This is a genomic window from Streptomyces sp. NPDC037054 (genome assembly GCF_055606745.1).
The window spans coordinates 281,452-338,863 of the sequence record NZ_JBVJSJ010000001.1 but is presented as its reverse complement, the minus strand read 5'-3'; the positions used below and the strand labels follow the sequence as shown (position 1 = coordinate 338,863).

General features: G+C 72.8%; 49 protein-coding genes (2 of these 49 running past the window's edge). 31 read left to right on the top strand and 18 right to left on the bottom strand.

The features are described 5' to 3' along the window. The 4 genes from ACZ7D7_RS01520 to ACZ7D7_RS01505 form a co-directional block, all read left to right on the top strand. Positions 1–72, top strand: partial view of a suppressor of fused domain protein gene (locus ACZ7D7_RS01520; protein WP_470821454.1) — the end only. Its footprint begins 513 nt before the window's first position; the window shows 72 of its 585 coding nt (coding positions 514–585); its start codon lies off the left edge, out of view; it ends in the stop codon at positions 70–72. A 267-nt stretch (positions 73–339) separates the two neighbouring features. Continuing rightward, a complete protein-coding gene (locus ACZ7D7_RS01515; protein ID WP_470821453.1) occupies positions 340–981 on the top strand; it encodes a DUF6758 family protein in 642 nt (213 codons plus the stop codon). A 130-nt stretch (positions 982–1,111) separates the two neighbouring features. Continuing rightward, positions 1,112–1,969, top strand: coding sequence for a PHP domain-containing protein (locus ACZ7D7_RS01510; protein WP_470821452.1), 858 nt, complete (start codon positions 1,112–1,114; stop codon positions 1,967–1,969). Positions 1,970–2,021: 52 nt separating this feature from the next. Continuing rightward, positions 2,022–2,627, top strand: a complete 606-nt coding sequence (locus tag ACZ7D7_RS01505; RefSeq protein ID WP_470821451.1) for a MarC family protein — start codon at positions 2,022–2,024, stop codon at positions 2,625–2,627. A gap of 104 nt (positions 2,628–2,731) precedes the next feature. Here the strand turns inward: ACZ7D7_RS01505 and ACZ7D7_RS01500 are convergent, their stop codons facing one another. Further along, entirely contained in the window at positions 2,732–2,884 is a 153-nt protein-coding gene (locus tag ACZ7D7_RS01500) for a hypothetical protein (RefSeq protein WP_094057445.1), read from the bottom strand. A gap of 233 nt (positions 2,885–3,117) precedes the next feature. Between ACZ7D7_RS01500 and ACZ7D7_RS01495 the strand changes: the two genes are divergently transcribed. Continuing rightward, positions 3,118–4,011 (top strand): NYN domain-containing protein, encoded by an 894-nt coding sequence (locus ACZ7D7_RS01495; RefSeq protein WP_470821449.1) that lies wholly within the window; start codon positions 3,118–3,120, stop codon positions 4,009–4,011. Between the two features lie 31 nt (positions 4,012–4,042). Here the strand turns inward: ACZ7D7_RS01495 and ACZ7D7_RS01490 are convergent, their stop codons facing one another. Continuing rightward, a complete protein-coding gene (locus tag ACZ7D7_RS01490; protein ID WP_470821448.1) occupies positions 4,043–4,912 on the bottom strand; it encodes an alpha/beta fold hydrolase in 870 nt (289 codons plus the stop codon). Positions 4,913–5,074: 162 nt separating this feature from the next. After that, entirely contained in the window at positions 5,075–7,504 is a 2,430-nt protein-coding gene (locus tag ACZ7D7_RS01485; RefSeq protein WP_470821447.1) for a DEAD/DEAH box helicase, read from the bottom strand. Between the two features lie 489 nt (positions 7,505–7,993). On the opposite strand from ACZ7D7_RS01485, the gene ACZ7D7_RS01480 reads away from it, so the two are divergent. Beyond that, positions 7,994–8,731, top strand: a complete 738-nt coding sequence (locus ACZ7D7_RS01480) for a ferritin-like fold-containing protein (RefSeq protein ID WP_470821446.1) — start codon at positions 7,994–7,996, stop codon at positions 8,729–8,731. Positions 8,732–8,838: 107 nt separating this feature from the next. On the opposite strand, the gene ACZ7D7_RS01475 is transcribed toward ACZ7D7_RS01480, so the two are convergent. The 4 genes from ACZ7D7_RS01475 to ACZ7D7_RS01460 all read right to left on the bottom strand — a co-directional run bounded on the left by ACZ7D7_RS01475 (position 8,839) and on the right by ACZ7D7_RS01460 (position 10,723). Continuing rightward, positions 8,839–9,108 carry a hypothetical protein gene (locus tag ACZ7D7_RS01475; RefSeq protein ID WP_470821445.1) on the bottom strand — a complete coding sequence of 90 codons (270 nt, stop codon included), beginning with the start codon at positions 9,106–9,108 and terminating at the stop codon, positions 8,839–8,841. Between the two features lie 196 nt (positions 9,109–9,304). Continuing rightward, positions 9,305–9,532, bottom strand: a complete 228-nt coding sequence (locus ACZ7D7_RS01470) for a DUF3107 domain-containing protein (RefSeq protein WP_358661092.1) — start codon at positions 9,530–9,532, stop codon at positions 9,305–9,307. A gap of 148 nt (positions 9,533–9,680) precedes the next feature. After that, a complete protein-coding gene (locus tag ACZ7D7_RS01465) occupies positions 9,681–10,325 on the bottom strand; it encodes a TetR/AcrR family transcriptional regulator (protein WP_470821444.1) in 645 nt (214 codons plus the stop codon). A 173-nt stretch (positions 10,326–10,498) separates the two neighbouring features. Continuing rightward, positions 10,499–10,723 carry a hypothetical protein gene (locus ACZ7D7_RS01460; protein WP_470821443.1) on the bottom strand — a complete coding sequence of 75 codons (225 nt, stop codon included), beginning with the start codon at positions 10,721–10,723 and terminating at the stop codon, positions 10,499–10,501. A 241-nt stretch (positions 10,724–10,964) separates the two neighbouring features. Between ACZ7D7_RS01460 and ACZ7D7_RS01455 the strand changes: the two genes are divergently transcribed. From ACZ7D7_RS01455 to moeZ, 7 genes are all read left to right on the top strand, one after another. After that, positions 10,965–12,155 (top strand): alpha/beta fold hydrolase, encoded by a 1,191-nt coding sequence (locus tag ACZ7D7_RS01455; protein WP_470821442.1) that lies wholly within the window; start codon positions 10,965–10,967, stop codon positions 12,153–12,155. Between the two features lie 293 nt (positions 12,156–12,448). Next, positions 12,449–13,969 (top strand): DUF3152 domain-containing protein, encoded by a 1,521-nt coding sequence (locus ACZ7D7_RS01450; protein WP_470821441.1) that lies wholly within the window; start codon positions 12,449–12,451, stop codon positions 13,967–13,969. A 216-nt stretch (positions 13,970–14,185) separates the two neighbouring features. Next, the gene (locus tag ACZ7D7_RS01445; protein ID WP_470821440.1) at positions 14,186–15,928 is read left to right on the top strand and encodes a DUF3492 domain-containing protein; all 1,743 of its coding nucleotides are present in this window, start codon (positions 14,186–14,188) and stop codon (positions 15,926–15,928) included. After that, positions 15,925–17,283 carry a hypothetical protein gene (locus tag ACZ7D7_RS01440; RefSeq protein ID WP_470821439.1) on the top strand — a complete coding sequence of 453 codons (1,359 nt, stop codon included), beginning with the start codon at positions 15,925–15,927 and terminating at the stop codon, positions 17,281–17,283. Before ACZ7D7_RS01445 ends, ACZ7D7_RS01440 begins: the two co-directional genes overlap by 4 nt. Positions 17,284–17,530: 247 nt before the next feature. Beyond that, on the top strand, positions 17,531–18,493 hold the full coding sequence (locus ACZ7D7_RS01435) for an NAD-dependent epimerase/dehydratase family protein (RefSeq protein WP_470821438.1): 963 nt from the start codon (positions 17,531–17,533) through the stop codon (positions 18,491–18,493). Then, on the top strand, positions 18,481–19,293 hold the full coding sequence (locus ACZ7D7_RS01430; protein ID WP_470821437.1) for a spherulation-specific family 4 protein: 813 nt from the start codon (positions 18,481–18,483) through the stop codon (positions 19,291–19,293). Before ACZ7D7_RS01435 ends, ACZ7D7_RS01430 begins: the two co-directional genes overlap by 13 nt. Before the next feature lie 63 nt (positions 19,294–19,356). After that, on the top strand, positions 19,357–20,535 hold the full coding sequence (gene moeZ / locus ACZ7D7_RS01425; protein WP_470821435.1) for an adenylyltransferase/sulfurtransferase MoeZ: 1,179 nt from the start codon (positions 19,357–19,359) through the stop codon (positions 20,533–20,535). Between the two features lie 108 nt (positions 20,536–20,643). Here the strand turns inward: moeZ and ACZ7D7_RS01420 are convergent, their stop codons facing one another. From ACZ7D7_RS01420 to ACZ7D7_RS01400, 5 genes are all read right to left on the bottom strand, one after another. Next, on the bottom strand, positions 20,644–21,540 hold the full coding sequence (locus ACZ7D7_RS01420; RefSeq protein WP_470821433.1) for an RNA polymerase sigma-70 factor: 897 nt from the start codon (positions 21,538–21,540) through the stop codon (positions 20,644–20,646). A gap of 45 nt (positions 21,541–21,585) precedes the next feature. Further along, positions 21,586–22,782 (bottom strand): NAD(P)/FAD-dependent oxidoreductase, encoded by a 1,197-nt coding sequence (locus ACZ7D7_RS01415; RefSeq protein WP_470821432.1) that lies wholly within the window; start codon positions 22,780–22,782, stop codon positions 21,586–21,588. Positions 22,783–22,890: 108 nt separating this feature from the next. Further along, positions 22,891–24,372 carry an alpha/beta hydrolase gene (locus tag ACZ7D7_RS01410; RefSeq protein WP_470821431.1) on the bottom strand — a complete coding sequence of 494 codons (1,482 nt, stop codon included), beginning with the start codon at positions 24,370–24,372 and terminating at the stop codon, positions 22,891–22,893. Positions 24,373–24,517: 145 nt separating this feature from the next. Further along, positions 24,518–26,065, bottom strand: a complete 1,548-nt coding sequence (locus tag ACZ7D7_RS01405) for an alpha/beta hydrolase (protein WP_470821430.1) — start codon at positions 26,063–26,065, stop codon at positions 24,518–24,520. Between the two features lie 122 nt (positions 26,066–26,187). Continuing rightward, positions 26,188–28,911 (bottom strand): lysylphosphatidylglycerol synthase domain-containing protein, encoded by a 2,724-nt coding sequence (locus ACZ7D7_RS01400; protein WP_470821429.1) that lies wholly within the window; start codon positions 28,909–28,911, stop codon positions 26,188–26,190. Between the two features lie 186 nt (positions 28,912–29,097). Between ACZ7D7_RS01400 and ACZ7D7_RS01395 the strand changes: the two genes are divergently transcribed. The 5 genes from ACZ7D7_RS01395 to nudC all read left to right on the top strand — a co-directional run bounded on the left by ACZ7D7_RS01395 (position 29,098) and on the right by nudC (position 39,347). Continuing rightward, on the top strand, positions 29,098–29,484 hold the full coding sequence (locus ACZ7D7_RS01395; protein WP_470821428.1) for an MGMT family protein: 387 nt from the start codon (positions 29,098–29,100) through the stop codon (positions 29,482–29,484). A gap of 255 nt (positions 29,485–29,739) precedes the next feature. After that, entirely contained in the window at positions 29,740–33,171 is a 3,432-nt protein-coding gene (locus ACZ7D7_RS01390) for an ATP-dependent helicase (protein WP_470821427.1), read from the top strand. Positions 33,172–33,283: 112 nt separating this feature from the next. Beyond that, positions 33,284–36,835, top strand: a complete 3,552-nt coding sequence (locus tag ACZ7D7_RS01385; protein ID WP_470821425.1) for a UvrD-helicase domain-containing protein — start codon at positions 33,284–33,286, stop codon at positions 36,833–36,835. 10 nt (positions 36,836–36,845) lie between these two features. After that, on the top strand, positions 36,846–38,249 hold the full coding sequence (locus ACZ7D7_RS01380; protein ID WP_470821423.1) for a dipeptidase: 1,404 nt from the start codon (positions 36,846–36,848) through the stop codon (positions 38,247–38,249). Positions 38,250–38,405: 156 nt separating this feature from the next. Next, entirely contained in the window at positions 38,406–39,347 is a 942-nt protein-coding gene (nudC, locus tag ACZ7D7_RS01375; RefSeq protein ID WP_470821421.1) for an NAD(+) diphosphatase, read from the top strand. Between the two features lie 117 nt (positions 39,348–39,464). On the opposite strand, the gene ACZ7D7_RS01370 is transcribed toward nudC, so the two are convergent. Beyond that, on the bottom strand, positions 39,465–39,707 hold the full coding sequence (locus ACZ7D7_RS01370; protein WP_470821419.1) for a mycoredoxin: 243 nt from the start codon (positions 39,705–39,707) through the stop codon (positions 39,465–39,467). Positions 39,708–39,902: 195 nt separating this feature from the next. Here ACZ7D7_RS01370 and ACZ7D7_RS01365 point away from each other — a divergent pair, with 195 nt between their 5' ends. From ACZ7D7_RS01365 to ACZ7D7_RS01350, 4 genes are all read left to right on the top strand, one after another. After that, positions 39,903–42,131 (top strand): ATP-dependent DNA helicase UvrD2, encoded by a 2,229-nt coding sequence (locus tag ACZ7D7_RS01365; RefSeq protein ID WP_470821418.1) that lies wholly within the window; start codon positions 39,903–39,905, stop codon positions 42,129–42,131. A gap of 142 nt (positions 42,132–42,273) precedes the next feature. Next, a complete protein-coding gene (locus tag ACZ7D7_RS01360) occupies positions 42,274–42,600 on the top strand; it encodes a hypothetical protein (protein WP_470821416.1) in 327 nt (108 codons plus the stop codon). A 175-nt stretch (positions 42,601–42,775) separates the two neighbouring features. Then, a complete protein-coding gene (locus tag ACZ7D7_RS01355) occupies positions 42,776–43,144 on the top strand; it encodes a WhiB family transcriptional regulator (RefSeq protein ID WP_019754617.1) in 369 nt (122 codons plus the stop codon). Then, positions 43,141–43,464 (top strand): hypothetical protein, encoded by a 324-nt coding sequence (locus tag ACZ7D7_RS01350; protein WP_470821414.1) that lies wholly within the window; start codon positions 43,141–43,143, stop codon positions 43,462–43,464. The genes ACZ7D7_RS01355 and ACZ7D7_RS01350 overlap by 4 nt, the downstream gene beginning before the upstream one ends. 172 nt (positions 43,465–43,636) lie before the next feature. Here the strand turns inward: ACZ7D7_RS01350 and ACZ7D7_RS01345 are convergent, their stop codons facing one another. Together ACZ7D7_RS01345 and ACZ7D7_RS01340 are read right to left on the bottom strand one after the other, a co-directional pair. Further along, positions 43,637–45,001, bottom strand: a complete 1,365-nt coding sequence (locus tag ACZ7D7_RS01345; protein WP_470821413.1) for an ABC1 kinase family protein — start codon at positions 44,999–45,001, stop codon at positions 43,637–43,639. Continuing rightward, a complete protein-coding gene (locus ACZ7D7_RS01340) occupies positions 44,994–46,208 on the bottom strand; it encodes a TOMM precursor leader peptide-binding protein (protein ID WP_470821412.1) in 1,215 nt (404 codons plus the stop codon). Before ACZ7D7_RS01340 ends, ACZ7D7_RS01345 begins: the two co-directional genes overlap by 8 nt. 267 nt (positions 46,209–46,475) lie before the next feature. Between ACZ7D7_RS01340 and ACZ7D7_RS01335 the strand changes: the two genes are divergently transcribed. The 4 genes from ACZ7D7_RS01335 to ACZ7D7_RS01320 all read left to right on the top strand — a co-directional run bounded on the left by ACZ7D7_RS01335 (position 46,476) and on the right by ACZ7D7_RS01320 (position 50,440). Continuing rightward, positions 46,476–47,072: a M48 metallopeptidase family protein gene (locus ACZ7D7_RS01335; RefSeq protein ID WP_470821411.1), complete on the top strand. Its 597-nt coding sequence runs from the start codon at positions 46,476–46,478 to the stop codon at positions 47,070–47,072. A 137-nt stretch (positions 47,073–47,209) separates the two neighbouring features. Then, positions 47,210–48,973: a TerD family protein gene (locus tag ACZ7D7_RS01330; protein WP_470821410.1), complete on the top strand. Its 1,764-nt coding sequence runs from the start codon at positions 47,210–47,212 to the stop codon at positions 48,971–48,973. A 14-nt stretch (positions 48,974–48,987) separates the two neighbouring features. Next, positions 48,988–49,668: an AIM24 family protein gene (locus ACZ7D7_RS01325; RefSeq protein ID WP_470821409.1), complete on the top strand. Its 681-nt coding sequence runs from the start codon at positions 48,988–48,990 to the stop codon at positions 49,666–49,668. Between the two features lie 16 nt (positions 49,669–49,684). Beyond that, positions 49,685–50,440: an AIM24 family protein gene (locus ACZ7D7_RS01320; RefSeq protein ID WP_470821408.1), complete on the top strand. Its 756-nt coding sequence runs from the start codon at positions 49,685–49,687 to the stop codon at positions 50,438–50,440. A gap of 62 nt (positions 50,441–50,502) precedes the next feature. Here the strand turns inward: ACZ7D7_RS01320 and ACZ7D7_RS01315 are convergent, their stop codons facing one another. Further along, a complete protein-coding gene (locus ACZ7D7_RS01315) occupies positions 50,503–51,024 on the bottom strand; it encodes an NUDIX hydrolase (RefSeq protein WP_470821407.1) in 522 nt (173 codons plus the stop codon). After that, on the bottom strand, positions 51,021–52,496 hold the full coding sequence (locus ACZ7D7_RS01310; RefSeq protein ID WP_470821406.1) for a zinc-dependent metalloprotease: 1,476 nt from the start codon (positions 52,494–52,496) through the stop codon (positions 51,021–51,023). Before ACZ7D7_RS01310 ends, ACZ7D7_RS01315 begins: the two co-directional genes overlap by 4 nt. 192 nt (positions 52,497–52,688) lie before the next feature. On the opposite strand from ACZ7D7_RS01310, the gene ACZ7D7_RS01305 reads away from it, so the two are divergent. From ACZ7D7_RS01305 to ACZ7D7_RS01290, 4 genes are all read left to right on the top strand, one after another. Then, positions 52,689–53,801, top strand: coding sequence for an SDR family oxidoreductase (locus ACZ7D7_RS01305; protein ID WP_470821404.1), 1,113 nt, complete (start codon positions 52,689–52,691; stop codon positions 53,799–53,801). A gap of 135 nt (positions 53,802–53,936) precedes the next feature. After that, positions 53,937–54,398, top strand: coding sequence for a molybdenum cofactor biosynthesis protein MoaE (locus ACZ7D7_RS01300; protein ID WP_470821403.1), 462 nt, complete (start codon positions 53,937–53,939; stop codon positions 54,396–54,398). Positions 54,399–54,583: 185 nt separating this feature from the next. Continuing rightward, on the top strand, positions 54,584–54,715 hold the full coding sequence (locus ACZ7D7_RS01295) for a hypothetical protein (protein ID WP_470822475.1): 132 nt from the start codon (positions 54,584–54,586) through the stop codon (positions 54,713–54,715). A 68-nt stretch (positions 54,716–54,783) separates the two neighbouring features. Then, positions 54,784–55,881: a YlbL family protein gene (locus tag ACZ7D7_RS01290; protein WP_470821402.1), complete on the top strand. Its 1,098-nt coding sequence runs from the start codon at positions 54,784–54,786 to the stop codon at positions 55,879–55,881. 131 nt (positions 55,882–56,012) lie between these two features. Here ACZ7D7_RS01290 and ACZ7D7_RS01285 read toward each other — a convergent pair whose 3' ends face one another. Further along, positions 56,013–56,555 carry a PPA1309 family protein gene (locus ACZ7D7_RS01285; protein WP_470821400.1) on the bottom strand — a complete coding sequence of 181 codons (543 nt, stop codon included), beginning with the start codon at positions 56,553–56,555 and terminating at the stop codon, positions 56,013–56,015. A gap of 163 nt (positions 56,556–56,718) precedes the next feature. Here ACZ7D7_RS01285 and ACZ7D7_RS01280 point away from each other — a divergent pair, with 163 nt between their 5' ends. Further along, a protein-coding gene (locus ACZ7D7_RS01280) for a UPF0182 family membrane protein (protein WP_470822414.1) crosses the window boundary here: on the top strand, positions 56,719–57,412 show its 5' portion. Its footprint extends 2,273 nt past the window's final position; 694 of the gene's 2,967 nt are visible here — the first part of the coding sequence; it begins with the start codon at positions 56,719–56,721; its stop codon lies beyond the right edge, outside the window.

The following is a 57,412-nucleotide window of genomic DNA, read 5'->3' as shown; positions in this document are numbered from 1 at the left end:
CTCCAGGAGCGCTGGCTCGCGCACAAGACGGACCTGCGCGATCCGGCCCGCAGGTCCGTCCCGCTCGACTGACGAGGCGTGAGGAAGCTCACCCAACGCCCCTGCGACGCCTGCCAGTTCGCGAACGGCCTCGGGCCGCTCGCGTGCCGTTCCCCGGCGTGGGTTTCCCCCGGCCGCGCGTGAGCGCTCCACGGCCAGAGAAGTTAGCCGCGTCAATTAATGCAGCGTGCACCTGGATGGCGTCGTGGGCCAGGTCGCGGCAGGCTCGTCCGGCACTCCAGCCCCCGGACGGGTGATCGTCCTTGACGTGGCGGGTGAGGGGTAGGACCGTGGGGCTCTATGAGGGGCGAACCCAGTTGCCCGAAGTGCGGTGGCCGGGTCAGGGCTCCCGGTCTCTTCGCCGATTCGTGGCAGTGCGATGTCCATGGCGCCGTGCACCCGCTGCAGCCGGTGATACCGCCCAGTGTCGACGCCCTCAACGTCGTCGTGCGCCGCGCGCGGGTCCCGGTGTGGATGCCGTGGCCGCTGCCGGTGGGCTGGCTGTTCACGGGCGTGGCCTGCGCCGGTGACGACCGCAGCGGCGGCCGGGCCACGGCGGTGGCGTGCACCGGCCCCGGTCCGCTCGGCGGCATGGGCGAGATGGTGCTGGTGGCCGAGGAACTCGGCGTCGGCCTCGGCGCGCGGTACGCCGGCATCGACGGCCCCGACCCGGGCCCCGGCATGAACGTCGAGAAGCCGGCCGAGGCCAAGGTGCTGGCCGCCGGACGTCCCACCCCGCTGTGGCACGTCTCCGGAACGCCGGCCGACCGTGCCGTCTTCGCCGGCGAGGCGCTCGGCATGTGGCTCTGGGCGGTCGTCTGGCCCGAGCAGTCGGGCCTGCTGATGTACGACGAGCTGGTCCTCGCCGACCTGCGCGAGGCCGGGGCCGAGGTGGAACTCGTGCCGTGCGGGGCGCTGTCGCCCCGGTTGCTGGAGCCCTGAGCGTCCGCCGAGCGGGCTCACGGGCGGATGTAGGGGGCGCTGGGCGTCTGCGGGTGTGACAGGGGTGCCCGGAAGTCCGGTTATCCTTTGAGCGTCCCCGTCCGTTCCGTCACCACCTGGAGTAAGCGTCGTGCGCATCGATCTGCACACCCACTCCACCGCTTCCGACGGCACGGACAGCCCCGCGGACCTGGTCCGCACGGCCGCCGCCGTGGGCTTGGACGTCGTCGCGCTGACCGACCACGACACCACCCGCGGGCACGCCGAGGCCGTCGCCGCGCTGCCCGAGGGGCTGACCCTCGTCACGGGCGCCGAGCTCTCCTGCCGCCTCGACGGCATCAGCATGCACATGCTGGCCTACCTCTTCGACCCCGAGGAGCCCGCCCTGCTCGCCGAGCGTGAGCTCGTCAGGGACGACCGGGTGCCGCGCGCCAAGGGCATGATCGCCAAGCTCAACGCGCTGGGCGTGCCCGTCACCTGGGAGCAAGTGTCCCGGATCGCCGGGGACGGCTCCGTCGGGCGGCCGCACGTCGCGTCCGCGCTCGTCGAGCTGGGTGTCGTACCGACCGTGGGCGACGCGTTCACGCCCGAGTGGCTGGCCGACGGCGGGCGCGCCTTCATGGAGAAGCACGAGACCGACCCCTTCGAGGCGATCCGGCTGATCAAGGGCGCGGGCGGAGTCGCCGTGTTCGCGCACCCGGCCGCCGCCAAGCGGGGCCGCACGGTGCCGGAGTCCGCGATCGCCGACATGGCCGCCGCCGGGCTCGACGGCATCGAGGTCGACCACATGGACCACGACGCGGACGCCCGCGCACGGCTGCGCGGCCTCGCCGCGGAGCTGGGCCTGCTGGTCACCGGGTCCAGCGACTACCACGGCAGCCGCAAGACCTGCGTCCTCGGCGAGTACACGACCGACCCCGAGGTGTACGGGGAGATCACGCGACGCGCGACCGGCGCGTTCCCGGTCCCGGGGACCGGCGGAGCCTGAGGCACCGCCCCGCGTCCTCGTTCCCGCTCACTTCCGGCAAGGCCCTTCCCTCATGTTCGACGTCGCTGTCTTCGGCTCACTCTTCTTGACCCTGTTTGTCATCATGGATCCCCCCGGGATCACCCCGATCTTCCTCGCGCTGACCGGCGGCCGGCCCGCCAGGACGCAGAAGCGGATGGCGTTCCAGGCCGTCTGCGTGGCGGCCGGCGTGATCACCGTCTTCGGTCTGCTCGGCCACCAGATCCTCGACTACCTGCACGTGTCCGTCCCGGCCCTGATGATCGCCGGCGGACTGCTGCTCCTGCTGATCGCGCTCGACCTGCTCACCGGCAAGACGGACGAGCCGAAGCAGACCAAGGACGTCAACGTCGCGCTCGTACCCCTCGGCATGCCGCTGCTGGCCGGGCCCGGCGCGATCGTGTCCGTCATCCTCGCCGTGCAGAAGGCCGACAGCGTCGCCACGCAGGTGTCGGTGTGGTCGGCGATCGTCGCCATCCACGTCGTGCTGTGGCTGGTGATGCGCTACTCGCTCGTGATCATCCGCGTCATCAAGGACGGCGGCGTGGTCCTGGTGACCCGGCTGGCGGGCATGATGCTGTCCGCGATCGCCGTGCAGCAGATCATCAACGGCGTCACCCAGGTGATCCGGACGTCCTGACCGGGCGCGCCGGGACGTCCTGACCGGGCGCGCCGGGCACGAGGAAGCCCCGGTGCGGCGTGTCCGTACCGGGGCTCCCGAACGCGTGCGTAAGGCGTCCGCCGTTATGAGGCCGTGGTCTCGGCCGGGCGGATCCACAGGCGCTGCCCGATGGCGGCGGCCTGCTGAACGATGCGGTTGACGGAGGCGGCGTCCACGACCGTTGTGTCCACGGGGGTTCCGTCGACGTCGTCGAGACGCATGATTTCGAAGCGCAAGGGCTTCTCCCTTCGTCTGGTCATCCTCCTGAAGGAGAACTACTGGTGGGGCCCACGGTGCAGGAGTGCCCGTGTTCCGTCGTAGTCAACGCGGTGCGTGTAACAAACATTCCCTACGCTAAAGAAATTTTTCGAACGACTAATTACTCACCGGTAAGTGGATCGGGCGTGACCGGGGGAGACTGACCGGGACCGGTTGTGTTCGCAGCGTGACCGCCGGGACAATAGGGGCGATGAACGAAGACCACGCGGCCCTCACCGCCCGCATCGACCGCACGAACGAGCTGCTCCAGCGCATGCTCGCCGAGGTGGCCAAGACGCCCTCGACCCATGCGATCTTCGTCGACGCGGGGTACCTGTACGCGGCCGCAGGCCGGCTGGTCGCCGGCACGGAGGACCGGCGGGCCTTCGACCTCGACGCCGAGGGCCTGATCGAGGCGCTCATCGACCGCGCCCGCACGATCTTCGCGGACAGCAGGCTGCTGCGGGTCTACTGGTACGACGGCGCGCGACGCCGCATCCACACGGCGGAACAGCAGTCCATCGCCGAGCTGCCCGACGTCAAGGTCCGCCTCGGCAACCTCAACGCCAACAACCAGCAGAAGGGCGTCGACTCCCTCATCCGGTCCGACCTGGAGTCACTCGCCCGGCACCGTGCCATCAGCGACGCGGCGCTGCTCGGCGGCGACGAGGACCTGGTCTCGGCGGTGGAGGCGGCGCAGGGCTACGGCGCCCGCGTCCACCTGTGGGGCATCGAGGCCCCGGAGGGCCGCAACCAGGCGGAGCCCCTGCTGTGGGAGGTCGACAGCCAGCGCACCTTCGACCTCGACTTCTTCAAGCCGTACGTCTCCCGTCGCACGGCCCAGGCCTACGAGGCGACCGCGGCCCGGCCCACCCGCGAGGACGTCCGCTTCGTGGGCGCCCAGATCGCCGCGAAGTGGCTCGTGGCCCGGGGCAGGGAAGCCCTCGTCGAACTGCTGCCGGGCCACCCCTACCTGCCCGGCTCCGTCGACCAGGACCTACTGGTCGAGGCCGAGGGCCTGCTCCAGTACTCGCTGCGCGGCCAGGCGGACCTGCGGCGGGCCCTGCGGGACGGGTTCTGGGACCACTTGCAGGCGCAGTACTAGGCCTGTTGCGGGCCCTGATGCGGCCCGTGTCCTACTCGCCGGCGCTGTCCCAGAAGTCGGCGAGGGCGCGGGCCGTCGGCAGGGGCCGGTCCGTGTTGGGGGAGTGCTCGGCCCCCGCGACGACCGTGCGGTGGGCGCCCAGCCGCCGGGCCATGTCGTCCAGGTCGGGCACCGGCCAGGTGTCGTCGAACGCGCCGGACAGCACGTGGAACGGCAGCGGTACGGCGGCGAGTTCGGCCACGCGGTCCGGCTCGACGCACAACTGGCGTCCGGTCGCGAGGAGTTGGGCGGGCTTGGTGCCCAGCCAGCGGCGACGGAGCTGAGCCTGGTCGCCGGGGCCGCGGGCCGGACCGCCGACCTCCTCGGGCGGTCCCATCGCCTGGATCGCGATCCACACCTCGTCCATCGCCATCATGCCGAGCGCCTCCCGCAGCAGCTTCACGCGCTCCCGCTGGCTGTCGGAGATCCGCCCCGGGCCCGAGGACATCAGGGTGAGCGAGCGGAACGGGGCGTGGTCCAGCAGGACGGCGGCGCGGGCGATCTGCCCGCCGAGAGAGTGCCCGACGAGGTGCACCGGGGTGCCGAGCTCGGCGGCCTGCGCGAGGACGTCCCGCGCGAGTTCCTCCTGCGCGTACGCGGACTCGTCCTCGGCCGGGCCGTCCGACTCGAACTGCCCGCGCCCGTCCACGGCGACGGTCCGGTACCCGCGCGCCGCCAGCGGCTCGTGCAGCAGCGTGAAGTCCTCCTTGCTGCCGGTGAACCCGGGCAGCAGCAGCGCGACACCGTGCGCCTCGACGCCCTCGGCGACGGGCGAGTCGACGACGGCGAACTCACCGCGCGCCGTACGCAGCGTGTAGGCGCGGGCGCCGGGCGGCCGCTGGAAGGAGGCGTTCTTGCTCACGGGGGGAGGGTATCGGGTGCCCTGCACGGGCCGCTCCGCCCACCCGGCCTGCGTGGCCTGCGTGGCCTGTGACCTGCGTGGCCCGCGTGGAACGGGTGGAGCGTGTGGAACGCAGACGGCCCGGTCCCCACGGGGTGGGGACCGGGCCGTTTCAGCGGGCTGTCAGCTCTCCGCGGCTTCCGCGGACGCCGTGGCCTTGCGCGTGCGGCGCGTCTTCGGCTTCGCCTCAGTCGCGTCGCCGTCGGCCGCCTCGGCGGGGGCCGCCGCGGCCTTGCGGGTGCGGCGGCGCGGTGCCGACGCCTCCGGCTCCTGCGCGGCCTGCGCCGGGATGCCGACGGCCTGACCGGCCTCGGCCGGCTCGGCGGCCTTGCGGGTGCGGCGGGTCTTCGGCTTCGTCTCCGCGCCCTCGGCCGTGTCGACCGTGGTCTCGGCGGTGGCCGCCTTGCGGGTGCGGCGCGGCTTCGACTCCGTGGCTTCGGCGGCCTGCCCAGTCTCGGCCGTGGCGGCCGTCTTCCGGGTGCGGCGCGGCTTGGCCTCGGTCGCCTCGGCGGTGTCGACCGCTTCGACGGCTGCCGTCGTCGCCTTGCGGGTCCGGCGGCGCGGGGCCGCGGCCTCGGTGACCTCGGCCGCGTCCGTCGCCTCCGCGGTGACGGCCGGCTCGGCCGCCTTGCGGGTGCGGCGGGTCTTCGGCTTGGTCTCCGCGCCCTCGGCGGTGTCGACCGCGGACTCGGCGGGCGTCTCGGCGGTCGCCGCCTTCTTGCGGGTGCGGCGCGGCTTCGTCTCCGCCGGCTCCTGCGCCTGGGCCGCCTCGGTGGCGCCCTCGGCCGTGTCGAGCGCCGTCTCGGCGGCCTTGCGGGTGCGGCGGCGCGGCTTGGTGGCCGGGGCCTCGGCGACCGGCGCGACCTCTGCGGTCGGCGCGGACTCCGCCACCGGCGCGGCCTCGGCGGCCGGGGTGGCCGTCACGTCCGCCTCGACGGGCGGCACCGCGTCGGACACCGCCGCGGACCTGCGCGTACGGCGACGACGCGGCTTCTCCGGTGCCTCGGCGACGTCGGTGGCCGTGCCCTCGGCCGTGGCCACCGCGGTCTCTGCCGCGGCCGCCGGTTCCGTGCCGGCCGTCGGCTCGGCGGCCGGCGCCTGCTCCGCCGGAACGCCACCGCGCATCCGGCGGCGACGGCGCGGCGTACGCGTGGCCGTGGCGTCGTCGGAGGCGGCGACGGCGTCCGTCACCGGGGACTCGGCCGGAGCCGCGGCACCGGTCGACGCGGCCTCGTCCAGCGGGGCCCCGCCGCGCATCCGGCGACGGCGGCGCGGCGTGCGCTCCGCGCGCTCCCGCTCGTCGGGCCGGGACTCGGACCGGCCGCCGCCCCGGGCACCGCGCCCGCGCGGCCCACGGCCACCCGGCTCGCCCAGGTCCTCGACCTCCTCCGCCGCGAGCCCGGCGCGCGTACGCTCCGAGCGCGGCAGCACGCCCTTCGTGCCCTCGGGGATGCCGAGGTCGGAGAAGAGGTGCGGGGACGTCGAATACGTCTCCGGCGGGTCGGCGAAGTCCAGCTCCAGCGCCTTGTTGATCAGCTGCCAGCGCGGGATGTCGTCCCAGTCGACCAGCGTGATCGCCGTACCCTTCGCGCCCGCGCGGCCCGTACGGCCGACCCGGTGCAGGTACGTTTTCTCGTCCTCGGGGGACTGGTAGTTGATGACGTGCGTGACGCCCTCGACGTCGATGCCGCGGGCCGCGACGTCGGTGCAGACGAGCACGTCGACCTTGCCGTTGCGGAAGGCGCGCAGCGCCTGCTCGCGGGCGCCCTGGCCGAGGTCGCCGTGGACCGCGCCGGAGGCGAAACCGCGGCGCTGCAACTGCTCGGCGATGTCGGCCGCCGTGCGCTTGGTGCGGCAGAAGACCATGGCCAGTCCCCGGCCGTCGGCCTGCAGTATGCGCGCGACCAGCTCGGGCTTGTCCATGTTGTGCGCGCGGTACACGTACTGCTTGATGTTCGCGACCGTGGCGCCCTCGTCGTCCGGTGCGGTGGCGCGGATGTGCGTGGGCTGCGACATGTAGCGGCGGGCGAGACCGATGACCGCGCCCGGCATGGTGGCCGAGAACAGCATGGTCTGGCGCCGGGCCGGCAGCATGTTGATGATCTTCTCGACGTCGGGCAGGAAGCCCAGGTCGAGCATCTCGTCGGCCTCGTCGAGGACAAGGGACTTGACGTGCTTCAGGTTCAGCTTCTTCTGCCCGGCGAGGTCGAGCAGCCGGCCCGGGGTGCCGACGACCACGTCGACGCCCTTCTTCAGGGCCTCGACCTGGGGCTCGTAGGCCCGGCCGCCGTAGATGGCGAGGACGCGGACGTTGCGCACCTTGCCCGCGGTCAGCAGGTCGTTGGTGACCTGGGTGCACAGCTCGCGCGTGGGGACGACGACGAGCGCCTGCGGGGCCTCGGTGAGGTCCTCGGGCTTGGCGCGGCCGGCCTCGACGTCGGCGGGGACGGTGACGCGCTCGAGGAGCGGAAGGCCGAAGCCCAGCGTCTTGCCGGTGCCGGTCTTGGCCTGGCCGATGACGTCCGTGCCGGAGAGGGCGACGGGGAGGGTCATCTCCTGGATGGGGAACGGGGTGACGATGCCGACGGCTTCAAGGGCCTCGGCGGTCTCGGGGAGGATCCCGAGCTCTCGGAACGTCGTAGTCAGGGTGCTGCCTCTTCTGTGTGCGCGGTGCGAGGCGAGCGCGGGGTCGTGTCGGACCGTGCCAGGGACGTCGGCCGCCGTACGGTCGGGCCGTGGACACGGGACCACTGCTGACGCTCTAGCGCTCGTACCGCTGAGGGTGTCCCTCCGGTCGTCGTACGCACTGAGGCGTACGGCCACGGAAGGCTGTCGGGTCGGAGCCGATCGGGCCACCGACCGGGCATCCTCATGTGTGCGCGCCGTCGAGATGCCTCTGATGTGCCACTGAGTACTCGGCAGGCGCATTACCACCATACCCCGGATTCGCGCACACGCGATGGCCGATTTGGTCACGTAGTCGTCGTCACACTGGTTGACCAGGGCCTTCCGGGTGGCGGAGAGCGGGCTATTGTGCGCTTCATGACGACCCCTGACAACGCCTCCGAAGCGTCCGCCGAACCCACCGGAGTCGCCGCCAAGGACTGGGCGACGGCCTCCGCCGACCCGCAGTACCGCGCCGCGGTCGTGGACCTGCTCGGCGCGCTCGCGTACGGGGAGCTGGCGGCGTTCGAGCGGCTCGCGGAGGACGCCAAGCTGGCCCCGACCCTGGAGGACAAGGCCGAGCTGGCGAAGATGGCGTCGGCGGAGTTCCACCACTTCGAGCGCCTGCGGGACCGGCTCACGGAGATCGGCGAGGAACCGACCCGCGCGATGGAGCCGTTCGTCACGGCGCTGGAGGGCTTCCACAAGCAGACGGCCCCCTCGGACTGGCTGGAAGGGCTCGTCAAGGCGTACGTCGGCGACTCGATCGCCAGCGACTTCTACCGCGAGGTCGCCGCCCGCCTGGACTCCGACTCCCGTCGGCTGGTGCTGGCCGTGCTCGACGACACGGGCCACGCCGGGTTCGCCGTGGACCGGGTGCGTGCCGCGATCGAGGCGGACCCGCGCGTGGGCGGCCGGCTCGCGCTGTGGGCGCGGCGGCTGATGGGCGAGGCGCTGTCGCAGTCGCAGCGGGTGGTCGCCGACCGCGACGCGCTGTCGACGATGCTCGTGGGCGGTGTCGCGGACGGCTTCGACCTGGCCGAGGTCGGCCGGATGTTCTCCCGGATCACCGAGGCGCACACGAAGCGGATGGCGGCGCTGGGGCTGGCTGCCTGAGCCGCCCCCGCCCTTCTCAGGAGCGCCTCACGGCTCCTGTTTCACGCTTCCTGGCCCCTCTTTCGGCCCCTCGCGATCCTCGGGACGGCGGCGTCCGCGGCGGCGGCTCAGGCCGTCGCCGAACGCCCGCGCAGTCTTCCCGAGGGGCGCAGCAGCAGCGACAGCGAGGCGACGGAGACGGCGACCGCTCCGGCGAGGACCAGCAGGATGCCGCCGGCGTCGAGCGCGCTGTTCGTGAGGAAGGCGCCGAACAGTGCTCCGGCGACCCCGGTCGACAGCACGAGCGGACGGGTCGGGAGCCGGTGGGGAAGGCGGTGGGCCGCCGCCCATGCGAGGGCCAGGCCGAGCACTGCGGAGCTGAGTGCTTGCACGATCACGTCGGGGTCCCTCCCACACGGTGGCCCTGCCCAAAACGGTCCAAGCCCGTCTTACCCCTGACCTGCGGAATTCAACCCTCCCCTGGGGGCGGGATGCTCCATTCGTGCGTCGTCGGACTCCGTGCGACGTCGGACAGGGCGTACGGCAAGGGCCCGGCGGTCTGCGCGACCGCCGGGCCCTTGTGCGCTGTGTTGCCTACAGCGCGCCGAAGCCCACCTTGCGGGGGGCCGGCTCGCCGATCTCGACGTACGCGAGACGGTCGGCCGGGACCAGGATCTTGCGGCCGTGCTCGTCCACGAGGCTCAGCAGCTGCGACTTCCCGGCCAGCGCCTCGGACACCGCGCGCTCGACCTCCTCGGCACTCTGACCGCTCTCCAGAACGATCTCGCGCGGCGCGTGCTGCACGCCGATCTTGACCTCCACGGCTATGTCCCTCCGACGGTCAGTGAAGTGCGCGACCTTGCGCGCCGTACGCAGCACACATTAGCCCGGTGAGGGGACGGTACACGCTGCGGCCGAGAACGCCAGGAGCGAACAGCGGACGGGAATGCCCCGTCGGCGGGCGTCCCGGTCAGTGCTGCTGGTCCGTGCCGTGCAGCGGGAAACCGGCGATGCCCCGCCACGCCAGCGACGCCAGCAGCTGGACCGCCTGGTCGCGCGGCACGCTGCGGTCGCTGTGCAGCCAGGAGCGGGCCACGACCTGCGCGAGGCCGCCCAGACCGGAGGCCAGCAGCATCGACTCCGCGCGCGACAGTCCGGTGTCCTCGGCGATGACGTCGCAGATCGCCTCGGCGCACTCGTTGGTGACCTTGTCGACGCGCTCGCGCACCGCGGGCTCGTTCGTCAGGTCCGACTCGAAGACCAGGCGGAACGCGCCGCCGTCGTCCTCGACGTACGCGAAGTAGGCGTCCATCGTCGCGCGCACGCGCTGCTTGTTGTCGGTCGTCGACGCGAGCGCGCTCCGTACCGACTGGATCAGCGCCTCGCAGTGCTGGTCGAGCAGCGCGAGGTAGAGGTCGAGCTTGCCCGGGAAGTGCTGGTAGAGCACCGGCTTGCTGACTCCGGCGCGCTCGGCGATGTCGTCCATCGCGGCCGCGTGGTAACCCTGGGCCACGAAGACTTCCTGGGCGGCGCCCAGCAGCTGGTTCCGTCGGGCACGGCGCGGCAGGCGCGTGCCCCGCGGGCGTACCGCCTCTGTCTGCTCGATGGCTGTCACGCCGCCTCCCACTCAATCGTCCATGTGCGGTGTGCGCCGCGCCGCCATCGTACTTTTCGGTAACCGTGCTGTGCGCGGTGCGAGCGCAGAATTTCACGGACCGGACGACGGCGATAGCCGCGCAGACCGTTGCGAACAGGCTCAGAAAGGGCGTCCCCCGGCCGCGCGCAGGCTCATCGGTAGTCGTCCTCGTCGAGCGAGACGATCCGGGCCTGTTCCACCAGGTCGGCCTCGTTCGCGCGGTCCGGGTTCACGCCGGTCAGCGGGTCGTCGCGACGCGGTGTGACGTCCGCGTGCTGCTCGGCGGCGTCGACCTCCGGGGCCTCCACGCCGATCTCCGGGGCTTCCTGCTCGTCGCCGTTCTCGAAGGTCTCGGGATCGGTGGGATCAACAGTCATGACGGGCTCCCTTCCTACGAACGTCCCTGGGAATGCAGGGGCCACACGCGGGTGCCCTCCGCACGAGCCTAGGAGACACCCGGTCCGCACGCCATGCGATCCGCGTCCGGGGCGTCACGCAGTGCGCACGCCGAGGTCCGTGCGGGTGGGGTACCCAAAGACGCGGCCGACTCCCGTCGCCCGGTCATTCTGTGACCGCCGACACGTGATTCGGCGCGTGATCGTCTCGTAACATTGCCGCATGTCTTCGACCGATCTCCCCTCCGTGGCACCCCAAGTCCTCCCCAAGGTGGCGCCCGTGAGGGTCGCGGAGGGCGAGCGGCTCAGGTCGGTCGAGCTGCCCGGGATCACGCTGACGATCCGGTCGAGACCGGCGGACCGCACGGGAGCACCGCCCGCGCTGTTCGTCCACGGGCTCGGCGGCTCCTCGCAGAACTGGTCGACGCTGATGCCGCTGCTCGCCGACGTGGTCGACGGCGAGGCCGTGGATCTGCCCGGCTTCGGCGACTCCCCGCCACCGGACGACGGCGACTACTCGATCACCGGCCACGCGCGCGCGGTCATCCGCTACCTCGACGCGTCCGGGCGCGGCCCCGTGCACCTCTTCGGCAACTCCCTCGGCGGCGCGGTCACCACCCGGGTCGCCGCCGTGCGGCCCGACCTCGTGCGGACGCTGACGCTCGTCTCGCCCGCGCTGCCGGAGATCCGCGTCCAGCGCAGCGCCGTGCCGACCGGGCTGCTGGCGCTGCCCGGCGTCGCGGCCCTGTTCACGCGCATCACCCGGGACTGGACGGCGGAACAGCGGGTCCGCGGAGTCCTCGGGCTCTGTTACGGCGACCCCGGACGGGTGACGCCGGAGGGCTTCCGCAACGCCGTGGAGGAGATGGAGCGGCGCCTCCAACTGCCGTACTTCTGGGACGCGATGGCGCGTTCCGCGCGCGGGATCGTCAACGCGTACACCCTGGGCGGGCAGCACGGGCTGTGGCGCCAGGCCGAGCGCGTCCTCGCCCCGACGCTGCTCATCTACGGCGGCCGGGACCAGCTCGTCGGCTTCCGCATGGCCCAGCGGGCCGCCCGCGCCTTCCGCGACTCCCGGCTGCTGACGCTCCCCGAGGCGGGTCACGTGGCGATGATGGAGTACCCCGAGACGGTGGCAATGGCGTTCAGGGACCTCCTCGCGGACACCGGACGCTCTAGCGTGGGGGCGGACGGGTCCGCCGACGCGGGCCGAGCCGATGACGGCGGCGACGCCAATCACGGCGATGACGCCAATGACGGCGGCGATGCCAATGACGGTGACGAAGCCGATGACGGCGACGAAGCCGATGATGCCGACGGGGTGACTGCGGTGGCCGGACTGGCCGGGAACGCTGGAGAGCCGGGGGCCGGCGCGGACGGTGCCGGTGGCGCCGACGAGAGCGCGAGGGGCTGAGGCGCGAGGTGGGACGCCACAGCCGTCGCGGGCCTGCTCCCAAGGGCGACACCGCGGACACGACCGGAACACGGAAGGGGCGGTCACCCGCCCCCGGCACCGGCAGCAGCGCCGCCCGCCCGGCGCCGACCGCACAGGGCGGCGCACCGGCCGCGCAGGGCGGCGTACCGACTGTGCGGGGTGGCGCACCGACCGCACAGGGCGGCATGTGGCTGCCGGACGGCACTCCCGCGCGTGGTGTGCCCGGCCTGGCCGATCCGATGCGGGGGCCGGGTGGGCCGGGTGGGCCAGGTATGCCGGGCGGGTCGGCTGCGCCGGGGTTTCCGGGCGGGCCGCCCGCGCAGGGGGCGCCTCGGTTCTCCGACGGCACGCCGGCGCACGGGGTGCCTCGCTTTGCCGAGGGGACACCGGCGCACGGGGTGCCTCGCCTTCCGGACGGGACACCGGCGCACGGGGTGCCTCGGCTTCCGGACGGGACACCGGCGCATGGGGTGCCTCGGCTTCCGGACGGGACACCCGCGCGCGGTGTGCCTCGTTATCCGGACGGCACCCCGGCTCAGGGGGTTCCGCGGTTTTCGGACGGGACGCCTGCGCACGGGGTTCCGCTGTATCCGGACGGGACACCCGCGCGCGGTGTGCCTCGTTTTCCCGACGGCACGCCGGCACACGGTGTCCCCCAAGTGCGTGGTGGCCATCCCGAGCAGCGTGAAGGGGGCGGTGGCTGGGGAGACTTCGGGGGGCGGCCCGGTGCCGGGTACGGCGCACCGGGGGCACCCGGGGCGGCCGGGGCGCCCGGCGTGCCGATCCCGCGACAGCGGCAGGCGCCCCCGGCCGGACCGCGGCCGGAGTACCTCGACGCCTTCGACGAGGACGACGACGTGTTCGCACCACCTGCGTCCCGCACCCATCGGTCTCCCTCCGACGGGGACACCGCCGGCCCCCACGCCCCCCGCACCGACGGCGATGACGACGACGCGCCGCCGACCGGTGAGCCCGCGCAGGCCAAGGGCGGCAAGGGCCGGGCGTTCACCGGCATCGCCGCCGCCGCCGTGACCACCGTGCTCGCCGTCGTCGTGGCCGGTCAGGTCGCCGACGGGTCCGGCGGCTCCGACGCGTCCCGCCCGCCCGCCGGGCAGTCCCGGGACACGGACGACTCCGCCTCGCGCGGCGACGCACGCCCCGCGCCCTCCGGTGCCGCGCCCGCGCCCGCGCCACTGACGTACGAGCAGAAGATGGCCAAGACGTATCCGCTCGGCGCCGAGCTGAAGGGCTCCGGGAAGTTCGAGGCCGTCCCCGGCGTCGACAAGGCGCCCGGGAAGGGGCAGAAGTACACCTACCGCGTGGACGTCGAGAAGGGGCTCGGGCTCGACGCCGAACTGTTCGCGCAGGCCGTGCAGAAGACGCTGAACGACGACCGGAGCTGGGCGCACAACGGCGCCCGCACCTTCGAGCGCGTCTACTCCGGCGACGTCGACTTCGTCATCACTCTCGCCAGCCCCGGCACCACCGCCGACTGGTGCGCCAAGTCCGGCCTCGACACCACCGTCGACAACGTCTCCTGCGATTCGGCGGCCACCCAGCGCGTGATGATCAACGCCTATCGCTGGGCGCAGGGCGCCGAGACGTACGGCGCGGCCATCCACGCCTACCGGCAGATGCTGATCAACCACGAGATCGGCCATCGCCTCGGCTACGGCCACGTCACCTGCGACAAGAACGGTGACCTGGCGCCGGTCATGCAGCAGCAGACGAAGTTCCTGGAGTACAACGGCATCCGCTGCCGGCCCAACGCCTGGCCCTACCCGGTGCGTTGACGGCTTGACCGTTGGCCGTGACGTCACTGTGCGCGTTCACTTGATCTCTTAGCGCGACGGAACGCCGTCCGCAGGCGAAAGTTACGACCGTTCACCCCTTCTGGTGGCGCGACGGACAACCGTCCGTCGCGCCACCGCCTCGTCCGCATACGTTCGTCCCGCTGCGAGCCGCCGGGTCAACGGCGGCTCCCTGGACGGGAGATCGGGGGTGCACTCGTGCGCATCGGACTGCTTACGGAGGGTGGTTACCCGTATGTGAGCGGTGACGCCAGGCTCTGGTGCGACCGGCTCGTGCGCGGGCTCGGGCAGCACGAGTTCGACGTCTACGCGCTCAGCCGCAGCCGTCGCCAGGAGGACGAGGGCCGGATCCCGCTGCCGCCCCAGGTCGGCCGGGTGCGCACCGCGCCCCTGTGGACCGCCGAGGACGACGGGGTGGTGTACGGGCGTCGTGCGCGCCGGCGCTTCAGCGAGTGTTACGGCGCCCTCGCGTCGGCCGTGTGCGCGTCGGGCCCCGTCGGCGGCCCCGCGGAGCCCGCCGCCACTGAGGCGGACCGTTTCGGCACTTTCGCCGACGCCCTCTACGGGCTCGCCGAACTCGCCCGCGAGGAGGGCGGACTCGTCGGCGCCCTGCGCTCCGAGACCGCCGTACGCGCCCTGGAGCGCGCCTGCCGTGCGCCCGGCGCCCAGCAGGCGGCGCGGGAGGCGCGCGTCCCCGATCTGCTCGCCGTCGCCGCCCACCTGGAACGCGTCCTGCGCCCCCTCTCCCTCGACTGGTACGAGGACGACGGCCTCGGCGCGGTCGACCTCAGCCACGCCGCCTCCGGCGCCGCCGCCCTGCCCGGGCTGCTCGCCGGGCACTTCCACGGCGTACCGCTGCTGGTGACCGAGTACGGCGTCCAGCTGCGGTCGCACTACCTGACCACCGGCCAGGCCCCGCCCGCCGTACGGTCCCTGCTCGCCGCCTTCCACGGCGGGCTCGCCGCCGAGACCTACCGGCGCGCCGCGGTGATCACGCCCGGCAACACCCACGCCCGACGCTGGCAGGAGCGCTGCGGCGCCGACCGCGCCAAGCTGCGCACCGTCTACCCGGGCATGGACGCCGAGCCGTTCGCCGAGGTCGGCGAGGCACCGGAGGACGCCGACCCGGACACCCTGGTGTGGGTCGGCCGGGTGGAACCGGCCAAGGACCTCGTCTCCCTGCTGCACGCCTTCGCCGAGATCCGCAAGGAGGAGCCGACGGCCCGGCTGCGCGTCGTCGGCGCCCCCGCCGGTCCCGAGGGCGCCGCCTACCTCGGGCACTGCCGGGCGCTGGCCGCCCAGCTCTTCCCCGACGAGGCCGACGGACCGCACTCCGTCGGCGCCAACCCGGTGTCCTTCGAGGAGATCGGCGGTCCCGAACTGCCCACCGCCGCCGACGCGTACGCCTCCGGTGCCGTCGTCGTGCTGGCCAGCGTCGTCGAGGGCTTCCCGGTCAGCCTGGTCGAGGCCATGCTCTGCGGGCGGGCGACCGTGTCCACCGACGTCGGCGCGGTCGTGGAGGTCATCGGCGGCACCGGGCTCGTCGTGCCGCCGCGCAATCCGCGGGCGCTCGCGGAGGCGTGCGTGGCGCTGCTGCGCGACCCGGAGCGCCGTGAGCGCCTCGGCGCCGCCGCACGCGCCCGCGCGCTCGAACTGTTCACCGTCGAGCAGAACATCGCGGCCTTCCACGGCATCTACCTGGACATCGTCTCCCACACCCCGGTCCGTCGGGTCGTCCTCGACGACGCCGGGGACCCGCTGCCCTTCGCGGCGCCGGCCGAGTCCCAGGTGCCCGGCCGCTGGACGGAGCCGACGGCACGAGCCTGTGCCGTTGCTCCGGGTTCGGTTGCGGCTCCCGTTTCCTCTGGGGCTTCGGGCGGTGCGGCTGGTCGTGTTCCCGTTTCGGCCTCCGGCGCGGCCTTGGAGGGAGGAGCCTCATGAGCGGCCTCGGAGAACTGGATCTGCCCGGCACCCCGGCCAGCCCGGGCATCCCGGACAGCCCCGGCGCCTGGGACGCACGGTCGCGCGATGCGCTGGGGGAGTGGCCGGGGGAGGAGCCGACGGAGTCGTCGGCCGAATCGGCTGCTGCCGGAGCCGGAGCTGGGACCAGGACCGGAGTCGCCGATGGTGGCGCCGATGGTGGCGGAAGCGAGGGCGCGGGGGATCCCGGCCCCGGTTCCCGGCGTCGGTCCGCCGGCCGCCGTACCGCCGCCGACCCCGTGAAGGTCCTGATGCACCGGCACCGCGAGCTGTGCGAACGGGCCGTGGACGCCCTGGAGATCGCGGCGGGCCTGGAGGCCCACGGGGTCACCGACCGCACGGCCGCCCGCTTCCGGCACCGCGACGTCTTCGCGCTCGCCGAGGAGATGTACGCGCGCGTGCCCCGTGACACGGAGGCGACGGCGCCGCGCCCCGCCGTCCGGACCGCTCCCGCGGCGCGCGCCCGCTGGGCCGCCCTCACGTTGCTGCCCGGAGTGATGTGCGCGGCGACCGTGGCCGCCCTCCGGTTCACCGGCGGTCAGGACCGGCTGGTCGCGGCCGTGCTCGGCACCCTCGCCGTCGTCGTGAGTCTGCGCGCCGTACTGAAGCGCGGCCCGCTGAGCCCCGCCCACCGAGGTGGCCCGGCCGGTCACGGCACCGGCCTCTGGACCTGCTGGCTCGTCGGATACGCCCTGCTCGGCGACGGACTGCTCGCCGCCGCCGTCGTGGGCGGCCCCGACACCCTGCCCACCGGCGACACCGACGGACCCTGGCCGCTCGCGACGGCGACCGCCACGGCGCTCGCTCTCGGCTGCGCGCCCGCCGCCTGGAGCGCCCACCTCCTCGCCTCACGCGCCCGCCGCAGACTGGCGGCGAGCCGAGGGCTCGAGGAGTTCGCCGCCTCCGTACGGCCGCTGCTGTTCGGCGCGTTCGGCCTGTTCCTGGGCGCGCTGGCCGCCCTCGTCGCCCTGTGCGGCGCGGTCCTCGGTGAGCCCGCCGCGTACGCCGAGGTCCTCGCCCTGGGCGCCCTGCTGTTCCTCGCCCGGCTCCTCACCGTCCACGGCTTCACCCACGCCCCGGCGCTGGTCCTCACCGCCGCCGCGTCGGCCGAAGGGCTGGCCCTCGCCACCGTCTTCGCGGGCCGACTGCCCGGCTGCGACGTCCTCGCCGTCCCGGTGGACACCCTCGTCACCGCCTGGGGCCCGTCCGCCGTCCCCACGCTGGCCTGCGGTGCGACGGCCCTGACCCTGCTCATCCACGCGACCCGCACCCTCACCCGCGCCTCGGCCCACGCCACCCCGGAGCGCCCATGCTGACGCGCCCCGCCCCGCGCGCCTCTGCGCACGCCGACCCCGCAGAGGCCGCCCGTGCCCGCCCCAACGCGCCCGCGCACGCGCGCGCTCCGTCGGGGCCGGCCGCGTGCGCCCCACCGGGAGCGCCGCACGCTCCGCCCCTGCGGGGGCCGTCCCCTCGGCACCACCCCTTTGAAGGAGATCACCACATGACCACCTCCCGATCTGGCGCCTCCGCCCCCGTCGGCGCACGCATCCCGGGAGCCGCCCGATGAGGGTCCTGCTGATCGGAGCAGGCGGCTACATCGGCCGCTACGTAGCCGACCGCCTGCTCGCCGACCCGGCCGTCCAGCTCACCGCGCTCGGCCGCGGCGACGACGCCGACGTCCGTTTCGACCTCGCGTCCGGCAGTCCCGGCGCGCTCACCCGCTTCCTCGACGCCGTCCACCCCGGCGTCGTCATCAACTGCGCGGGCGCCACCCGGGGCGGCGCCCGCGAACTCACCCGGCACAACACCGTCGCCGTCGCCACCGTCTGCGAGGCCCTGCGCCGCAGCGGCTGCGGCGCCCGGCTCGTACAGATCGGGTGCAGCGCCGAATACGGTCCCAGCCAGCCCGGTTCGTCCACCGCCGAGGACGCCGTGCCCCGCCCCGGCGGCCCATACGGCGTGAGCAAGCTCGCCGCCACCGAACTCGTCCTCGGCTCCGGACTCGACGCCGTCGTCCTGCGCGTCTTCTCGCCCGCCGGGCCCGGCACCCCGGCGGGCTCGCCCCTCGGCCGCCTCGCCGAGGCCATGCGCCGCGCGATGCAGGCCGGCGACGGCGAGCTGAAGCTCGGCGGCCTCGGCGCCCAGCGCGACTTCGTCGACGTACGCGACGTGGCCCGCGCCGTGCACGCCGCCTCGCTCTCCGCGGCACAGGGCGTCATCAACATCGGATCCGGCCGCGCCGTCCGGCTGCGCGACGCCGCCGCCGTCCTCGCCCGCGTGGCCGGCTACGGCGGTGCCCTGCACGAACTCGACGGCCCGCCCGGCGGCCACCTCCGGCCGACCATCGGGCACCCCCGCAGCGACCCCGACCACGCGACGCCCGTCGCCTACCCCTACCCCGACGGCTGCGGCAGCTGGCAGCAGGCCGACGTGCGCACCGCACGCGACCGGCTCGGCTGGCGGCCCCGCATCAACCTCGAAGAGTCCCTCGCCGACATCTGGATGGAGGCGGCATGCCGTATCTGACCAGTACCAAAGCGGGCACCGCGAGCACCGGCGTCCGCACCGGCCTCGGTGTCCCCGGCTTCGCGCACCCGCTCCTCGCCCCGACGGAGTGGACCCTGCTCACCCGCCCCGGCACCCCTCTCGACTGGGTCGTCCTCAACGTCGCCGACGGCCCCGGCTCCCAGCCGGACCCGCACTGCCTCGAAGCCGCCGGCCGGCTGCGCAACGCGGGCGTCCGTGTCCTCGGCCACCTCGACGCCACCTACGGCGCCCGCTCCTTCGGCGACCTGATCTCCGAAGCGCACCGGTACCTCGACTGGTACCAGGCCGACGGCTTCCTCCTGGACCGCTGTCCCACCGAGCGCGGCGCGCTCCCCGAAGTGCGGCGCGTTGTCACCACGCTCCGCGCCATTCGTGACGATGCCCACATCGTCTTCGGCCACGGCACCCACCCGTACCCCGGTTACGCCGAGAACGCGGACCAGCTGGTCACCTTCCGCGGCCCCTGGAGCGACTACCGCTGGTCGCAGGTCGCGGAGTGGACGGCGGACTATCCGCCCGAGCGCTTCTGCCACTTCGTGCACGGCGTGCCCCGGCCCCACCTGGAGGAGGCACTGCGCATCGCCCGCTGGCAGGGCGCCGGCACGATCTTCTTCACCGACCGGACGGGCCCCCACGCCGCGCTCACCGGCCCCCACGCCGCGCTCACCGGCCCCCACGGCGCGCTCGCCGAACGCGGCGGACGAACCGAGCCCTTCGAGACCGTGCCCGGCTACTGGGACGAAATCGTCTCGCGGATCGGAACAGGTGTCTCGGAATGAAAAAGCCCGTGGCAGTGTTACGCGGAGAACAACCGTAGTGATAGACCGACCAACGGAGTCCCCGTGTCGCTGCCACCCCTGGTCGAGCCGGCTGATGAGCTCACCGTAGACGAGGTCCGCAGGTACTCCCGCCACCTGATCATCCCCGATGTGGGGATGGACGGGCAGAAGCGGCTGAAGAACGCGAAGGTGCTCTGTGTCGGCGCCGGCGGCCTGGGTTCGCCGGCGCTGATGTACCTGGCCGCAGCGGGCGTCGGCACGCTCGGCATCGTGGAGTTCGACGAGGTCGACGAGTCGAACCTGCAGCGCCAGATCATCCACAGCCAGGCCGACATCGGTCGCTCCAAGGCCGAGTCCGCCCGCGACTCGGTCAAGGGCATCAACCCGTACGTGAACGTGGTCCTTCACGAGGAGCGGCTCGAGGCCGACAACGTGATGGACATCTTCAGCCAGTACGACCTCATCGTCGACGGCACGGACAACTTCGCGACCCGCTACCTGGTCAACGACGCGTGCGTGCTGCTCAACAAGCCCTACGTCTGGGGTTCGATCTACCGCTTCGACGGTCAGGCCTCCGTCTTCTGGTCCGAGCACGGTCCCTGCTACCGCTGCCTGTACCCGGAGCCCCCGCCCCCCGGCATGGTCCCCTCCTGCGCCGAGGGCGGCGTGCTCGGCGTGCTGTGCGCGTCCATCGGCTCCATCCAGGTCAACGAGGCCATCAAGCTGCTCGCCGGCATCGGTGAGCCGCTGGTCGGCCGCCTGATGATCTACGACGCCCTGGAGATGCAGTACCGCCAGGTCAAGGTCCGCAAGGACCCGAACTGCGCGGTCTGCGGCGAGAACCCGACCGTCACCGAGCTCATCGACTACGAGGCCTTCTGCGGCGTCGTCTCCGAGGAGGCCCAGGCGGCGGCTGCCGGCTCCACGATCACTCCGAAGCAGCTCAAGGAGTGGATCGACGACGGCGAGAGCATCGAGATCATCGACGTCCGCGAGCCGAACGAGTACGAGATCGTCGCCATCCCCGGCGCCCGTCTCGTCCCGAAGAACGAGTTCCTCATGGGCACCGCCCTCGAAGGACTCCCGCAGGACAAGAAGATCGTCCTGCATTGCAAGACGGGTGTCCGCAGTGCGGAAGTCCTCGCGGTCCTGAAGTCCGCGGGCTTCGCCGACGCCGTGCACGTCGGCGGCGGCGTGATCGGCTGGGTCAACCAGATCGAGCCCCACAAGCCGGTGTACTGACCCGCTTCCGGCGCCGCCCGCCCGGGCCCGCACGCCCCGGGGCCGGCCGCCGAGACGGAACGGGCCCACGGCTCCGAACAGTTCGGACGCCGTGGGCCCGCTCGTCTCTCAGCGCAGGGTGAGCGGGGTCTCGGAGTGGACCCGGGTCAGCTTGTCCGGGTTGCGGACGTAGTAGAGGCCGGTGATGAGGCCCCCCTCGACGCGGACGGCCAGCACGCCGTCGAGGGCGCCGTCCTGGTGGGCGACGAGCCCGGGGTTGCCGTTGACCAGAGTGGGCGAGGCGGTCACCTTGCTCGCCTTCCTGCTGAGGACACCGGTGAAGAGGCGGGCCACCTTGTCGGCGCCGACGACCGGCCGCAGCGCGGCGTGTATGCGTCCGCCGCCGTCGCTCATCAGGACGACGTCGGGCGCGAGCACGTCGAGGATGCCCTGCAGATCACCGGTCTCGAGCGCGCGCCTGAGCGACTCCAGCGCCGCCCGTGTCTCGCTCGGGGAGACCACCTCGCGAGGACGCCGGGCGTCCACGTGCCGGCGGGCCCGGTGCGCGATCTGGCGGACGGCGGCGGGGCTCTTGCCGACCGCCTCCGCTATCTCGTCGTAGCTGACGTCGAACGCCTCCCGCAGCACGAACACGGCACGCTCGGTCGGCGACAGCGTCTCGAGGACGAGCATCAGCGCCATCGACACGCTCTCGGCGAGCTCCACGTCCTCGGCGACGTCCGGTGCGGTGAGCATCGGCTCGGGCAGCCAGGGGCCGACGTACGACTCCTTGCGACGCGCCATCGTGCGCAGTCTGTTGAGCGCCTGCCGGGTCGTGATGCGGACCAGATAGGCCCGCTGGTCGCGTATGCGGTCCAGGTCCACGTCGACCCACCGCAGCCAGGTCTCCTGGAGGACGTCCTCGGCGTCGGCCGCCGAACCGAGCATCTCGTAGGCCACCGTGAACAGCAGGTTGCGGTGGGCGACGAACGTATCCGTCGCGGGGTCAGTGGCGTGGTCGCTCATGTCCCGTCTTCTCTCCCTCGCGGCCGGCCGGCCACGCGTGGCCGGCTAGGCCGTCCGCTCGGCGGTCGCCGGGGCGTCGTCGCGCGTGGCCACCAGTGACGTCTGGCGGTTGGGTTCCTTCTTCCACGCGAACGACCCGGGCTTGTGTGCCTCGTCCGCCAGTTGTCTGACCGTGTGCTTGCAGACGAACTCCTTCAGCCTGGCTCCGGGGCGACCGCCGACATGGAACCCCAGCGCGGTGTCGTCCTTGTGCGCGAACTGGAAGATGCCTGCCCGGCGGCCCAGGCTGATGCACTGGCCGGTGAACCCGAAGCTGACCGGCGCCGGCTCCCGCGCCGCGATCCGGCTGAGCACCGTGTCGGCGGCATGCGCGCCCAGCGGGCCCGCGGCCTGGCAGCTCATCCGGAGCGGCAGGCCCGAGGGCGCCGCCGCATCCCCGGCCGCCAGGATGCGCGCGTCGTCCACGCTCGTCAGCGTCTCGTCCGTGAGCAGGCGGCCCAGGGCATCGGTGCTCAGACCGCTGCGCCCGGCCAGGTCCGGCACGCCGAACCCGGCGGTCCAGACGGTCACCTCGCTCCGCAGCGTCCGGCCGTCGCCCAGCCGCACGGAATCACGCGTCACCGCCGTCACTTCCGTGCCGGGCCCGTCGACCACGGTCACCCCGAGCCCGGCCAGCCGCTTGGCGACCGAACGCCGGCCGCGAGGGTGCAGGTACGGGCCGAGCACCCCGCCGCACACGAGGGTCACCGGGCGCCCCGTCTCCGCCAGCTCGGCGGCTGTCTCGATGCCGGACGGACCGGCGCCGACCACCGTCACCTCCGCCGTCGCGGGCGCGGTGGCGAGGAGCGGACGCAGCCGCTCCGCCTCCTCCAGGGAAGCGATCGGGTGGGCGAACTCGGCCGCCCCTGGCACCCGCGGATCGGCGCTGCCGCTGCCCACCGCGTAGACCAGGTAGTCGTAGCCGAGAGCGTCACCGGCCGACAACTCCACCGTGCGCCGGGCCGCGTCGATCCGGGTCACCGTGTCGGTCACCAGGCGGACGCGGTCGGCCAGCACCTCCCGGTACTCCACGACCGCGTCGTCCGAGCCGGCCACGAGTTGGTGCAGGCGGATCCGCTCCACGAAGGCGGAGCGCGGGTTGATCAGGGTCACTGACACGTCGTCGCGCTGCGTCAGCCGGTTGGCCGCCATCACGCCGGCGTATCCGCCGCCGACTACGATCACGTCGGTGCTCTCAGCCATGGTCTCTCCTTCGCATCACGTGCTCGACCTCAAGACACCGCCCGACCGAGCGCTGTGACATCACGTGAGGCAGATCACGTCACCCCTGAGAGCTCGTCGTGACCCTCCTCAGGCGCAGACCGTCCCGTCCCGCGGCACTCTGCCGTCCAGCAGGTAGGCGTCGACCGCCGAGTCGACGCAGTCGTTCCCGCTGCCGTAGGCGCCGTGGCCCTTGCCCTGCCAGGTGAGGACCACGCCGACGTCCTCGCCGAGCTCGTCCGCCATCCTCCGCGCGCCCTCGTACGGGGTCGCCGGGTCGCCCGTGTTGCCGACGACCAGGACCGGTGCCGCGCCGGGCGCGCTCACTTCCGGGGTGTCGTGCTGCCCGGGCACCGGCCAGTCGTGGCACCAGCCGGCCGTGTCCCAGCCCAGGAACTCCCCGAACACCGGCGAGATGCTCTCGAAGCGCGGCAGCAGCTTTCTCGTCTCCTCGGCGGACGGCCGCTGCCGGTCGTCCAGGCACGAGATGACCCGCTGGGAGTGCGTCGTCGTGCCGTAACGCCCGGACGGATCACGGTCGTTGTACTGGTCGGCGAGCGCCAGCAGCCCGGAGCCGTCGCCCTCGTCCGCGGCCTCCAGGGCATCGGTCAGCCGCGGCCAGAAGCTCTCGCTGTACATCGCCAGGGCTATGCCCGTGACGGCGAGGGTCTGCGTCAGTCTCCGGTCGGAGGAGGACGTCTCCATGGGCTGTGCGTCGAGCCGGTCCAGCAGCGCCGCGATCTCGCGCGTGCCCTGCTCGGGGTCCCGGCCGGTGGACTTCAGGTAGTCGTGCAGGGCGCGCTGGAAGCCACGGGTCTGGTTCTCGGCGTGGCCCAGTGTGTCGGCGGTCGGGTCGACGACCGCGTCCAGGACCAGGCGGCCGACGCGCTCCGGGAACAGGTGGGCGTAGACCCCGCCGAGTTCCGTGCCGTAGGAGACGCCGAAGTAGTGCAACTTCTCGTCGCCCAGGACCTGGCGCATCAGGTCCAGGTCACGGGCGGTGTCGGTGGTCGAGACGTGCGCCATGAGTGCGCCGGCGGACTTCTGGCAGCCCCGGCCGAAGGCTGCGGCGTCACCGAAGTACGCCCGCTCCTCGGCCGGGGTGTCCGGCGTGGCGTCCAGGGACTCGGCGGCCCGTATCTCCTTGTCGCTGCGGCAGCGGACCCCTTCGCTGGCGGCCACCCCTCGCGGGTCCCAGCTGACCAGGTCGTACTTGTCGTGGAGCGCGGCGACCGTGTCGCCGTACGACGGCAGCGTGGACACCCCCGAGCCGCCCGGGCCGCCGAAGTTGAACAGCAGCGAACCGAGGCGCTTGTCCCCGCGCGCCTTGGAACGGATGAGGGCCAGGTCGATCGTCTCGCCGTCCGGTTCCGACCAGTCCAGCGGTGCCTTGAGCGTCGCGCACTGCCAGTCGCCGCCCGGGGCCGGGGAGCCCGCGGTCGACTTGCAGCGCCCCCAGTCGAGCCTCTGCTCCGTCAGCGGCCCGCTCTCCCCGTCGGACGGGCCGCCGCACCCCGCCGTCAGCAGCGCCGTGGCGGCGGCCAACGCCGCCAACCGTACGAAACGCCCCATGTCGCACCCCCCTCGCAGGCCGTCCGCGCCGTGCGGCGGATGGCTTTCCCGTCATCGTAGACGGACCGGCAGAAGACCGTCCGAGCCTGTGGATAACGCTCTGACCTGCTGGTTTATCCATGAATTGGAGGTCGAAGGGAGGCGGTCAGGAGCAGACGGTGCCCGACTTCGGCACCTTCCCGTCCAGCAGGTAGCCGTTCACGGCGTCCTGCACACACTTGTTCTTGCTGTCGTACGCGCCGTGCCCCTCACCCCTGTACGTCAGCTCGACCCCGACGCCCTTGCCGAGCGCCTCCACCATCCTCCGTGCCCCTTCGTACGGCGTGGCCGGGTCGCCGGTGTTGCCGATCACGAGGATCGGCGCCGATCCCGGCGCGCTCACGTCGGGGTGGTCGGCGGCCCCCGGCACGGGCCAGCCGGTGCAACTGAGCATGCCCCAGGCGAGGTAGTCGCCGAACAGCCCGGACGCCGAGCGGAATTCGGGCAGCTTCCGCGCCACGTCCTCGGGGCTGTAGCGGGGCTTGTCGTCGGCGCAGTTGATGGAGATGTTGGCCGCGGTGATGTTGCTGTACTCGCCGTTCTCGTTGCGCCCGTTCATCGAGTCGGACAGCAGCATCAGGACCTGGCCGTCACCTTCGTACGCCTGCTGGAGTCCCTCCGTCAGGTACTCCCAGAAGTCCTTCGAGTACATGGCCTGCGCGATGCCGTTGGTCGCGGCTGTCTGGGTCAGTTCACGGGGGAAGATGCCCGGCAGCGGCTTGCCGTCGAGGTCCTTCAGCAGCTTGGCGATGCGGTTCTTGACGTCCTCGGCGGTGTCGCCGACGGGGCACTCCTCGACCTTCGACACGCAGTCCTCGGCGTAGTTGTCGAGGGCGCGCTGGAAGCCCCTGGCCTGCCCGAGCGAGCCCTGCTCGGGTGTCTGCGTCGGGTCGACGACGGCGTCGAAGACGGCCCGGCCCACCTTCTTCGGGAACAGATGCGCGTAGACCCCGCCGAGTTCGGTGCCGTAGGAGATGCCGAAGTAGTGGAGTCTGTCGTCGCCGAGGACTTGGCGCATCAGGTCGAGGTCGCGGGCCGCGTCGGTGGTCCGCACGTGCGGCAGCACCTTCTTGGAGTTCTTCTCGCAGGCCTCGTTGAACTCCTTGGTGCTCGCCAGCATTTCGGCGCGCTCGGCGCCGTTGTCGGGTGTGGCGTCCTGCTGGAAGTACGCGTCGAGCTGCTGGTCGTTCTGGCACCGCACGGGGGCGCTGCGGCCGACGCCGCGCGGGTCGAAGCTGACCAGGTCGTAGCGGGTGCGCAGCTTCTCGTAGTCCACGCCGAAGGCGGGCAGGCCGGCGATGCCCGAGCCGCCGGGGCCGCCGAAGTTGAACACCAGGGAGCCGATCCGCTCGCCGGCGTCGCCGCTCGCCTTCGCCCTGATCAGCGCGAGGTCGATCGTTTCGCCTTCGGGCCGGTCCCAGTCGAGGGGCGCCTTCATGGTGGCGCACTGCCACTCGTCGCCGCCCGGCAGCGGCGAGGGGTCGTCGCCTCCGCCCTGCTCCTGCGACGGTGCCGGGCAGTCCTCCCAACTGAGCTTCTGGCTCGGCAGGTCCTCGTCCTCGGCGTCGTCGCCGCCGCACCCCGCCACCAGGGCGGAGAGCAATACGGCGGTGGTGGTCAGGGCAGCGGTGCGCATCCGGGACGGCTTCGGCATGGTTCCATCCTGCGCTCGCGCCGGTCACGGCGCTCGGGACGCGGGCCGGACGAGGTAAAGCCCCGCTCACGGGCGAGGCGGCCGGCCCGCGCGCGTTACAGCGCTCCCTTGCGCGTGAGGTGCTACAGCGCTCCCTTGCGCGTGAGGTGGTTGAACGCCAGCCAGCCCGGCAGCACCGGCAGCCACAGCGTCAGCAGCCGGAACAGCAGCACGGCCGGCGCCGCGACCTCCTTGGGCAGACCCACCGCGATCAGACCGACCGTCAGGGTCGCCTCCACGGCGCCGACACCGCCCGGCGTCGGCGCCGCCGAACCGAGCGCGTTGCCCGCGAGGAAGACGACGGCGACGCTGGCGATGCTGATGGAGGTCGTCTCGTCGCCGAACGCGCGGATCGAGGCGTCCAGGCACATCACGAAGCAGGCGGTCAGCAGCAGCATGCCGCCGATGCCGGTGACCAGCTTCTGCGGCCGTTGCAGCACGTCGAGCATGCGCGGTACGACACCGGCGAAAAGTGACCGCACGCGCGTGATGACGAATTTCCGCAGGAACGGCACCGACGTCACCACCAGCACCAGCACGGCCACCGTCAACAGGCCGCCGATCACCGTGCGGGAGGGCGACAGCGACGGCGTCTTCTCGGTGCCGGTCAGATAGCCGAAGGCCAGCAGCATCAGGATGTGGCAGCCCAGCCCGAACAGCTGGGAGGCGCCGACGCTCGCCACCGCGAGCCCCGGCCGCACGCCCGAGCGCTGCAGGAACCGCGTGTTGAGAGCCACTCCGCCGACCGCCGCAGGGGCGACGATCTTCACGAACGATCCGGCGACCTGGGCCGCGATCGTCCGCAGGAACGGCACCCGCTCGGGCACGAACCCCAGCAGCGCCATCGCCGCCGCGACATAGCTGGCGGCCGAGAACAGCACCGCCGCGGCGACCCAGCCCCACTCGGCGTTGGCGATGAGTGGCCCGAACTCGATGTGCGTCAGCTGCGTCAGCAGGAAGTACGCGCCGATGGCGCCGGCGATGAAACTGATCAGGGTGCGCGGTCGCACCCGCTCCAGGCGGGCCGGCTCCACCGGTGCCTGCGGCCTGATCCGCAGCACCTCGTAGCGGATCTGGGTGAGCAGATCCTCCTCGCGCGCCTCGTCCAGGGCCTCGTCGATGGCCCGCTTCTCGGCCCGTGCCTCGGCCCGCTCGGTCTTCTTGTCCGGCTTCTCCAGCACCGGCCGCGCGCTGTCGTCGGCCGCGGCCAGGCGGGCCTCCTTGGCCTGCCGGGACGCCTCCAGCACCGCCTCGCGCTCGCGCTGCGTGCGCTCCCGGGCCAGCCTGCGCAACGTCGCGCGCGTGGAGCGGCTCAGCGCGATCGGCTGGAGCATCGGCAGGCAGTTGGCGACGGCGTCGGGGCCGAGGACGCCCACCGCCGAGGCGACGGCACGCTCGGCGCCCACCCGCAGCCCGAGGGTCACCAGCAACTGGGAGATGTCCATGCGCAGCAGCAGGTCGCCGGCCGCGATCTCGCCGATCCGCAGGTCACTGAGGATCACCGTGCCGGAACGATCCACCAGGATGGCGTCGCCGACCAGCCTGCGGTGCGCGATCCGCCGGGACTGCAGCGCCCGCACCTGCTCCCAGGTGTCGCGCAGCAGGTCGTCGGTGATCTCCTCGTCCGGCAGCGAGTCCAGCGAGCGCCCGCCGGAGTGCTCGTAGACCAGCATCACCGCGTCGGGGCCGAGCTCGGAGGTGGCGATCAGCTTGGGCGCGTTGGCGCCGGCCGCGATGGCCGCGTACGCGAGCAGTGCCTCCTGCTCCAGGGCCTGGCGCAAGGACTGGAGGCTGCTGCGGGTGGCGAAGCCGCGCAGGGTGAGATTGCGCCACGCGCGGTAGAAGAAGCCCTGGGCCTGCTGCTCCCGGTCGACGACCGTGACGTCCAGCGGCGGGCCGTCCTCCAGGGTGACGAAGTAGCGCCGTCCCCGGTCGCCGCTCTCCGCCGCGTCCGGGGCCTCCTCGCGGGAGGCGCTCACCGGGCGGAAGCCGACGGTCCGCAGACCCGCCATCAGGGTCCGGCCGGTGGGACGCACATTGGGCGAGCCGACCGCGTACAGCGTGCCGTAGGCCACGCTCCAGCCGATGAGGACCGTCAGGATGATCGAGAACGGCGTCGTGTAGCCGGTGACGAGCATCGAGAACGCGTCCAGCAGCAGCACGATCCACAGCACCGCGCGCCAGCGCGGCCGGCGGGACATGCCGACGGCCGTCATGTACGCGATCACGGGTGCCAGGTAGCCGTGCACCGGGTCGGTGAGGGCGGTGATGTCGCCGGGGGAGGGCTGGGTCAGCGCTTCCTGGATGGAGCCGGGGGCGGCCTTGGCGACCCACAGATCTGTGGCGAGAGTCACGCCGTGTGCGAGGACGGCGGCGAGCACGCCGTCGGCGATCCGCAGCCCGTCCCGTTTGATCAGCCGCTCGATGGCGAACGCGACCGGTACCAGGAGGATCGCGATGCTGGACGCCAGTCCCGCGATCTTGATGAGCAGGTCGGGCGCCTGTCCGGTGCCCTTGTTGATGTCCTGTTCGAGGCCGGAGGTGGTGCCGTGCGCGAACGCGGCGACCGCCAGCAGCACGACCACGGCGAGGACGCCGACCAGCAGCCGCATGAGGTCCGAGGGGCGGTGCACGCGCGCGGGGAGCAGCGGTTCGTCGCCCTCGACCTCGTCGGCGTGGGCCTCGTCCGCGTGCCGTTCGTCCGCCCCGGCGTCGGTGTCGTCGGCTCTGTCGGCGGCGCGGTCGGGACGCGACGAAGCGTCGGAGGAGCCCTCGGGGTCCTCGGGGTGCGCACCCTGCTGCTTCATCGTCTCTTCTTGATCTCGTATCACCGGTCACCGCCCGCACGATGGTGGCATGCCGCACCGACACACGGGGGCATCAGGGTGCACATGCGGGGGCGGACAGTCTGCCCGAAGCGCCGTCCCCGGGCGAGAGATCGGCCGGGGCGCGAGCGCGTCGGATTGTCGGTGGGGTGGGGCAGGATGGGGCGGATGAGCGAGGAGAGTCTTCCGGACGGCGGGAGTCCGGCACCCGCGGACGCGCTGCCCGAGTATGCCGAGCGGGTGCTCGACGTCACGGACCTGATTCCGCCTGGACGCGTCATGACCTACGGGGACGTCGCCGAGTGGCTCGGCGAGGGTGGGCCCCGCCAGGTGGGCCGGGTGATGTCCCTCTACGGGAGCGCGGTGCCCTGGTGGCGCGTCGTCCGCGCGGACGGGCGGCTGCTGCCGGGCAGCGAACTGGAGGCGCTCGGCCACTACCGGGCGGAGGGCACGCCGCTGAAGGGGGCGAGCCGGGCCGCCGAGGGCCATCTGCCGCGCCTCGACCTGAAGCGGGCGCGGTGGGACGGCGGCGAGCACGCGGAGGGTCACGTTTGACAGCTTCCGCCATCCCGCGGGTCCAGGTGCGACCTGTGACCCGTTCGGGGGAAACGGGGGACGTCCGTGGCATGGCGTACGTTCGTGGGGCGAGGGGCGGGAGTGCCGCGAGCGCCGCGAGGGAAGAAGCGGAAGCCCTGCTTCCGTACCGGCCCGCGGCGTAGCGTCGGCTGCGCGCGCGCCTCCGACCCCGCCACCACCGCCGTGCACGCGGTGGTGTGCCAACCAGTACACCCACCAGGACCGGCGAACCACGTGAGCTCCTCTTCCTCCACCAGGCGCCTGTCGCACTCCCAGGTGCGACAGGGGGGCCGTGGCGCTTACCGACTGGTGCGTACCCCGCCGACCCGGCCCGATCCCCCTCGTCTTGACGCCGCACAGCGCTCCGTGGTTGACCACGTGACCGGACCGTTGCTCGTCCTCGCCGGCCCGGGCACCGGAAAGACCACCACGCTCGTCGAGTCCGTCGCCGCGCGCATCGCCCGCGGCGCCGACCCCGAGCGGATCCTGGTCCTGACCTTCAGCCGCAAGGCCGCCGTCGAACTGCGCGACCGCATGGCGCTGCGCATCGGCGCGGCGCGCGCCCCACAGGCGACCACCTTCCACTCGTTCAGCTACGCACTGGTCCGCGCGCACCAGGACGGCGACCTCTTCGTCGAGCCGCTGCGCCTGCTGTCCGGCCCCGAGCAGGACGTCACCGTGCGCGAACTGCTCGCCGGGCAGACGGACCTCGAACGGCTCGGCCTCGCGCACGTGCGCTGGCCCGACGAGCTCCGCGCCTGCCTGACCACCCGCGGCTTCGCCGACGAGGTACGCGCCGTCCTCGCCCGCAGCCGCGAACTGGGCCTGGACCCCGGCTCCCTCGATGCCTTCGCCCGCCGCATCGGCCGCCCCGACTGGCGTGCCGCCGCCGCCTTCCTCGCCGAGTACCTCGACGTGCTCGACCTCCAGGGCGTCCTCGACTACGCCGAACTCGTCCACCGCGCGGTGCTCCTCGCCCGCCGCCCCGAGGCCGCACGGCGGCTCGCCGCGCAGTACGACGCCGTGTACGTCGACGAGTACCAGGACACCGACCCGGCCCAGGTACGGCTGCTGCGGGCCCTCGCCGGCGGCGGCCGCACGCTGGTCGCCTTCGGAGACCCGGACCAGTCGATCTACGCGTTCCGGGGCGCCGACATGAACGGCATCCTGGACTTCCCGCACGCCTTCCCGCGCGCGGACGGCAGGCCCGCGCCCGTCGAGGTGCTGCGGACCTCCCGGCGCTCCGGCGCCGCGCTGCTCGCCGCCACACGCCTGCTGACCCAGCGCATGCCGCTGCCCCGGCTGCCCGCCGACAAGGTCCGGGCCCACCGCGAGCTGACGCCGGTGCGTGACGGCGGACGCGTCGAGGCGTACACGTACCCGACGGCCGGCACCGAGCTGGACAACATCGCCGACATCCTGCGCCGGGCGCACCTGGAGGACGGCGTGCCCTGGGGCGACATGGCCGTCCTGGTGCGCGCGGGCTCCCGCACCATCCCGGTGGTGCGCCGCGCGCTCACCTCGGCCGGCGTCCCGCTCGACATCGACGGCGACGACCTGCCGCTGCGGCACGAACCGGCGGTGGCGCCCCTGCTGACGGCGCTGCGCGCGGTGGCCACGGCGGAGGCGGCGCGGGGGGACGGGGAAGAGACCGGGAATGGGACCGGTGTCGGGACTGGGGTCGGTGCCGGGACTGGGACGGGCTTCGGGACCGGGACCGGCGCCGAGATGCAGACCGGCGCCGAGACTCAGTCGGGCGCCGAGACTGAGATTGGGGAGGACGCCGACGTCTGCTGGCTCGACACCGAGACCGCGCTCACCCTGCTCACGTCCCCCCTCGCCGGAATGGACGCCGCCGACCTGCGCCGCCTCGGCCGTGCCCTGCGCGACGAGGAGCGCGCCGCGGGCAACCCGCTGCCGCCGCCCTCGGACGAACTGCTCGCGCGCGCACTCGCCGAACCGGAACGCCTGGCCGTGCACGACCCCGCGTACGCGCGCGGTGCCCAACGGCTCGGCGCGCTGCTCCGCACGGCCCGCGAACGCCTGGCGAACGGCGGCACCGCCGAGGAGGCGCTGTGGGACCTGTGGGAGGGCACGCCCTGGCCCGCCCGCCTGGAGCGCGCCGCCCGCCGCGGCGGCGCCGCCGGACGCAACGCCGACCGCGACCTGGACGCCGTCTGCGCCCTGTTCGCCACCGCGGCACGCGCGGAGGAGCGCACCGGCGGACGCGGAGCCCTCAACTTCCTGGAGGAGATCGACGCCGAGGACATCGCCGCCGACACCCTCACGCGGCGCGCCGTCCGCCCCGACGCCGTACGCCTGATGACCGCCCACCGCTCCAAGGGCCTGGAATGGCGCCTGGTCGTCGTCGCCGGTGTCCAGGAGGGCCTGTGGCCCGACCTGCGCCGCCGCGGCTCCCTGCTGGAGGCCGACCGCATCGGCCGCGACGGACTCGCCGAGCCCCTCACGCCGGGCGCGCTTCTCGCCGAGGAACGCCGCCTGTTCTATGTGGCCGCCACGCGCGCGCGTGAACGCCTCGTCGTCACCGCCGTACAGGCACCCGCCGACGACGGCGACCAGCCGTCCCGCTTCCTGACCGAACTCGGCGTGGAACCCAAGGACGTCACCGGGCGCCCGCGCCGCCCGCTGTCCGTCGCCGCGCTCGTCGCCGAGCTGCGCGCGACGACCGTCGACCCGCGTGTGTCCGACGCCCTGAGGGAGGCCGCCGCCCGCCGGCTCGCCCGCCTCGCCGCCCTCGCCGACGAGGACGGCCGCCCACTGGTGCCCGCCGCACACCCCTACCGCTGGTGGGGCATGTTCGAGCCCACCGCGTCCAAGGTGCCGCTGCGCGACCGCGACCAGCCCGTCGTGCTGTCCGGCAGCGCCCTGGACCAGCTCGCCAACACGTGCTCCCTCCAGTGGTTCCTGGGACGCGAGGTGAAGGCGGACGCGCCCGCGACGGCGGCGCAGGGCTTCGGCAACGTCGTCCACGTCCTCGCCGACGAGGTCGCCTCCGGGCACACCCCGGCGGATCTCGACGTCCTCATGGAGCGCCTGGACTCCGTGTGGAACGCCCTCGCCTTCGACGCGCCGTGGAAGTCGGCGCAGGAGAAGGACAACGCGCGCGTGGCGCTCGAACGCTTCCTGAAGTGGCACGTCATGGACCGCGCGGGCCGCACGCCGGTGGCCAGCGAGCACGACTTCGACGTCACCCTGGGCGCGGGCGACTACGAGGTCCGCATCCGGGGCCAGATGGACCGCGTCGAGGCCGACGGCGACGGCCGCGCCTACGTCGTCGACTTCAAGACCGGGAAGCAGTCGCCCACCGCCGCCGAGACGGCCCGCCACCCGCAGCTCGCGGTGTACCAGCTCGCGGTCCGCGAGGGAGCCGTGGACGAGGTCTTCGACGGCGCGCGCCCCGAACCGGGCGGGGCCGAACTCGTCCAGCTGCGGCAGGGCGCCGCCAAGCGCGACGGCGGCGAAACGCTCCCCAAGGTGCAGGCCCAGCAGCCCCTGGAAGGGGAGTGGGTCGGCGAACTGCTCGCCACGGCCGCCGGCAAGGTACTGGACGAGCGGTTCACGCCGACGGCGGGCCAGCACTGCACCCACTGCGCGTTCCGCGCCTCGTGCAGCGCGCGGCCCGAGGGGCGGCACGTCGTGGAGTGAGCGCGCGGTCCACAGGTGTGACCGGTCGCACCACCCGCGCCGACCTGCGCTTCTCCCGGCCCGGCGGCCGATCCGTCCTCAGCTGTCAGTGCCCGCCGCTAGCCTTCCTCGGGTGCCCGCTCGTATCACCGACCCCGACCAGCTCAAGGAGCTCCTCGGCATCCCGTTCACCCCGGAGCAGACGGCCTGCATCACCGCGCCGCCCGCCCCGCAGGTGATCGTGGCCGGCGCCGGTTCGGGCAAGACCACGGTGATGGCGGCCCGCGTCGTCTGGCTGGTCGGCACCGGCCAGGTCGCCCCCGAGCAGGTGCTCGGCCTCACGTTCACCAACAAGGCCGCCGGTGAACTGGCCGAACGCGTCCGCAAGGCGCTGATCAAGGCCGGCGTCACCGACCCCGACGTCATCGACCCGGACAACCCGCCGGGCGAGCCGGTGATCTCCACGTACCACGCCTTCGCCGGCCGCCTGCTGACCGACCACGGCCTGCGCATCGGCCTGGAGCCGACGTCCCGGCTGCTGGCCGACGCCACGCGCTACCAGCTCGCCGCGCGCGTGCTCCGCGAAGCCCCCGGCCCCTACCCGGCCCTGACCCGCTCCTTCCCGGACCTCGTCAGCGACCTCCTCACCCTCGACTCCGAACTCGCCGAACACCTCGTCCGGCCCCAGGACCTGCGCGCCTGGGACGCCGGGCTGCTGCGGACCCTGGAAGGCGCCAAGCTCAGCAACGCCGACCTGCGCAAGGTCCCCGAGGCCGCCGCCGCCCGCCGCGAACTCGCCGACCTGGTGATGCGCTACCGGGCCGCCAAACGGGAACGCGACCTGCTCGACTTCGGCGACCAGATCGCCCTGTCGGCGACCCTCGCGCAGACCCGCCCCGAGGTCGGCGAGATCCTCCGCGACGAGTTCCGCGTCGTCCTCCTCGACGAGTACCAGGACACCTCGGTGGCCCAGCGCCTGCTGCTGGCCGGCCTCTTCGGGGACGGCACCGGCCACCCGGTGACCGCCGTCGGCGACCCCTGCCAGGCGATCTACGGCTGGCGCGGCGCCTCCGTCGCCAACCTGGACGACTTCCCCGAGCACTTCGCCCACGCCGACGGCCGCCCCGCCACCCGCCAGGCCCTCAGCGAGAACCGCCGCAGCGGCGGCCGCCTCCTCGACCTCGCCAACGGCCTCGCGGAACCGCTGCGCGCCATGCACGCGGGCGTGGAGGCCCTCCGCCCGGCCCCCGGCGCCGAACGCGACGGCCTGGTCCGCTGCGCCCTGCTGCGCACCCACACCGAGGAGATCGACTGGCTCGCGGACTCCGTCGCCCACCTCGTGCGCACCGGCAAGGCACCGGGCGAGATCGCCGTCCTGTGCCGCACGGCGACCGACTTCGCCGAGATCCAGGCCGCGCTCGTCGCCCGGGACGTCCCCGTCGAGGTGGTCGGCCTGTCCGGGCTGCTGCACCTGCCCGAGATCGCCGACCTCGTCGCCGTCTGCGAAGTGCTCCAGGACCCCGGAGCCAACGCCGCGCTGGTACGGCTGCTGACCGGGCCGCGCTGGCGCATCGGCCCGCGGGACCTCGCCCTCCTCGGGCGCCGCGCCCGGCTCCTCGTGTCGCACGCGCGCGTGGACGACGACGACCCGGACCGCAGGCTCGCCGCCGCCGTCGAGGGCGTCGACCCGGCCGAGGTCGTCTCCCTCGCGGACGCCCTGGACACGTTCCTGGAGACGCCGTTCGACGGCCGAGGAGACGACGACGGGCTGCCGTTCTCGCCGGACGCGCGCGTGCGGTTCGCCCGCCTCGCCGCCGAACTGCGCGACCTGCGCCGCTGCCTGGCCGACCCGCTCATGGACGTCCTGCACCGCGTCCTCGCCGTCACCGGCCTGGAGGTCGAGCTGTCGGCGTCGCCGCACGCGCTGGCCGCCCGCCGCCGCGAGACGCTGTCCAACTTCCTCGACGTCGCCGCCTCCTTCGCCGCGGGCGACGGCGAGGCGACCCTGCTGGCCTTCCTCGGCTTCCTGCGCACCGCCGCCCAGTACGAGAAGGGCCTCGACAACGCCCTGCCCGGCGGCGAGAACACCGTGAAGGTGCTCACCGCCCACAAGTCCAAGGGCCTGGAGTGGGACGTCGTCGCCGTGCCCGGCCTCGTCACCGGCACCTTCCCCAGCAGCCAGGGCCGCGAGAAGTGGACCGCGCAGGGCAAGGTGCTGCCGCACGAACTGCGCGGCGACGCCGACACGCTGCCCGACGTCGCCTCGTGGGACGCGCGCGGTCTGAAGGCCTTCCAGGAGGCCATGAAGGAGCACCAGCACACCGAGGAACTCCGCCTCGGATACGTCACCTTCACGCGGCCCCGCTCCCTGCTCCTCGGCTCCGGCCACTGGTGGGGGCCCACCCAGAAGAAGCCGCGCGGACCGTCCGCGTTCCTCAACGCCCTGCACGACCACTGCGCCGCCGGGTACGGCGAGATCGAGGCCTGGGCCGAGGAGCCCGCGGAGGACGAGGAGAACCCCGCCCTGCATCGGGCCACCGCCGACCAGGCGTGGCCGCTGCCCCTGGACGCGACAGCGCTGGCCAGGCGCCGGGCCGCGGCCGAGACCGTCCTCGCCCACCTGGAATCCCTGGCGGCCTCCGACGACGACCGCCCGGCGGCCACGCACGACCCGGACACCTACGAGGACCCCGACTGGCCCCCGCCGCCGGACGACGACGAGATCCCGGCCGCCGAGAAGGACCCCTTCGCGGACGACCCGGCCGACTGGGACACCTGGACCACGGACCGCCCGACCGTCCCCCACCAGGCGACGGCACCGGAAGCCACCGAAGGACCCGGCACACCCGAGAACACCCCGCGCCGCACGCCCCAACCCGCCGACGAGCCTCCGCGGCCGCCCGACGACCACCCTCTGGAGGCCGACGAGCCCGCGCACACCCCGCACACCCCGCTCACCCCCGAGGAGGCCCGCGTCGTCGCCTCCTGGGACCGCGACCTCGACGCGCTCGCCGGCGAACTCCTGCGCGCCCGCGAGAGCGTCACCGACGTCCCCCTGCCCGCGTCGCTCACCGCGTCCCAGCTGCTGCGCCTGGCCGCCGACCCGGACGGCCTCGCGCAGGAGCTGGCCCGCCCCATGCCGCGCCCGCCGCAGCCCGCCGCCCGCCGCGGCACCCGCTTCCACGCCTGGGTCGAAGCCCGCTTCGAGGAGCTGACCCTGCCCATGCTGGAGCCGGAGGAACTGCCCGGCAGCGAGGCCGAGATCGCCGACGAACGCGACCTCGAAGTCCTCAAGGACGCCTTCGAGCGCACCGAGTACGCGCACCGCACGCCCTACCGCGTGGAGGCCCCCTTCCAGCTCGCCGTCGCCGGCCGGGTCGTCCGCGGCCGGATCGACGCCGTCTACAAAGAGGGCGAAGGGCCGGACGCCACGTACGAGATCGTCGACTGGAAGACCGGCCGGGGCCGCACCGCCGACCCGCTCCAGCTCGCGGTCTACCGCCTCGCCTGGGCCGAGCAGCAGGGCGTCCCGCTCGACTCGGTCACGGCCACCTTCCTGTACGTACGCACCGGAGAGGTCGTACGCCCGGACGATCTGCCCGACCGGGCCGCCCTCGAAAGGCTGCTGCTCGAGGAGCCGTCCGGTGAGGAACCGCACTCCGAGGATGTCTCCGCGGGCCGATAGGCTCGTGACCATGAGCCAGACCCCGGACAGTGCCGTCCGTACGTACATCGAGCAGCACCGCACGGCCTTCCTCGACGACCTCGCCGAGTGGCTGCGCATCCGGTCCGTGTCGGCCCAGCCCGGCCACGCGGAGGACGTACGGCGCAGCGCCGACTGGCTCACCGCCAAGCTGACGGAGACCGGCTTCCCCACGGCGGAGGTGTGGCAGACACCGGGCGCCCCGGCCGTGTTCGCCGAGTGGCCCTCCGGCGACCCCGACGCCCCCACGGTCCTCGTCTACGGCCATCACGACGTGCAGCCCGCCGCCCGCGAGGACGGCTGGGACAGCGACCCCTTCGAGCCCGTCGTCCGCGGAAACCGCCTCTACGCGCGCGGGGCCGCCGACGACAAGGGTCAGGTGTTCTTCCACACACTCGGCGTCCGCGCTCACCTCGCCGCCACCGGCCGTACCGCCCCCGCGGTCAACCTGAAGCTGCTCGTCGAGGGCGAGGAGGAATCAGGCTCCCCGCACTTCCGCGCGCTCGTCGAGGAGTACGCCGACCGCCTCGCCGCCGACGCCGTGATCGTCTCCGACACGGGCATGTGGTCCGAGGACACCCCCACCGTGTGCACCGGCATGCGCGGCCTCGCCGAGTGCGAGATACGGCTGCACGGACCCGACCAGGACATCCACTCCGGATCCTTCGGCGGCGCCGTGCCCAACCCGGCCACCGCCGTCGCCCGCCTGGTCGCCGCCCTGCACGACGAGCACGCGCGCGTGGCCGTCCCCGGCTTCTACGACGGCGTGGTCGAACTGACCGACCGGGAACGCGAACTCTTCGCCGAACTGCCCTTCGACGAGCAGCGCTGGCTCGGCACCGCCAAGTCGTACGCCACCCACGGCGAGGCCGGGCACACCACCCTGGAGCGCATCTGGGCCCGCCCCACCGCCGAGGTCAACGGCATCGGCGGCGGCTACCAGGGCCCCGGCAGCAAGACGATCGTCCCGTCCTCCGCCATGGTGAAGCTGTCCTTCCGGCTCGTCGCCGGCCAGGAGCCCGGCCGCGTCGAGAAGGCCGTCCGCGCCTGGGCCGAGGAGCAGGTGCCCGCCGGGATCCGCTGCGACATCACGTTCGCCGCGGCCACGCGCCCGTGCCTGACGCCGCTGGACCACCCTGCGCTGCAGTCCTTGGTCCGCGCCATGGGCCGCGCCTTCGACAAGCCCGTCCGCTACACGCGCGAAGGCGGCTCGGGACCCGCGGCCGACCTCCAGGACGTGCTCGGCGCACCGGTGCTCTTCCTGGGCATCTCGGTCCCCTCCGACGGCTGGCACGCCCCGAACGAGAAAGTGGAGCTCGACCTCCTCCTCAAAGGAGTCGAGACGAGCGCGTACCTGTGGGGCGACCTCGCCGAGCACTGGAGGCAGGAGCCCTGACCACCCCGAACCGTCCGGAGCGTTACCCCGCGCGGGGCACACTGGGAGGGCCGCCCCGCCCCACCGGGTCCGCGAGGGCCCGGGCCGCCTCCCGCCGAACCGCCTGCTGAACCGCCGCCGAAACGAACCGTTCCACCGGGGGAGATGGAAGCACCCGTGACCACCTGGACCGACCACACCGCCGACCGCCCCATCTCACTCACCGCTCCGAGCGGCATCGACCGGGCCGCCCACCACCGGCTCGACGAGGCCTGGCTCGCGGCGGCATGGAGCCACCCCACGACGCGCTGCTTCGTCGTCTCCGGCGGCCAGGTCCTCATCGACGAGACGCCGGACGGGCGTACCGAACTCGTCATGACGCCGTCCTTCGAGGCCCCGCTCACCGAGGCGCACCGCTACTTCCTCGGCATCGACGACGACGGCGTGCGGTACTTCGCCCTCCAGAAGGACTCCCTGCCCGGGCGCATGGACCAGTCCGCCCGCCCCGCCGGCCTGCGCGAGGCGGGACTGCTGCTCTCGCCCCGAGACGCCGGCCTCATGGTGCACGCCGTGGGCCTGGAGAACTGGCAGCGCACCCATCGCTTCTGCTCCCGCTGCGGCGAACGCACCGTCATCGCCGCCGCCGGACACATCCGCCGCTGCCCCGCCTGCGGTGCCGAGCACTACCCGCGCACCGACCCCGCCGTGATCATGGCCGTGACCGACGAGGACGACCGCATCCTGCTCGGCCGCCAAGTGCACTGGCCCGAGGGCCGCTTCTCCACGCTCGCCGGTTTCGTCGAGCCCGGCGAGTCCATCGAGCAGTCGGTGCGGCGCGAGGTCTTCGAGGAGGCCGGCATCACCGTCGGGCACGTCGAGTACGTCGCCAGCCAGCCCTGGCCGTTCCCGTCCAGCCTGATGCTGGGCTTCGTCGCCCGCGCCACCTCCACCGACATCGACGTCGACGGCGACGAGATCCACGAGGCCCGCTGGTTCTCCCGCGACGAACTCGGCGCCGCCTTCGACTCCGGCGAGGTCCTCCCGCCGTACGGCATCTCCATCGCGGCCCGCCTGATCGAGCTCTGGTACGGAAAGCCGCTGCCGACGCGGAGCGTCTGAGCGTCACGGCAGGTCCGAGTGTCAGCAAGTCCGAGTGGCAGTACAAGAGGGTGGCCGCCCCGAGCCGGGACGGCCACCCTTCCACGGAGCGCCTGTCACGCCCTCCGACGAGCTCCGCTACGCGCCGATCTTCTGCTTGACCTGGGCCAGCGAGGGGTTCGTCAGCGTCGAACCGTCCGGGAAGAGCACGGTCGGGACCGTCTGGTTTCCGCCATTCGCCTTCTCCACGAACGCCGCGGACTCCGGGTCCTGCTCGATGTTGATCTCGGTGTACCCGATGCCCTCGCGGTCCATCTGCTTTTTCAGCCGCTGGCAGTAACCGCACCACGTAGTGCTGTACATCGTCACAGTGCCCTGCATGTCTCGCGCGCTCCTCTGAAGGCTCGGGGATGAAGTCGTTCAGTGGAGGAACGTCCGCGGGCGGGACACCATTCCCGCCCGGGGTATGACGGGCGCGCGGCCGACCGCGTGACGCCTGCCGCATTAGTACGACTGCGAGGCCAAGCCTGTGGACAACCGGCTCACCCGTCTCCGGCGACCTGGCAGCATGGCTGTGTGACAGCAGCAACGCACTCCCCACTGTTCCCGCAGGCACTGGACACGGCCGACGCGGTGCTCGAAGGGCTCGACCCCGAGCAGCGCGAGGTGGCGACCGCCCTGCACGGACCGGTGTGCGTGCTGGCGGGCGCCGGCACCGGCAAGACCCGTGCCATCACCCACCGCATCGCCTACGGCGTCCGCGCCGGGATCCTCCAGCCCTCCAGCGTGCTCGCCGTCACCTTCACCAACCGCGCCGCCGGGGAGATGCGCGGCCGGCTGCGCCAGCTCGGCGCCCACGGAGTCCAGGCCCGCACCTTCCACTCGGCGGCGCTGCGTCAGCTCCAGTACTTCTGGCCGAAAGCGATCGGTGGCTCCATGCCCCGCCTCGTCGACCGCAAGATCCAGCTCGTGGCCGACGCGGCCGCCGCCTGCCGGATCCGCCTCGACCGCGGCGAGCTGCGCGACGTGACCGCGGAGATCGAGTGGTCCAAGGTCACCCAGACCGTCCCCTCCGACTACGTGCTCGCCGCCGCCAAGGCCGGCCGCGAGGCGCCCCGCGCCCCCGCCGAGATCGCCCAGCTCTACGCCGCCTACGAGGACCTCAAGCGCGAGCGCGCCGTCATCGACTTCGAGGACGTGCTGCTGCTGACCGTGGCCGTCCTCCAGGACCGGCACGACATCGCCGACCAGGTCCGCGCCCAGTACCAGCACTTCGTGGTGGACGAGTACCAGGACGTCAGCCCGCTTCAGCAGCGCCTGCTGGAGCTGTGGCTCGGCGACCGGGACAACCTGTGCGTGGTCGGCGACGCGAGCCAGACCATCTACTCGTTCACCGGCGCCACCCCCGACCACCTCCTCGACTTCCGCGTCCGCCACCCCGGCGCCACCGTCGTCAAACTGGTCCGCGACTACCGCTCCACCCCCCAGGTGGTCCACCTCGCCAACGGCCTGCTCGCCCAGGCCCGCGGCCGTGCCGCCGACCACCGGCTGGAGCTGGTCTCCCAGCGCCCCCCGGGCCCCGAGCCCGTCTACACCGAGTACACCGACGAGCCCGCCGAGGCCGAGGGCGCCGCCCGCCGCATCCGCGAACTCGTCGCCTCCGGAGTGCCGGCCGGTGAGATCGCCGTCCTGTTCCGCACGAACTCCCAGTCCGAGACCTACGAACAGGCCCTCGCCGACGCCGGGGTGCCCTACCAGCTGCGTGGCGCCGAGCGGTTCTTCGACCGTCCCGAGGTGCGCAAGGCCGGCATCGCCCTGCGCGGCGCGGCCCGCTTCGGCGGCAACGACTCCCTGCTCGACGACGTCGTCGACCTGCCCTCCCAGGTGCGCGCCGTCCTGTCGGGAGAGGGCTGGACGTCGGAGCCGCCCGCCGGCTCAGGCGCCGTCAGAGAGCGCTGGGAGTCCCTGGCCGCCCTGGTGAACCTGGCGCACGACTTCGCCGCCGCCAGACCCGCCGCCACCCTCGGCGATTTCGTCGCCGAGCTCGACGAGCGCGCGAGCGCCCAGCACGCCCCGACGGTGCAGGGCGTCACCCTCGCCTCCCTGCACTCCGCGAAGGGCCTGGAGTGGGACGTGGTGTTCCTGGTCGGTGTCGCCGAGGGCATGATGCCGATCACCTACGCGAAGACCGACGAGCAGATCGAGGAGGAGCGCCGTCTCCTCTATGTGGGCGTCACCCGCGCCCGCGAGCGCCTCCACGTGTCCTGGGCGCTGGCCCGCTCGCCGGGCGGGCGGGCCAACCGCCGGCCCAGCCGGTTCCTCTCCGGGCTGCGCCCCGGCTCGGCGGGGACGGCCGGCCGCGGCGCCGCGGCCGGGACGGGCGGCGTCGAGCGCGGCTTCACGCCCGCCACGCAGGTCGCACCCCGGCGCACGCGGCGAGCCCCGGCCCGCTGCCGGGTCTGCGGCCGGACCCTCACCGACGCCGGTGAGATGAAGCTGATGCGCTGCGAGGACTGTCCCTCGGACATGGACGAGGGCCTTTACGAGCGGCTGCGCGAGTGGCGGGCCGTCCAGGCGCGGCGCAGCGGGCAGCCCGCCTTCTGCGTCTTCACCGACAAGACCCTCATGGCGATCGCCGAGACGGGCCCCGAGGACGAGCACGAGCTGGCCCGGATCCCCGGGGTCGGGATGCGCAAACTCAACCGCTACGGCGCGGACGTCCTCGCCCTGTGCGCAGGTCAGGACCTCGTGTTCGACGACGAGGACGACGCGGCGACGACTGATACGAACTCGTCGAAAAAATAGTTTGCGCCTGCCCCGGCAATCCCCATAGGTTCTTAGGCACGGGGACGGAGGCCTTCTCGTAGGCCCTGATTCCGTGTTGTACTTGCATATCCGCGGACTGGTTCACCCCAGTCCCCCGAGACGCCGAGAGGAGGCGAGTCCAGTGATCAGCATCAACACCAGCTCCTTCAGCACCGTGAAAATGACCGATCGCTCGGTCGTCGCCTCGCTGTGCACGCTCGGCGCCTCCAACCCGGGCACCGGTCTGTCCGGCATTCGTGCCGTCCGCCCGGCGTCCGCCGTGTCTCCTGCGGGTCTTCCCGTCCGTGAGCGCGATGAGCGACCGACCAAGGCACTGGAAGCGGCAGTAGTGGCACAGGCGCAGGCCTATGCCTTTACGGCGACCGGTGCCGGATTCCGGAAGCAGACGACGCAGCACCACCTGATGTGGGCCTTCCGTGGGCCAGAACCCTGGAGTGATCCAGCCTGATCGTCGATCAGGCCGGCGCCTTCAGGGCCGCGGAACCCCACCCGGGATCCGCGGCCCTTCTGTTTTCCCCGAACGGGGACGACAGAGCGAAGGCGCCTCGGGACAAGAAAAGAACCCGGTACCCAGCCGACCCCGGCCGACCCCGGCCGGAACGACCAGACGAGGAAGACGAACCGTGCAACTCGAAGCGCACGCCCCGTCCGTACCGCCTTCCGACACGATCCCCAAGCCCGGCCTCACGGAGGACTCCACCTTGACTCCGCTCACCGCGCTCACCGCGCTCGACGACGCCATCGAGAACCTCGGCGTACCCGTTCCCTGCCGTTCCTACGACCCGGAGGTCTTCTTCGCCGAGTCGCCGGCCGACGTCGAGTACGCCAAGTCTCTCTGCCGCACCTGCCCGCTGATGGAGGCCTGCCTCGCCGGCGCCAAGGAGCGGCGTGAGCCCTGGGGCGTCTGGGGTGGCGAGCTGTTCGTCCAGGGTGTCGTCGTTGCCCGGAAGCGGCCGCGTGGCCGCCCGCGCAAGAACCCGGTCACGGCATGAACACCGCAGGAACGATCGACCGCCCCCTCACGCACGACCCCAAGAAGCAGGCCCCGATGAAGCCGTCCACTTACGAGCCCGCGGACTCCGCGACCGAAGACCTCAACCTCAGCGACGCGAACGACTCGCGTCAGAACAGGACCCGCGAGATGCAACTCATCCCAGAAGCCCTGGCACGTGCGCATATGCATGAGCGCCTGCATGAGGCCGAGACGGAGCGTCAGGCCGTGCGCCTGGCGACCGCCCGCCGCATGCAGCGCCGGGCGGAGCGCGCCTCCCTGCGCGCCCGCCGTGCGCTCGCCATGGCCGTCATGCAGTAGCCACACCCACCTGAAGCGGTGACCTCCCGGCCCCGGGAGGTGAGCTTCCCCGCGGGGGCCGGTCCGGCCGAACGGACCGGCCCCCGCGGGGCGTTGTGCCGCGGGTCCCGCGCCCCGGGGCCGGCACCGCGCGACCGCGAACCAGCCCCGCGGGGGGCCCGCCGTCGTCAGGTCACGCCGGTGCGGCCGACTCCTCCTCGTCCGTCTCCGGCACGAAGCCCGGTAGCCACTCCTCCAGTTCGTCCCGCATCCGCACCGTGGCGCCCAGCTGGCACAGCACACCGATCGTGCTCAGCGTGACCCGGTGGATCAGGAGGTAGGCAGGCGGCAGGTTGAGCTGCTTGGCCAACTGGTAGGCGGGGGAGCGGGGATCGGCTATGCGCGCGGCCTGACCGCGCATCCAGCCCCGGCTGAAGGTGAACGCCTCGACCCGGGCCGGCTCGATGATTGGCAGCAGGTAGTCGAGGACGGCGTCCGGGTCCAGCTCTATGGACTCCTTGACGAAGCCCTCCGAGCAGAGCATCTCGTAGACGGCCTCCGCCTCGCCGTCGATGGTCATCCGCAAGGACTCGCCGATCGGCAGCGGCAGGCCGCCGGGCAGGCGGTCGACGGTGCCGAAGTCCAGCACGCCGAGACGCCAGTCGTCCTCGCCGGCCGGGCCGCCGGGCAGCAGGCGGAAGTTCCCCGGGTGGGGGTCGGCGTGCAGCAGGCCGGTGCGGGCCGGGCCCGAGAACAGGAAGCGGGTGAGGAGTTGCCCCGCCCGGTCGCGCTGCTCGTCGGTGCCGTCCGCGATCACCTCCGACAGGGGGATGCCGTCGATCCACTCGGTGACCAGCACCTGTTCGCACTGGTGGACCACGGCCGGCACCACGATGTCGGGGTCGTCCGCGAACTCCTCGGCATGGGTCTGCTGGGCCTGCGCCTCCAGGTCGTAGTCGAGTTCCTCGGAGACCCGGTCCTTCAGCTCCGCGATCAGCGGCTTGACGTCCATGCCGGGGACGAGCGGGCCCAGCAGGCGGGCGAAGCGGCTCAGTTGGTTCAGGTCGGACAGCAGGGCCTCGCCCGCGCCCGGGTACTGCACCTTGACGGCGACCTCACGGCCGTCCTGCCACACCCCGCGGTGCACCTGCCCGATGGACGCGGCCGCCGCGGGCTTGTCCTCGAACTCCAGGAACAGCTCGCGCCAGTCCTCGCCGAGCCGCTCCTCGAGCACCGCGTGCACCGTGCGGGTCGGCATCGGGGGCGCCGCGTCCTGGAGCTTCGTCAGCGCCGCGCGGTAGGGGCCGGCGACCTCCTCGGGCAGGGCCGACTCGAAGACGGACATCGCCTGCCCGAACTTCATCGCGCCGCCCTTGAGCTCGCCGAGCACCTTGAACAGCTGATCCGCGGTGCGCTGCTGGAGCTCACGCCCGACGAGCTCGGCGGACTCGCCCACGATCCGCTTGCCGAGCCCCCAGGTGGCCCGGCCCGCGAAGCCGAGCGGGAGCGCGGCGAGCTTGGCGGTCCGGGTGACCGCCTTGCGGGGAAGATCAGACATGCGCCCTCCAGGTCCCAGCCAGCCGCGCCGCGTCTGCCTGACGGTGAAGCTCTTCTGACGGCAGTTGCTCCGCCATTGTCTCGTGCGACTCGCCGTTCTTTGAGGTGTGTTCCTCGTTACCTTTCTCCGCGGCTCCGCACGGGCACGCGGGATGCGGCCGAAGCTGCCGCGCGTGCCAGCGCAGGCCCGGTGCGGACACCTCCCAGCGCGCGCCGACCGCCGACGGTACTCCGCCGTCCAGGAAGGCCAGCGCGTGCGCCGCCGCCGAGCCCGCCACCGACGCCGCCAGGGCCAGATCGCACGCCCGCACCCGGCGCGGCCTCGCGGACCGCCACTGGGCGAGCAGGCGCGGCCAGGCCTCGTCCCGGTCGGTGCGCTCCTCCTGGAGACAGCCGGCGCAGCCGGTCTCGCCGGGCAGGACCAGCGGGCCGACGATACCCGTGCCCTCCACGACACCGGCGTACAGATGAGGCGTACCGGACGCCATGAGCGGCTCGGCGGACGCCGGGTCGGGCGCGTACACGGCGACGTCGTCCCGAGGGGTGACGATCACCAGGGAGAAGCCCGGCTCGGGATCCTCCAGCGGTGACCGGGGGCCCCGGCGCGCCGGGCGGTCCGGGGCGGCGTCGCGCACCACGCGGCGGGCCGCCTCGGTCCTGCGCTCGCCGACCGAGTCGGCCGGCAGTCCGCCCGGCGCCACGTCCCACGGCTCGACGCGGCCGCAGTCCCGCACGTCGACCTCGCCGACGCCGGCGCCCGACAGCAGCGCGGCCAGCACCCCTCCGATCCGGCCCGCGCCCCTGACCTGCACCCGCAGCGAGGCGCGCGCGGCCAGCAGCCTCATCGCGTCGCCCGGTTCCGCCGTCGTCAGCGACAGAGCTGCCAGATCGGGGCGCAGCCGGTCGAGGACGTCCGTCCTCTGCCGCAGGGAGTCGGCGGCCGGACCGCCGCCTCTGGCGTCGTCGAGCAGCCCGGCCCGCGACAACCGCGTCACCAGCCGGTCGACGTGGCCGTCCGGCAGATCCATCCGCCGCCCCTCCTCGCGCAGCAGGGGAAGGCCGCGCGTGCCGTCGAGCAACTCCAGGAAGCTGCCCGTCGCGGTGTCGACCGGGCCCAGCGTCAGCGCGTGCGCCGGACTCATCCCGAACTGCACCGTATTGAGGTCACGCCAGCCGCGCCTGAGCGCGGGTTTCACCACTGGATGCATCGCAGGCCCCCGTTTGCCACTGAACGTCCCCGTGCGCCGGTCGGGCTCGGTCGAAGCCGCCCCGGCGACTGCCAGCATGCCCGACCCGGTCGGGCGGACGTCGCGAGTTGTCCACAGGCACAGGTGATTCGTCGTACAAATGGGCCACGTCGGCCGGACCCGCGGCCTCGGCGCGTCAGTCGTACAAATCAAACGCTCGGTGGGGGATCGGTGGGGAAGGCCACCGGAGCCGGGACTTCCCCCATGCCCAGCGGGTACGGTCGGGGCGTGTCCGCCGACCCACTGCACCGTGCCGGAACCACGCAGCGCAGCACGACCAGCCCGCCGCCCGGCGGCTCGAAGACGAGCGCGATCGAGGTGCGCAGGAGCTCCCGTCGACGCAGGACGGTCTCCGCGTACCGGGAGGGCGATCGCACCGTCGTGCTCATCCCCGCCCGGATGTCCGAGGCGGAGGAACAGCGCTGGGTGAGCGTCATGCTGGACAAGCTCGCCGCCCAGGAGAGCAAACGCGTACTCGGCGACGCCGAGCTGTCCGAGCGCGCCCGGCGCCTCTCGGAGCAGTACTTCGACGGCCGGGCCAGGCCCAACTCGGTCCGCTGGGTCACCAACCAGAACACCCGGTGGGGCTCGTGCACCCCGGCCGAGGGCAGCATCCGCCTCTCCCACCGGCTGCAGGGCATGCCCGAGTACGTCGTCGACTACGTCCTCCTGCACGAACTGGCGCACCTTCTGGTCCCCGGACACGGACCGCGTTTCTGGCGGCTGCTGGAGGCGTATCCGCGCACCGAGCGGGCCCGCGGCTACCTCGAAGGGGTCGTCGCCGCCGACCGGCTGCCCCACGTGCCCGGCGCGCGCGGCGAGTGATCACCCGCCCCGAGGCCGGCTCCGGGACGGCCGCGCGCGGGTTGTGTACCGGGTCTGTACCGACATCGTCCACTGTCCGAGTTTGCAGTTAGCCTGGCGCGACGCACTCACTTCTGGATGGGGGACGGTCGTTACGCATGGCCAGGGAATTCCAACGCGGCCACAAGGCCAGGATCAGTGATCTCACCGCGGGAACGGATCTGTACGTAGGCGTGCAGATCTCCGGGCCCGGGCTGGGTTTCGACATCAGCTGCTTCGGTCTCGACGCGAGCGAGCGGCTCTCGGACGACCGGTACTTCATCTTCTACAACCAGCCCAAGTCGCCCGAGGAGTCCATCCAGCTCCTCGGCGCGCAGGCCGGTGACACGGAGTCCTTCCGCGTCACCCTCGACCGGATCCCGTCGCACATCCAGAAGCTGTCCTTCACGGCGACGATCGACGGCGCCGGGCAGATGTCGCAGGTCGGCCCCGGTTACATCCGCATCGTCGCGGGCGGCGAGGAAGTGGCCCGCTACCCGTTCAGCGGCTCGGAGTTCACCACCGAGCGCGCCGTGATGCTGGGCGACTTCTACCTGAAGGACGTGTGGCGGTTCGCCGCCGTCGGCCAGGGCTTCGACGGCGGTCTCGACGCGCTGCTGAAGAACTTCGGCGGAGAGGTCGCCGAGGAGGAGACGCCCGCCGCGCCGCAGCCGCAGGCCGACGCCAACCCGGGCTTCGCGCCGCCGCCCGGCGGCCAGTCCGCCGCGCCGCCCGCGTTCGGCGCCCCCGGTGGCGCCCCCGCGCCCGCCCCGACGCCGGCGCCCGCCCCGCAGGGCTTCGCGCCCCCGCCGGGCGCCACGCCTCCGCCGCCCGGCACGACACCGCCCGTGCACACGGCGCCGACCATCGTCGCGCCCATGAACACGCCGCCCGGCGGCTCCCCGGTGCCGCCCCCGGCCCCGGCGCCCGCCCCCTACGGCCAGCCCGGCCAGCAGCAGCCGCCGTACGGCCAGGCCCCCGCCCCCAGCGCCCCGCCGCCCCCGGGCTACGCCCAGCCACAGGCCCCGCAGGCCCCGGTCCCGCCGCCCGGCTATGGCCAGCCCACGCCGCCTCCCGGCTACGGACAGCCGACCCCGCCGCCCGGTTACGGCCAGCAGCCGCCGTACGGCCAGGCGCCCGGCGCCCCGGGCCAGCAGGCGCCCTACGGAGCCCCGCAGGGCGTCCCCCAGGGTGCCCCCGCTCCGCAGGGCGCGCCGCAGGGCCCCGGCGTCGCCGCCGCGCTCCAGCAGTTCCGCGAGACGCCCACCGGCCAGCGCTGGACGCAGCAGAACCGCAAGATGGTCCGCGTCGACCTCGGCATCGGCGGCCAGCCCGTGCTCGCCCGCCAGGGCAGCATGGTGCTCTACCAGGGCAAGGTCGACTTCAGCTACAAGGGCGCCGGGTTCTCCGGCCGGATCGTGGGCAACGCGACCGGCCAGGAGATGCAGCTGATGCGCTGCACCGGCCAGGGCCAGGTGTTCCTCGCCGAGAACTCGACGATGCTGCACCCCATCGAGCTCCAGGGCGACGCGGTGTGCGTCTCCGCGGAGAACGTCCTCGCGTTCGACGAGACCCTCCAGTACGAGGTCCGCCGCATCGAGGGCCACGGCATCCCGGGCGGCGCGCTGTTCACGATGCAGTTCCAGGGCACCGGCACGATCGTGGTGAAGACGCACGGCACGCCCGTGGTGCTGCCCGTCACGCCCACCACGTTCGCCGACTGCAACGCCGTGGTCGCCTGGTCGGCCGCCGCGCAGGTCGTCGTCTCCAGCCAGGTGCGGATGCGCCGCAACGCCTATCCCGGCGACACCGGGGAGAGCGTGAACCTCCAGTTCCGCGCGGCGCCCGGCAGCTTCGTCATCGTCCAGCCCTACGAGATCTGAGGGAGAGCCCGTTCATGAACCAGCCGCTCGCGGGCTACGCCCCCGCACCTGTCGCCGCCCGCATGGAGAACCACGGCAATCACATGCTGAAGGTCGCCATGCAGACCGGACACGACCTCCTCGCGCGCGTGGGGTCGATGGTTGCCTATGAGGGCTTCGTCCAGTACGAGCCCAACCCGCCGGCCGTGCGCCAGATCGCCAAGGACTGGATCACCGGCGAGGGCGCGCCCCTGATGAAGTGCTCCGGCGACGGCCTGCTCTACCTCGCCGACTACGGCGCGAACGTCGTCGTGATCAACCTCAACGGCGACGGGATCTCCGTCAACGCCACCAACCTGCTCGCCTTCGACGCCCACCTCCAGTGGGGCGTGGAGCGGGTCAAGGGCCTGGCGAAGTTCGCCGGTCAGGGCCTGTGGAACACCAAGATCTCCGGGCAGGGCTGGGTCGCGCTGACCTCCCGGGGCAAGCCCATCGTCGTCGACTGCGGCGGTGGCGAGGACGAGACGTACGTCGACCCGGACGCGCTCGTCGCCTGGTCCCCGAACCTCAAGGTGAAGGGCAAGCGCAGCTTCAAGGCGCAGTCCCTGATCGGCCGCGGCAGCGGCGAGGCCTATCAGATGGCCTTCTCCGGTCAGGGCATCGTCGTCGTCCAGCCCAGCGAGGACAGCACCGACCGTCTCCGGGTCCGGGGCTGAGGGGGAGCACCACACTATGCAGAGCCCGATTTTCGCGTACAACGACCAGCAGTCCCAGGAGCGCTGGAGCCTGCAGAACAAGCAGATGCTCCGCGTCACCCTGGAGGGCCACGACGACATCCTCGCCCGCAAGGGCACGATGGTCGCCTACCAGGGCATGGTCGAGTTCGACGCCGAGTTCCAGAGCAACAGCCAGGCACGCACGCGTGCGCACACCGGAGAGGGCCTGGACCTGATGCGCTGCCACGGGCAGGGCACGGTCTACCTGGCCAACCTCAAGCAGCACGTGCACGTCGTCGAGGTCGACCAGGACGGCCTCACCGTCGACAGCAGCTACGTACTGGCGATGGACTCCTCGCTGCACCACGACGTCATCGCCGTGGACAGCCTCTACGGCATCTCGGGATCCGGGAAGTACCAGCTCAACATCACCGGCCGCGGCAAGGTCGCGCTGATGACCTCGGGCATGCCGCTGATGCTGCAGGTGACGCCCGACAAGTACGTCAACTGCGACGCCGACGCGATCGTGGCCTGGTCCACGAGCCTGCGGGTGCAGATGCAGGCGCAGACCCACTCCTCGGGTGTGTGGCGGCGCCGCGGCAACACCGGCGAGGGCTGGGAGCTCAGCTTCATGGGCTCCGGGGTCGCCCTCGTGCAGCCCAGCGAGCTGCTGCCGCCGCAGAACGCCCAGATCGGCGGCGGTGTGTCCGCGCAGTACGGCATGGGCCAGCAGGGCGCCCGCGGCCAGAACCAGGGCAACGTCTGGAACTGACCGGTCGAGACCATGCGTAAGGGGCGACCGCCATGGTGGTCGCCCCTTACGCGTGTCCGGGGTCAGAGCCGCGCGCGTGTCGCCTCCAGCAGCCGGACGACCGAGTCGTCGGCCACCTCCGCGACCTCCTCGTACGCGAACCAGCGCAGGTCCAGGGACTCGTCGCTGATCGCGTGCGCGGCCCCGGGCGGGGCCAGGACCGCGTACTGCACGTCGAGGTGCCAGTGGCAGGGCGGCGGGATCGTGTGCCGGTCCAGCCGCACCGGGCCGCCCGGGACCGGCGTCAGTCCGGCGATGCCCGACTCCTCCGTCGCCTCGCGCAGCGCCGCCGCCTCCAGAGAGACGTCGCCGGGCTCGCAGTGGCCGCCCATCTGGAGCCACATCCGCAGCTTGCGGTGCAGCGTGAGCAGCACCCGGCCGCCCTCGGGGTCGATGACCAGGGCGCTCGCCGTGAGGTGACCGTCCGAGCAGGCCTTCCACATGCCGTCCGGGTGCGCGGCGAGATGGTCCAGGTAGGCCTGGCGCAGCTCGGCCTGGTCCTCGTACGACTTGAGGACGAGGACCGCGTCGTCGTGCAGGCTCACTCGGTGTCGTCGCCCTTGCTCTCGCCGCCCTTGCCCTCGGCACCCCCGGACTCGTCATTCGCGCCCTTGTCCTGGTCCTTCTTGCGCAGGTCGGGCTTGCCGGCCGCCTCGCCGAGCATCTTGTCGAGCTCGGAGAAGTCGATCTGCTCGCGGTGCACGAAGCCGTCCGGGTCGTCCAGGTCGGTCGCCGTCGGCAGCATGTCCGGGTGCGCCCACAGGGCGTCCCGGCCGTCGACACCGCGCGCGTCCGTCAGCGATGCCCACAGCCGGGAGGCGTCGCGCAGCCGGCGCGGGCGCAGCTCCAGACCGATCAGCGTGGCGAACGTCTGCTCCGCGGGACCGCCCGAGGCGCGGCGGCGGCGCAGCGTCTCGCGCAGCGCGTCGGCCGAGGACAGCCGGGGCTTGGCGGCGGCGTGCACCACGGCGTCCACCCAGCCCTCGACGAGAGCCAGCGCGGTCTCCAGACGGGCCAGGGCGGTCTTCTGCTCCGGCGTGTCCTCCGGCTGGAACATGCCCTGCTGGAGAGCTTCCTGAAGCTGCTCGGGGTTCTGCGGGTCGAACTGGCCGACCACGTCCTCCAGCTTCGCCGTGTCGACCTTGATGCCGCGCGCGTAGCCGTCGACCGCGCCGAACAGGTGCGACCGCAGCCACGGCACGTGCGCGAACAGGCGCTGGTGGGCCGCCTCGCGCAGGGCGAGGTACAGCCGCACCTCCTCCTGCGGCACACCCAGGTCCTTGCCGAACGCCTCGATGTTCACCGGCAGCAGCGCGGCCCGGCCGGCCGGGCCCAGCGGCAGGCCGATGTCGGTCGAGCCGACCACCTCGCCGGCGAGCACGCCGACGGCCTGCCCGATCTGCGTGCCGAACATGGCGCCGCCCATCGAGCGCATCATGCCGATCAGCGGGCCGGCCATGGCCTGCATCTCCTCGGGCAGCACGTCGCCCATGGCGGTGCCGACGCGCTCGGCGACCGGGTCGACGAGCTCCTGCCATGCGGGAAGGGTCGCCTCGACCCACTCCGCGCGGCTCCAGGCCACCGCGGAGCCCGCGCCGGAGGGCAGGGACGTCGCGTCGTCGAGCCACAGGTCGGCCAGGCGGACGGCCTCCTCGACGGCAGTGCGCTCGGCGGGGCCGACGCTGGCGTCCTTGACGCCGTCCGGCGTGCCCTGGGAGACCGTCTGGCGGGCGATCTGCTTGGCCATGTCCCAGTTCACCGGGCCGCCCTCGTAGGAGAGCATCTGGCCCAGCTGCTGGAACGCGGCGCCCAGGTCGGTGGGGTTCAGCGAGCCGAACATCGCGGCGAACGGGTTGTCCGCGCCGGGGCCTGAGAAGCCTCCGGCTCCGGGCAGCCCGAAACCGAACGGGTTGGCCGGGTCCTGACCACCACCGTTCTGCTGGTCCTTCTTCTTGCCCTCGTCGCCGTCGTCCGGCTCCTCCGGCGGAAGGCCGAATCCGAATGGGGTGTCACTCACGGGGTTCCTCGGCTGGTAGGGCCGCCGGTTCTTTCCGGCGGCACGGCTGCCCGACAACACCACCCAGCGTAGACACCCGGGGCCGATCGGGCCTCGGTGCTTCGCCGACTGACGGCCTGCGGCAGGATGGATGCCACCTGGTACGGAGGCGCGGCGCGCGTCCGTACTGAAGACAACCGCTGGAGACGCCCGGTGAGTTCCCCAGATCCGCAGGTTCGCGCAGCGCGAAACCAGTCAACCAGGCCCGCGCCCAGAGGGCCCGTCGTGGCGGTCACCGGTGCCGCGTCCGGCGTCGGTGCCCTGCTCACCGAGCGGCTCGCCGCGTCGGACGAGATCAAGCAGGTCGTCGCGATCGACGAGCGGCGCGGCGACTGCGAGGCGGCGCAATGGCACATCCTCGACGTGCGCGACCCGGCCATCGCCGACAAGCTCCGCGGGGCCGACGTGGTGGTGCACCTCGCGCTCGACCTCGACCTGGAGACCGACGCGGCCGCCCGAACGGCCTACAACGTCCGGGGCACGCAGACCGTGCTCACGGCCGCCGCCGCGGCCGGCGTCCACCGGGTCGTGCTGTGCACCTCGGCCATGGTGTACGGCGCGCTGCCGGACAACGAACTGCCCCTGTCGGAGGACGCCGAACTGCGCGCCACGGCGGAGGCCACCGGCGTGGGCGACCTGCTGGAGATCGAGCGGCTGGCCCGGCGGGCGCCCCGCGCGCACCCCGGCCTCAATGTGACCGTGGTGCGCCCGGCCGTCCTGGTCGGCGGCACGGACACCGCCCTGACCAGGTACTTCGAGTCGCCGCGCCTGCTGGTGGTCGCCGGGTCGCGGCCCGCGTGGCAGTTCTGCCACGTCGAGGACCTGTGCAGCGCCCTGGAGTACGCCGTCCTGGAGAAGGCCGAGGGCGAGCTCGCCGTCGGCTGCGACGGATGGCTGGAGCAGGAGGAGGTCGAAGAGCTCAGCGGGATCCGGCGGATGGAACTGCCGTCGACCGTGGCGCTGGGCGCCGCGGCCCGGCTGCACCGCATCGGTCTCACGCCGTCCCCGGCCGGGGACCTGGCGTACACGATGTACCCGTGGGTGGTGAGCGTGAGCCGGCTGCACGACGCGGGATGGCGGCCGAAGTACACCAACGAGGAAGTGCTCGCGGAACTGCTGGAGGAGGTCTCCGGGCGGCACACCGTCGCCGGGCGGCGCCTCGGGCGCAAGGACGCCACGGCCGCCGGTGCCGCGGGAGCGACGGTGGCGCTGCTCGGCGCGGCCGCGGTGGTGCGCCGCGCGCGGAAGGCGCGCCGTCGGATCTGACCTCGTTGGCCGTCGGATCCGACCTTGTTGGCCGTCGGATCCGCCCTCGTTGTAGGAGGCTCCAAGGCCGCACGCGCGCGTGCCGGGTGAAACGGCTATTCCGAGTTGTCGGTGGGGTGGGGCACGATGGGGCTCATGGCATCCACGAACGACCACCCCGGTGAGCAGGCCGCACAGGACCCGATCAAGCTGATCGCCATTCGCGACGGCGCGCTCTCGGTGGACGAGGTCTTCCGCGCGGTGGGGGACGAGGCGGCCGGCGGCACGGCCCTGTTCGTCGGCACCGTGCGCAACCACGACGGCGGCGCGGACGTCGACGAGCTCGGGTACTCCTGCCACCCCAGTGCCGAGTCGGAGATGCGGCGCGTCGCCGAGAAGGTCGTCGCCGACTACCCCGTGCGTGCCCTGGCGGCCGTCCACCGGGTGGGCGAGCTGGCCGTCGGGGACCTCGCCGTCGTCGTCGCGGTGTCCTGCCCGCACCGCGGGGAGGCCTTCGAGGCCTGCCGGAAGCTGATCGACGACCTCAAGCACGAGGTCCCCATCTGGAAGCACCAGAAGTTCTCCGACGGCACCGAAGAGTGGGTCGGCGCCTGCTGACCCGGTCGCCGCGAGGTCCGCTGATCCGGCTGCCGCGTCCCCCGGACGCCTCCGGTTGCGTAACCGCACCCCTGGCGTGAGCGTTGTCACTGCGGATGGTTAATCTGCTGATCAGTCAGTTGCGGACGCGTGTACGGGGTTGGGAGGTCGGCATGGCGGCGCTTGCCTGGTTGCTGATTCCGCTTGTGGCTGCGATCGGCGCGGGCCTGTGGGGCAGTTGGGCCAACAGGACCCGCAGGGTTCGCGGTGACGGGCCCGAGCTCATCGGGTACGCCCGGTTCCGCGAGGCCATGGAGAAGACGGGGCCGAGCAGCTGATCGTGGCCGCCCGCCCGGGCGGGCGGCCCTGACGGTCACCTGACAGGAGCGTCCCGTACTGTCGTGCCATGCCACGCCGCACCGCGACGATGCTCGCCTCCACCCTGATGCTGATCGCACTCCTGTGCGTCGGAGTGTTCATCCCTGTGCCGTACGCGGAGATGTCCCCGGGGCCGACGGTGAACACCCTCGGGCAGCACGACGGCGAACCGGTCCTGCAGATCTCCGGACGCAAGACCTACGGCACGAGCGGGCACCTGAACATGACCACGGTGCGGGTGACCAGCGCCGACTACCGGATGAACCTCGTGGAGGCGGTGTACGGCTGGCTCGCGCACGACAACAAGGTCGTGCCTCACGACACCCTCTACCCGGACGGCAAGACGGAGGAGGAGTCGACCCAGGAGAACGCCGAGGAGTTCAGCCAGTCCCAGGAGAGCGCCAAGGTCGCCGCCCTGAAGGAACTCGGCATCCCGGTGAAGTCCTGGGTCATCGTCTCGACCGTCGTGAAGGACTCCCCGGCCGAGGGCAGGCTGCACGCCGGTGACGTGATCAAGGCCGTCGACGGCACGACGGTCAAGAAGCCCGGTGACGTCGCCGAACTGGTGACCAGGCACAAGCCGGGCGAGGACGTCGTGTTCACGATCGTGCCCGCCAAGGAGCAGGCCGCCGCCGAGAAGGAGAACCGGGCGACGGCGAAGACCGAGAACGTCACCATCACCACGGCGACGTCCGACGACGACGGCGAGAAGCGGGCCATCGTCGGGATCTCCGCCGGGACCGACCACACCTTCCCGTTCACCATCGACATCAAGCTCGCCGACGTCGGCGGCCCCAGCGCCGGCCTGATGTTCGCGCTCGGCATCTACGACAAGCTCACCCCGGGCAGCCTGACCGGCGGCGCGTTCGTGGCCGGCACCGGGACGATCGACGACGCGGGCGAGGTCGGCCCGATCGGCGGCATCGAGATGAAGACCGTCGGAGCCCGCGACAAGGGCGCCGAGTACTTCCTCACGCCCGCCGACAACTGCGCGACCGCCGCCAAGGACACGCCCGACGGGCTCACCCTCGTCAAGGTGGACACCATCGACGACGCCCTCGACGCCCTGAAGGACATCCGCGCCGGCGACACCGCCGACCTGCCGACGTGCTCGGCCAAGGGCTGACCGGCTCGGCCGAGGGCTGACCGCCAGCCCTCCCTCTGCCGAAGACGTCGGCAACGCCGACAACACCGACAACGACAGGGGGCGCCCCGCATCGCGCGGGGCGCCCCCTGCTGTCGTACGGGCCGGACCGCTCAGTCCTCGAACGTCGCCGCCAGGGCCTCCGCCAGGCCCGGCACCAGGTCGGACCCGGTGAGGACCTCCGTCGGGGAGTCCTTCTCGCGCAGCCGCAGCGCCGACTCGCGGGCGCCGTCACGCAGCACCGCGACCGTCATCCGGACCTCCTGACGCTCGGGGTGCTCGGCCACCCACTTCGTCAGCTGCGCCTCGTTCAGGTCCTGCGGGACCTGGGCCTCGGCGGACGGCGGCAGCATCAGACGCTCCACGGCGAGCGCGCAGCCCACCACCGCGTCGGGCCAGGCGATGGTGCCGAGGAACTCGTCGAGCGGCTTGTCCGTTGCAATTTCGTCCTGCTCGATCGGGGTGAGCCCGGAGGACTCCTGGTCATCCGTCAGACCGAGCCGGTCCGCGAGCGTGGGCTGCTCGGCCCGCAGCCGTGCGGTGTCGACAAGGGCGAAGAGGCGGGCGGGCTGGTCCCAGCCGAGACCGGAGACGTACTCGTCGATCTCCAGTACGGCCCGGGTGAGCGGGCTCGCCGCCATGGGGGTGTTGGACATGGTCACAATCCTGCCTCGTTCCCGCCCGGAATCGGGAACCGAGTAAAGGGTGAGTAAGTTGCATAGGTGTGGGGTCCACGATCACGGACCCCGCACACGGTCCACGAACACGCGGGCCTGACGGATCAACAGCGACTTCGAGGTGCGCACCTTGGCTTTCCAGATGCCGGACCGCGGCGGAGGCCCGACGGGGCCACGGATCAGAGTGGGCCGCCCGTCCCGGCGTGTCCGGACCCTGCTCATGACACTGGGCGTGCTCGCCGTGCTTCTCATGGCGTTCACCATGTTCGCGGGCTTCTGGGCCGACTGGTTGTGGTACCGCTCCGTGGACTACTCGTCGGTCTTCAAGACGACCCTGTGGACCAAGATCGGTCTGTTCTTCGTCTTCGGCCTGCTGATGGCCGTCGCCGTCGGGCTCAACATCTGGCTGGCGCACCGGCTGCGGCCCCCGCTGAGCGCCATGTCGGCCGAGCAGCAGAACCTCGACCGGTATCGCATGGGCATCGCCCCGTACAAGAAGTGGCTGCTCCTCGGGATCACCGCCCTCGTGGGCCTCATCGCCGGCGCCTCCGCCTCCAGCCAGTGGCGGACGTGGCTGATGTGGGTGAACGGCGTGTCCTTCGGCGAGAAGGACCCCCAGTTCAAGCTGGACGTGTCGTTCTACGCGTTCGACCTGCCCTGGTACCGGTTCCTGCTCGGCTTCGGCTTCGCCGCCGTGATCCTGTCCGTGATCGCCGCCGCGCTCACGCACTACCTGTACGGCGGCCTGCGCGTCACCAGCCCGGGCGCCCGCGCCACCGCCGCCGCCACCGGGCACCTGTCGGTGCTCATCGGTGTGTTCGTCGCCCTCAAGGCGG

Coding starts and splice junctions, on each gene's coding strand:
- ACZ7D7_RS01440 (WP_470821439.1), top strand. CDS start 15,925: ATGAGCGGCCTCGGAGAACTGGATCTGCCCGGCACCCCGGCCAGCCCG.
- ACZ7D7_RS01285 (WP_470821400.1), bottom strand. CDS start 56,555: ATGTCCAACACCCCCATGGCGGCGAGCCCGCTCACCCGGGCCGTACTG.
- ACZ7D7_RS01290 (WP_470821402.1), top strand. CDS start 54,784: ATGCCACGCCGCACCGCGACGATGCTCGCCTCCACCCTGATGCTGATC.
- ACZ7D7_RS01380 (WP_470821423.1), top strand. CDS start 36,846: ATGAGCCAGACCCCGGACAGTGCCGTCCGTACGTACATCGAGCAGCAC.
- ACZ7D7_RS01495 (WP_470821449.1), top strand. CDS start 3,118: ATGAACGAAGACCACGCGGCCCTCACCGCCCGCATCGACCGCACGAAC.
- ACZ7D7_RS01400 (WP_470821429.1), bottom strand. CDS start 28,911: ATGAAGCAGCAGGGTGCGCACCCCGAGGACCCCGAGGGCTCCTCCGAC.
- ACZ7D7_RS01370 (WP_470821419.1), bottom strand. CDS start 39,707: ATGCAGGGCACTGTGACGATGTACAGCACTACGTGGTGCGGTTACTGC.
- ACZ7D7_RS01505 (WP_470821451.1), top strand. CDS start 2,022: ATGTTCGACGTCGCTGTCTTCGGCTCACTCTTCTTGACCCTGTTTGTC.
- ACZ7D7_RS01415 (WP_470821432.1), bottom strand. CDS start 22,782: ATGGCTGAGAGCACCGACGTGATCGTAGTCGGCGGCGGATACGCCGGC.
- ACZ7D7_RS01345 (WP_470821413.1), bottom strand. CDS start 45,001: ATGTCTGATCTTCCCCGCAAGGCGGTCACCCGGACCGCCAAGCTCGCC.
- ACZ7D7_RS01405 (WP_470821430.1), bottom strand. CDS start 26,065: ATGCCGAAGCCGTCCCGGATGCGCACCGCTGCCCTGACCACCACCGCC.
- ACZ7D7_RS01435 (WP_470821438.1), top strand. CDS start 17,531: ATGAGGGTCCTGCTGATCGGAGCAGGCGGCTACATCGGCCGCTACGTA.
- ACZ7D7_RS01515 (WP_470821453.1), top strand. CDS start 340: ATGAGGGGCGAACCCAGTTGCCCGAAGTGCGGTGGCCGGGTCAGGGCT.
- ACZ7D7_RS01395 (WP_470821428.1), top strand. CDS start 29,098: ATGAGCGAGGAGAGTCTTCCGGACGGCGGGAGTCCGGCACCCGCGGAC.
- ACZ7D7_RS01450 (WP_470821441.1), top strand. CDS start 12,449: ATGCCGGGCGGGTCGGCTGCGCCGGGGTTTCCGGGCGGGCCGCCCGCG.
- ACZ7D7_RS01480 (WP_470821446.1), top strand. CDS start 7,994: ATGACGACCCCTGACAACGCCTCCGAAGCGTCCGCCGAACCCACCGGA.
- ACZ7D7_RS01340 (WP_470821412.1), bottom strand. CDS start 46,208: ATGCATCCAGTGGTGAAACCCGCGCTCAGGCGCGGCTGGCGTGACCTC.
- ACZ7D7_RS01485 (WP_470821447.1), bottom strand. CDS start 7,504: ATGACCCTCCCCGTCGCCCTCTCCGGCACGGACGTCATCGGCCAGGCC.
- ACZ7D7_RS01320 (WP_470821408.1), top strand. CDS start 49,685: ATGCAGAGCCCGATTTTCGCGTACAACGACCAGCAGTCCCAGGAGCGC.
- ACZ7D7_RS01460 (WP_470821443.1), bottom strand. CDS start 10,723: ATGACTGTTGATCCCACCGATCCCGAGACCTTCGAGAACGGCGACGAG.
- ACZ7D7_RS01430 (WP_470821437.1), top strand. CDS start 18,481: ATGCCGTATCTGACCAGTACCAAAGCGGGCACCGCGAGCACCGGCGTC.
- ACZ7D7_RS01455 (WP_470821442.1), top strand. CDS start 10,965: ATGTCTTCGACCGATCTCCCCTCCGTGGCACCCCAAGTCCTCCCCAAG.
- ACZ7D7_RS01325 (WP_470821409.1), top strand. CDS start 48,988: ATGAACCAGCCGCTCGCGGGCTACGCCCCCGCACCTGTCGCCGCCCGC.
- ACZ7D7_RS01350 (WP_470821414.1), top strand. CDS start 43,141: ATGAACACCGCAGGAACGATCGACCGCCCCCTCACGCACGACCCCAAG.
- ACZ7D7_RS01330 (WP_470821410.1), top strand. CDS start 47,210: ATGGCCAGGGAATTCCAACGCGGCCACAAGGCCAGGATCAGTGATCTC.
- ACZ7D7_RS01420 (WP_470821433.1), bottom strand. CDS start 21,540: ATGAGCGACCACGCCACTGACCCCGCGACGGATACGTTCGTCGCCCAC.
- ACZ7D7_RS01300 (WP_470821403.1), top strand. CDS start 53,937: ATGGCATCCACGAACGACCACCCCGGTGAGCAGGCCGCACAGGACCCG.
- ACZ7D7_RS01410 (WP_470821431.1), bottom strand. CDS start 24,372: ATGGGGCGTTTCGTACGGTTGGCGGCGTTGGCCGCCGCCACGGCGCTG.